This is a genomic window from Flavobacterium sp. LAR06, assembly GCF_041946075.1.
Lineage (GTDB): Bacteria > Bacteroidota > Bacteroidia > Flavobacteriales > Flavobacteriaceae > Flavobacterium.
In genome coordinates, this window is record NZ_JAUTYT010000003.1 from 346,029 (window position 1) to 403,699 (window position 57,671).

The 57,671-nt window shown below is 34.4% G+C and carries 49 protein-coding genes (2 of these 49 cut by a window edge); 19 read left to right on the plus strand and 30 right to left on the minus strand.

Annotated elements, in window-relative coordinates:
* On the minus strand, nucleotides 1-2,922 hold the 5' portion of the coding sequence (locus Q7C23_RS06490) for a SusC/RagA family TonB-linked outer membrane protein (protein WP_375031736.1). The gene continues 90 nt to the left of window position 1, outside the view; the window shows 2,922 of its 3,012 coding nt (coding positions 1-2,922); its start codon is at nucleotides 2,920-2,922; the stop codon falls past the left edge of the window.
* Between the two features lie 282 nt (nucleotides 2,923-3,204).
* Nucleotides 3,205-5,253: an alpha-N-acetylglucosaminidase gene (locus Q7C23_RS06495; protein WP_375031737.1), complete on the minus strand. Its 2,049-nt coding sequence runs from the start codon at nucleotides 5,251-5,253 to the stop codon at nucleotides 3,205-3,207.
* A gap of 989 nt (nucleotides 5,254-6,242) precedes the next feature.
* Between Q7C23_RS06495 and Q7C23_RS06500 the strand changes: the two genes are divergently transcribed.
* Nucleotides 6,243-7,094 (plus strand): helix-turn-helix domain-containing protein, encoded by an 852-nt coding sequence (locus tag Q7C23_RS06500; RefSeq protein ID WP_375031738.1) that lies wholly within the window; start codon nucleotides 6,243-6,245, stop codon nucleotides 7,092-7,094.
* A gap of 83 nt (nucleotides 7,095-7,177) precedes the next feature.
* Nucleotides 7,178-7,744 (plus strand): DUF417 family protein, encoded by a 567-nt coding sequence (locus tag Q7C23_RS06505; RefSeq protein ID WP_375031739.1) that lies wholly within the window; start codon nucleotides 7,178-7,180, stop codon nucleotides 7,742-7,744.
* A gap of 268 nt (nucleotides 7,745-8,012) precedes the next feature.
* Here Q7C23_RS06505 and Q7C23_RS06510 read toward each other — a convergent pair whose 3' ends face one another.
* Nucleotides 8,013-8,366: a winged helix-turn-helix transcriptional regulator gene (locus Q7C23_RS06510; RefSeq protein WP_375031740.1), complete on the minus strand. Its 354-nt coding sequence runs from the start codon at nucleotides 8,364-8,366 to the stop codon at nucleotides 8,013-8,015.
* Nucleotides 8,367-8,500: 134 nt separating this feature from the next.
* Here Q7C23_RS06510 and Q7C23_RS06515 point away from each other — a divergent pair, with 134 nt between their 5' ends.
* Both Q7C23_RS06515 and Q7C23_RS06520 read left to right on the plus strand, forming a co-directional pair.
* Nucleotides 8,501-9,283: an SDR family oxidoreductase gene (locus tag Q7C23_RS06515; protein ID WP_375031741.1), complete on the plus strand. Its 783-nt coding sequence runs from the start codon at nucleotides 8,501-8,503 to the stop codon at nucleotides 9,281-9,283.
* 20 nt (nucleotides 9,284-9,303) lie between these two features.
* On the plus strand, nucleotides 9,304-9,627 hold the full coding sequence (locus tag Q7C23_RS06520) for a nuclear transport factor 2 family protein (protein WP_375031742.1): 324 nt from the start codon (nucleotides 9,304-9,306) through the stop codon (nucleotides 9,625-9,627).
* 226 nt (nucleotides 9,628-9,853) lie between these two features.
* On the opposite strand, the gene Q7C23_RS06525 is transcribed toward Q7C23_RS06520, so the two are convergent.
* A complete protein-coding gene (locus tag Q7C23_RS06525; protein ID WP_375031743.1) occupies nucleotides 9,854-9,976 on the minus strand; it encodes a transposase in 123 nt (40 codons plus the stop codon).
* A gap of 130 nt (nucleotides 9,977-10,106) precedes the next feature.
* On the opposite strand from Q7C23_RS06525, the gene Q7C23_RS06530 reads away from it, so the two are divergent.
* The 3 genes from Q7C23_RS06530 (at nucleotide 10,107) to Q7C23_RS06540 (ending at nucleotide 12,122) form a co-directional block, all read left to right on the plus strand.
* Nucleotides 10,107-10,688, plus strand: a complete 582-nt coding sequence (locus Q7C23_RS06530) for a Crp/Fnr family transcriptional regulator (protein WP_375031744.1) — start codon at nucleotides 10,107-10,109, stop codon at nucleotides 10,686-10,688.
* 88 nt (nucleotides 10,689-10,776) lie between these two features.
* Entirely contained in the window at nucleotides 10,777-11,667 is an 891-nt protein-coding gene (locus Q7C23_RS06535; RefSeq protein ID WP_375031746.1) for an MBL fold metallo-hydrolase, read from the plus strand.
* Between the two features lie 65 nt (nucleotides 11,668-11,732).
* The gene (locus Q7C23_RS06540) at nucleotides 11,733-12,122 is read left to right on the plus strand and encodes a nuclear transport factor 2 family protein (protein WP_375031747.1); all 390 of its coding nucleotides are present in this window, start codon (nucleotides 11,733-11,735) and stop codon (nucleotides 12,120-12,122) included.
* A gap of 214 nt (nucleotides 12,123-12,336) precedes the next feature.
* Here the strand turns inward: Q7C23_RS06540 and Q7C23_RS06545 are convergent, their stop codons facing one another.
* The 4 genes from Q7C23_RS06545 to Q7C23_RS06560 form a co-directional block, all read right to left on the minus strand.
* A complete protein-coding gene (locus tag Q7C23_RS06545) occupies nucleotides 12,337-13,419 on the minus strand; it encodes an alpha/beta hydrolase (protein WP_375031748.1) in 1,083 nt (360 codons plus the stop codon).
* A 12-nt stretch (nucleotides 13,420-13,431) separates the two neighbouring features.
* Entirely contained in the window at nucleotides 13,432-13,914 is a 483-nt protein-coding gene (locus tag Q7C23_RS06550) for a cyclophilin-like fold protein (RefSeq protein ID WP_375031749.1), read from the minus strand.
* Between the two features lie 11 nt (nucleotides 13,915-13,925).
* Nucleotides 13,926-14,522: a DapH/DapD/GlmU-related protein gene (locus tag Q7C23_RS06555; protein ID WP_375031750.1), complete on the minus strand. Its 597-nt coding sequence runs from the start codon at nucleotides 14,520-14,522 to the stop codon at nucleotides 13,926-13,928.
* Nucleotides 14,523-14,607: 85 nt separating this feature from the next.
* The gene (locus tag Q7C23_RS06560) at nucleotides 14,608-15,486 is read right to left on the minus strand and encodes a helix-turn-helix domain-containing protein (protein ID WP_375031751.1); all 879 of its coding nucleotides are present in this window, start codon (nucleotides 15,484-15,486) and stop codon (nucleotides 14,608-14,610) included.
* Between the two features lie 176 nt (nucleotides 15,487-15,662).
* Between Q7C23_RS06560 and Q7C23_RS06565 the strand changes: the two genes are divergently transcribed.
* Genes Q7C23_RS06565 through Q7C23_RS06580 form a run of 4 tightly spaced genes read left to right on the plus strand, consistent with a single transcriptional unit; the run spans nucleotide 15,663 to nucleotide 21,887 of the window.
* Nucleotides 15,663-16,280, plus strand: a complete 618-nt coding sequence (locus Q7C23_RS06565; RefSeq protein WP_375031752.1) for a TetR/AcrR family transcriptional regulator — start codon at nucleotides 15,663-15,665, stop codon at nucleotides 16,278-16,280.
* A 57-nt stretch (nucleotides 16,281-16,337) separates the two neighbouring features.
* Nucleotides 16,338-17,672, plus strand: coding sequence for a TolC family protein (locus Q7C23_RS06570; protein WP_375031753.1), 1,335 nt, complete (start codon nucleotides 16,338-16,340; stop codon nucleotides 17,670-17,672).
* A gap of 16 nt (nucleotides 17,673-17,688) precedes the next feature.
* Entirely contained in the window at nucleotides 17,689-18,810 is a 1,122-nt protein-coding gene (locus Q7C23_RS06575) for an efflux RND transporter periplasmic adaptor subunit (RefSeq protein ID WP_375031754.1), read from the plus strand.
* Between the two features lie 8 nt (nucleotides 18,811-18,818).
* Entirely contained in the window at nucleotides 18,819-21,887 is a 3,069-nt protein-coding gene (locus Q7C23_RS06580) for an efflux RND transporter permease subunit (protein ID WP_375031755.1), read from the plus strand.
* Nucleotides 21,888-22,136: 249 nt separating this feature from the next.
* Here Q7C23_RS06580 and Q7C23_RS06585 read toward each other — a convergent pair whose 3' ends face one another.
* The 3 genes from Q7C23_RS06585 to Q7C23_RS06595 all read right to left on the minus strand — a co-directional run bounded on the left by Q7C23_RS06585 (nucleotide 22,137) and on the right by Q7C23_RS06595 (nucleotide 25,050).
* The gene (locus Q7C23_RS06585) at nucleotides 22,137-23,270 is read right to left on the minus strand and encodes a DcaP family trimeric outer membrane transporter (RefSeq protein ID WP_375031756.1); all 1,134 of its coding nucleotides are present in this window, start codon (nucleotides 23,268-23,270) and stop codon (nucleotides 22,137-22,139) included.
* 5 nt (nucleotides 23,271-23,275) lie between these two features.
* Complete coding sequence (locus Q7C23_RS06590; RefSeq protein WP_375031757.1) at nucleotides 23,276-24,166, minus strand: carbonic anhydrase; 891 nt, start codon at nucleotides 24,164-24,166, stop codon at nucleotides 23,276-23,278.
* Nucleotides 24,167-24,507: 341 nt separating this feature from the next.
* Nucleotides 24,508-25,050, minus strand: a complete 543-nt coding sequence (locus Q7C23_RS06595; protein ID WP_375031758.1) for a hypothetical protein — start codon at nucleotides 25,048-25,050, stop codon at nucleotides 24,508-24,510.
* Nucleotides 25,051-25,433: 383 nt separating this feature from the next.
* Between Q7C23_RS06595 and Q7C23_RS06600 the strand changes: the two genes are divergently transcribed.
* Nucleotides 25,434-27,824: an arylsulfatase gene (locus Q7C23_RS06600; protein WP_375031759.1), complete on the plus strand. Its 2,391-nt coding sequence runs from the start codon at nucleotides 25,434-25,436 to the stop codon at nucleotides 27,822-27,824.
* A 118-nt stretch (nucleotides 27,825-27,942) separates the two neighbouring features.
* Nucleotides 27,943-28,830 carry a bestrophin family protein gene (locus Q7C23_RS06605; RefSeq protein WP_375031760.1) on the plus strand — a complete coding sequence of 296 codons (888 nt, stop codon included), beginning with the start codon at nucleotides 27,943-27,945 and terminating at the stop codon, nucleotides 28,828-28,830.
* A 99-nt stretch (nucleotides 28,831-28,929) separates the two neighbouring features.
* Here the strand turns inward: Q7C23_RS06605 and Q7C23_RS06610 are convergent, their stop codons facing one another.
* The 3 genes from Q7C23_RS06610 to Q7C23_RS06620 form a co-directional block, all read right to left on the minus strand.
* Entirely contained in the window at nucleotides 28,930-29,706 is a 777-nt protein-coding gene (locus Q7C23_RS06610; protein ID WP_375031761.1) for a DUF2490 domain-containing protein, read from the minus strand.
* 54 nt (nucleotides 29,707-29,760) lie between these two features.
* On the minus strand, nucleotides 29,761-30,519 hold the full coding sequence (locus Q7C23_RS06615) for a hypothetical protein (RefSeq protein ID WP_375031762.1): 759 nt from the start codon (nucleotides 30,517-30,519) through the stop codon (nucleotides 29,761-29,763).
* A gap of 816 nt (nucleotides 30,520-31,335) precedes the next feature.
* Entirely contained in the window at nucleotides 31,336-32,388 is a 1,053-nt protein-coding gene (locus tag Q7C23_RS06620) for a DUF5694 domain-containing protein (protein WP_375031763.1), read from the minus strand.
* Nucleotides 32,389-33,033: 645 nt separating this feature from the next.
* Here Q7C23_RS06620 and Q7C23_RS06625 point away from each other — a divergent pair.
* Entirely contained in the window at nucleotides 33,034-36,555 is a 3,522-nt protein-coding gene (locus Q7C23_RS06625; RefSeq protein ID WP_375031764.1) for a T9SS type A sorting domain-containing protein, read from the plus strand.
* 118 nt (nucleotides 36,556-36,673) lie between these two features.
* Here the strand turns inward: Q7C23_RS06625 and Q7C23_RS06630 are convergent, their stop codons facing one another.
* The 3 genes from Q7C23_RS06630 to Q7C23_RS06640 form a co-directional block, all read right to left on the minus strand.
* Nucleotides 36,674-36,817 carry a hypothetical protein gene (locus tag Q7C23_RS06630; protein ID WP_375031766.1) on the minus strand — a complete coding sequence of 48 codons (144 nt, stop codon included), beginning with the start codon at nucleotides 36,815-36,817 and terminating at the stop codon, nucleotides 36,674-36,676.
* 596 nt (nucleotides 36,818-37,413) lie between these two features.
* On the minus strand, nucleotides 37,414-37,707 hold the full coding sequence (locus Q7C23_RS06635; RefSeq protein WP_375031768.1) for a type II toxin-antitoxin system RelE/ParE family toxin: 294 nt from the start codon (nucleotides 37,705-37,707) through the stop codon (nucleotides 37,414-37,416).
* The gene (locus tag Q7C23_RS06640) at nucleotides 37,700-37,951 is read right to left on the minus strand and encodes a type II toxin-antitoxin system ParD family antitoxin (protein ID WP_375031769.1); all 252 of its coding nucleotides are present in this window, start codon (nucleotides 37,949-37,951) and stop codon (nucleotides 37,700-37,702) included. The genes Q7C23_RS06635 and Q7C23_RS06640 overlap by 8 nt, the downstream gene beginning before the upstream one ends.
* 342 nt (nucleotides 37,952-38,293) lie before the next feature.
* Between Q7C23_RS06640 and Q7C23_RS06645 the strand changes: the two genes are divergently transcribed.
* A complete protein-coding gene (locus Q7C23_RS06645) occupies nucleotides 38,294-38,713 on the plus strand; it encodes a hypothetical protein (protein WP_375031770.1) in 420 nt (139 codons plus the stop codon).
* Nucleotides 38,714-38,831: 118 nt separating this feature from the next.
* Here Q7C23_RS06645 and Q7C23_RS06650 read toward each other — a convergent pair whose 3' ends face one another.
* The 3 genes from Q7C23_RS06650 to Q7C23_RS06660 all read right to left on the minus strand — a co-directional run bounded on the left by Q7C23_RS06650 (nucleotide 38,832) and on the right by Q7C23_RS06660 (nucleotide 40,687).
* A complete protein-coding gene (locus Q7C23_RS06650; RefSeq protein ID WP_375031771.1) occupies nucleotides 38,832-39,338 on the minus strand; it encodes a PRC-barrel domain-containing protein in 507 nt (168 codons plus the stop codon).
* Nucleotides 39,339-39,494: 156 nt separating this feature from the next.
* A complete protein-coding gene (locus Q7C23_RS06655; RefSeq protein WP_375031772.1) occupies nucleotides 39,495-39,650 on the minus strand; it encodes a hypothetical protein in 156 nt (51 codons plus the stop codon).
* Between the two features lie 206 nt (nucleotides 39,651-39,856).
* Nucleotides 39,857-40,687 (minus strand): M57 family metalloprotease, encoded by an 831-nt coding sequence (locus Q7C23_RS06660; protein ID WP_375031773.1) that lies wholly within the window; start codon nucleotides 40,685-40,687, stop codon nucleotides 39,857-39,859.
* 557 nt (nucleotides 40,688-41,244) lie between these two features.
* Between Q7C23_RS06660 and Q7C23_RS06665 the strand changes: the two genes are divergently transcribed.
* A complete protein-coding gene (locus tag Q7C23_RS06665) occupies nucleotides 41,245-43,959 on the plus strand; it encodes a S8 family serine peptidase (RefSeq protein WP_375031774.1) in 2,715 nt (904 codons plus the stop codon).
* Between the two features lie 437 nt (nucleotides 43,960-44,396).
* Here the strand turns inward: Q7C23_RS06665 and Q7C23_RS06670 are convergent, their stop codons facing one another.
* A complete protein-coding gene (locus tag Q7C23_RS06670; RefSeq protein ID WP_375031775.1) occupies nucleotides 44,397-45,188 on the minus strand; it encodes a polysaccharide lyase in 792 nt (263 codons plus the stop codon).
* A 385-nt stretch (nucleotides 45,189-45,573) separates the two neighbouring features.
* Between Q7C23_RS06670 and Q7C23_RS06675 the strand changes: the two genes are divergently transcribed.
* On the plus strand, nucleotides 45,574-46,050 hold the full coding sequence (locus Q7C23_RS06675; RefSeq protein ID WP_375031776.1) for a hypothetical protein: 477 nt from the start codon (nucleotides 45,574-45,576) through the stop codon (nucleotides 46,048-46,050).
* A 23-nt stretch (nucleotides 46,051-46,073) separates the two neighbouring features.
* Here the strand turns inward: Q7C23_RS06675 and Q7C23_RS06680 are convergent, their stop codons facing one another.
* The 9 genes from Q7C23_RS06680 to Q7C23_RS06720 all read right to left on the minus strand — a co-directional run bounded on the left by Q7C23_RS06680 (nucleotide 46,074) and on the right by Q7C23_RS06720 (nucleotide 55,556).
* Nucleotides 46,074-47,423 carry an AMP-binding protein gene (locus Q7C23_RS06680; protein WP_375031777.1) on the minus strand — a complete coding sequence of 450 codons (1,350 nt, stop codon included), beginning with the start codon at nucleotides 47,421-47,423 and terminating at the stop codon, nucleotides 46,074-46,076.
* Nucleotides 47,410-47,985, minus strand: a complete 576-nt coding sequence (locus Q7C23_RS06685) for a hypothetical protein (RefSeq protein ID WP_375031778.1) — start codon at nucleotides 47,983-47,985, stop codon at nucleotides 47,410-47,412. The genes Q7C23_RS06680 and Q7C23_RS06685 overlap by 14 nt, the downstream gene beginning before the upstream one ends.
* Nucleotides 47,978-49,741, minus strand: coding sequence for a hypothetical protein (locus Q7C23_RS06690; RefSeq protein WP_375031779.1), 1,764 nt, complete (start codon nucleotides 49,739-49,741; stop codon nucleotides 47,978-47,980). The genes Q7C23_RS06685 and Q7C23_RS06690 overlap by 8 nt, the downstream gene beginning before the upstream one ends.
* Entirely contained in the window at nucleotides 49,734-50,705 is a 972-nt protein-coding gene (locus Q7C23_RS06695; RefSeq protein WP_375031780.1) for a hypothetical protein, read from the minus strand. The genes Q7C23_RS06690 and Q7C23_RS06695 overlap by 8 nt, the downstream gene beginning before the upstream one ends.
* A complete protein-coding gene (locus tag Q7C23_RS06700) occupies nucleotides 50,693-52,285 on the minus strand; it encodes an AAA family ATPase (protein ID WP_375031781.1) in 1,593 nt (530 codons plus the stop codon). The genes Q7C23_RS06695 and Q7C23_RS06700 overlap by 13 nt, the downstream gene beginning before the upstream one ends.
* A gap of 24 nt (nucleotides 52,286-52,309) precedes the next feature.
* Nucleotides 52,310-53,305 carry an AAA family ATPase gene (locus Q7C23_RS06705; RefSeq protein ID WP_375031782.1) on the minus strand — a complete coding sequence of 332 codons (996 nt, stop codon included), beginning with the start codon at nucleotides 53,303-53,305 and terminating at the stop codon, nucleotides 52,310-52,312.
* On the minus strand, nucleotides 53,292-53,867 hold the full coding sequence (pnuC, locus tag Q7C23_RS06710) for a nicotinamide riboside transporter PnuC (RefSeq protein WP_375031783.1): 576 nt from the start codon (nucleotides 53,865-53,867) through the stop codon (nucleotides 53,292-53,294). Before pnuC ends, Q7C23_RS06705 begins: the two co-directional genes overlap by 14 nt.
* A 65-nt stretch (nucleotides 53,868-53,932) precedes the next feature.
* Nucleotides 53,933-55,102 carry an MFS transporter gene (locus Q7C23_RS06715; protein WP_375031784.1) on the minus strand — a complete coding sequence of 390 codons (1,170 nt, stop codon included), beginning with the start codon at nucleotides 55,100-55,102 and terminating at the stop codon, nucleotides 53,933-53,935.
* Nucleotides 55,103-55,181: 79 nt separating this feature from the next.
* Nucleotides 55,182-55,556, minus strand: coding sequence for a putative quinol monooxygenase (locus tag Q7C23_RS06720; protein ID WP_375031785.1), 375 nt, complete (start codon nucleotides 55,554-55,556; stop codon nucleotides 55,182-55,184).
* Nucleotides 55,557-56,080: 524 nt separating this feature from the next.
* Here Q7C23_RS06720 and gndA point away from each other — a divergent pair.
* Entirely contained in the window at nucleotides 56,081-57,490 is a 1,410-nt protein-coding gene (gene gndA, locus Q7C23_RS06725; protein ID WP_375031786.1) for an NADP-dependent phosphogluconate dehydrogenase, read from the plus strand.
* A 26-nt stretch (nucleotides 57,491-57,516) separates the two neighbouring features.
* On the plus strand, nucleotides 57,517-57,671 hold the start of the coding sequence (gene zwf / locus Q7C23_RS06730) for a glucose-6-phosphate dehydrogenase (RefSeq protein WP_375031788.1). Its footprint extends 1,378 nt past the window's final position; the window shows 155 of its 1,533 coding nt (coding positions 1-155); it begins with the start codon at nucleotides 57,517-57,519; its stop codon lies beyond the right edge, outside the window.

Here is a 57,671-nt window from a genome sequence, read left to right on the forward strand (position 1 = left end):
AACTTCGGGATCAATTCCTCTATACTTTGTAATAACAAATACGTTATTTATTGTTTGGTAAATACGTACGCTGCTTATATACCTGCCCACTTTACCAAAATTATATCCTAAAGTCATATTGTCTAATCTTACATAACTACCGTCTTCTATAAAACGATCTGAATATTTATAAGAGTTTAAGTCATTTGGTGACTCGTTTCCTGCATCAACTAAAATGTTATTGGTCATTGCAGTACTAGGTCTGAATAGATCGGCACGTGTTGCATTGAAAATTTTATTGCCAAAAACTCCTCTGAAGAAAATACTTAAATCAAATTTTTTGTATTGAAAATTATTTGCCCATCCTACTAATAATTTTGGCTGTGCACTTCCTGCATAATGATAATCTACTCCAATTAGAGGTGTAGTAGTCAAATTACCATTTTTATCATAATATTGTGAAACTCCTGCATCATTTTTCCCTGCGTACTTCAATGTAAAGAATTGTCCTAAAGGTTTTCCTTCTTTAAAAATCTGCAATGTACTTCCTGTTTGTCCGCCTCCGTCTGGTTGCACACGACGGATAGAATCTCCACCAACAAAGAAAGGACTGGTTAATTTAACGATCTCATTCTTGTTATGTGACAAATTCAGATTAGTTGACCAGCTGAAATCTGCAGTTTTAACCGGAGTTATACTTAAACTAACCTCAATACCTTTATTAGTCATTGCTCCTCCGTTTGCTACAATTGTTCCTACTGGCACAAGTACCGGATTAACATTATAATTGAAAATCATGTCTGTTGTTTTTTTGTTGTACAAATCAACAGAACCTGTTACTTTTCCTTTTAAAATTGAGAAATCAACTCCAATATTTGTAGTAGCTGTTTTCTCCCATTTCAAATCAGGGTTAGCCGCCTGATTAGGTCCATAAGCTCCTATTTGTTGTCCGTTATAGTAGAAAGTCCCTAAACTTCCGGAAATGAACTGAGCTGTATAAGCATTAAACCCGGAAGAGTTTCCTGTTACCCCCCAGCTTCCGCGGAATTTCAAATCACTAAAAATGTTTTGATTCTGCATAAAACTTTCTTTGTCTACTCTCCATGCACCTCCTACAGAAGGGAAATATCCCCAGCGATTATTTACTCCAAACATAGATCCACCATCTTTTCTAAGTGATCCCTGCAAAAGATATTTGTCTTTGTAATTGTAATTTAAACGTCCAAAATAGGATATTAAACGCGTTTTTTGATATGCTTTACTATCTCCAAAATTTACTACATAACCATTAACCGAAGTGTAATTACTTAAAGCAAGGTTGTTATATCCTACATTATCTACCGGAAAGTTGGTTGTTGTAGCCTGAAATCCGTCTCCCAATGTATTTTCCTGCCATGAGTAACCTGCTACAGCTTTTATTTTATGCTCTCCTATTGATTTATCCCAAGTAAGGTAGCTTTCAATAATATTGTTTCTGGTTTCGTAAGAATTTCTCAATGCAGAACCATTTACACCAAAATTAACCAATGTTTTTGTCAAAGGCGGATCTGGGTTGTTGTAAAAATTGGCACTGTTGTATTGTGAATAATAACTATCATAAAATTCTCCATGAGCCGACGTTAATCTTTGGTGTGCTAAATTCAAATTGTAAGTAAATCCAAATGGAAGTTTTACTTCTGCAGTAAGGTTACCTACAAGATTATCCGTTTTAGTTTCATCAGTACCATGTTCAATTAAAGCTACTGGGTTAAAATATCCCGGACTGGTAAAGTTTTCAAAAAAACTTCCATCAGCATTTCTTACCGGAGAAACAGGAAGATAGCTTGCTGCCTGCAAAAGAACAGTATTTCTCTGTGGTACATTTTTATATTTTGTACTAGCATTAGTAACGTTTAAACCAAATTTAACCTTATCATCAAAAGCAAATTGTTCAACAGATAAGCGGGCAATGATACGGGAAAAATCACTTTTTAGCATTATACCTTCTTTATTAAGCGAAGTAATACTTGCTGTATAGTTTCCATGATCTCCGCCGCCGCTCATCGATAAATTATGGCTGCTTGATGCTGCACGTTCTGATCTTAAAATTTCTTTTTGCCAGTTTGTATTAGCACCTTTATCGTTTTCCGGAGTAAAATTCAAATTGTTTTTAGTTGTAAAAGCTCTAAGCTGATCTGCATTCATCATGTCCAGATTATTTGAAACTTCTTCCCATCCAACATAACCATTGTATGCAATCTGCGTTCTGCCTTTACTTCCTTTTTTTGTCGTTACCATGATAACTCCATTTGCAGCACGATTACCATAGATTGCCGTTGCAGCAGCATCTTTTAAGACATCGATAGTTGCAATATCATCTGGTGCAATTACCGAGATATCAACTCCTGGAATACCATCTATTACATAAAATGGACCTTGAGAGCTATTTAATGTCGAAGCTCCACGCAAAACCACAGAAGCCGTTTTTGTAGGGTCACCACTTGATGAAATGTTCAAACCCGAAACTTTACCCTGCAAAAGCTGTCCAACATCACTAATTGCTCCTTTATTTAAATCTTCAGCTTTAACCGAAGTTACGGCAGTAGTAAGGTTTTTACGTGATCCTTTACCATAACCAACCACTACTACTTGCTCTAAATTAGTTGTGTTAGAATGTAATTTAATCGAATAATTTGTTTTTGTTTGCTCTAATTTTAGAGTCTGGTCATCAAATCCCATAAAAGAAATTATTAGTATCGCAGTTTTGTTTGATACCGAAATTTTAAATTTCCCATCAAAATCTGTTATTACAGTATTATTTGTGCCTTTCTCGAGCACATTAGCGGCTGGCAGAGGAATACCTTTGTCATCTAAAATTATACCGGACACTTCTGTTTTTTGCGCCCAGGTATTAATTGAGAAGCCAAGAAAAAAGGCTAATAATAAAAGTTTAAGTTTTTCCATTGTTTTTTTTTGGTTAATTGGTTAAATCGTATTGACGAAATTACTGGTAAAGAAATTTTAACAAATGGACAAGTTATTCAGAAACATGGATAATTTCTTTAAAGCCAACAAAAACAATACTTTACAAAGTTATTCCTCTAAAGTTATATAGTTAAAAACTTACTAATTAATCCATTTGGTAAAAGGTTTCATTTCGTATATTCAGTATCGTATAAGACGATCGTTAAAAGCTTAAGTTATATTTTGTTTATATATGTATTAGTTATGGTCTCTTTATATTATTTATTTATTTTCAGACCATTTGATTTCCCAATTTTTAATTAATTCCCTTTCTTTGGTTTCATCAAATGGAGTATTATTTACTGCTGATTTTTTTAACGCTTCCAAAAACATTTTCCACCTTGGCCAGTAAAATCCTTTATACATTCCGTGCCATGATCTTGAAGCATAATCATTTAAATGACCTTCTCCGCCCCAAAGCGTAATTAATGTTTTGGCATTTTTTACGTACAATTTAGATACCTCTGGAGAACTTCCGTATGCAGAGGCCGATTTTACCCAATTATCAAGACTGTTTAAAGGTTGTCCGATCATAAAATTGTCAATATCCAATGCTTGTTTTTCTATCCTTTTAAATAGCTGATCTCCTTTTAAAATATCTTTCTGTTGATATGCTTTAACACATTCAATCAAATCTTCATCAATGCAGAGTGAATAATAATGTCTTGAAGCATCAATTAAATCGTATTGAATAAAATTCTTTTTATCATATTTTTTAGCTTCTTTGGTTAAAATATCCAAAGCTTCTTTTAGTTTTTTCTTATCTCCGGGATTTCCTTTAAATTCTGTAATTGTTGCCGTCGGACGCTTAAACAACATATACGCTCCAGCCCTATCATTCCACCAGCGTGTTTCCCAATATTTAATATTGTAAACTGATTCTAACAATAATTGCCATGCCTGAAAAACAGAAGCAGAAGTCTTTTTTCCATATCTCGCATCCAGATATTTATTGAGCCAATCATTTATAGGCTGCTCTCCTTTACTCCACGCAAGATCATAAATGTATTCATAAACTATTGAGTTGTTATTTAATCCTTCCGGCATAGCACCATAACCAACGAGATTTCCTTTATTTGGATTTTTCATTAAACTCGTTAATTCATTTTTATAGAAATTCAAATCTCCATATACAGGATTTGATCCGCCATAATTATGCACATAACCGTAAGTCCATTGTTTTCCATAAAAAGCCTCTTGATTTTCCCACACTTTATATCTGTCGTTAGCATAATCCTGAATCATCAATCTGTCATTTGGTACTTTACTTAGAAATGCGCTTGTAGCTTCTTTTGTCCAGAACTCTTTATTGTCACCAAAAAGCCATCCCTGCATAACCCAAACCGCACCGGGAGCAGCTTCATTAATAGTTTCATAAATTGCGCTTCCGTAATTTGAAAGTTCTTCATATTTATTATGCTCAGAAACCGGCGGCGTAATTTCATTAAAGGAATCGGCTAAATAAAAATTAGACTTCCCGTACATTTTGGTGTAAATTTCAATAAATCGTTTTCCGATTTTTTTAAATAAAGGATCTTTAGAATCCAGTAAAAAAGTACTTGCAAAACCACCGCCAGACCACGATTTTAATTCCGTTATTTTGGCTTCCGGATGTTTTTCGGCAAAAGCTTTAGGCACATAACCACTAAAAGCAGGTACAACAGGATGCATGTCTAATGCTCTCATTCTATCTAAGATTTTCTTTTGCAGCTCTTCTTTTTTACTGAACCATTCTTGTGGTAATGGCCCTTCGAGACTATTAATATTTCCCATACGCTGCCACGGTAAAAAGGCTGGTCCTGCAAAATGCGACTCTAATTCAGTGTTAGTCAAACCATATTCTTTCCATAATTCCTGCCATGCCGATTCCTGGCCTTCCATTGCCGTAGGAAGATTGATTCCGTGCATTGCCATCCAGTCAATTTCGTGTTCCCAGCGCTTCCAGTCCCACCATGGAGTTGTGTAGCCAAAAGTACAGGCATTTAAATATTCTCTATATTCAAATGGTGTATTTTCTTTTTTTGAATACTTTGGCCAGATCTTAGGTAAACTAACTCTGTTTCCTTCCCAGCTTACTAAAACTGCACCTATATCTCTGAGAAAATTATAAGCTGCATAGCAAATTGCAGTATTATTTGATGCTTTGATTTTTACCTGATTGCTTGTCGTTTCAATTTCAAACCAATCTGATTTATTATTCTCTTTATTTTCAATAATACTTAATTCAAACTCGCTGACACGATTACCTATAAGTCTTTCTATTACAGCCAATGCGCTTTTTGTTTTTTCTTCATTTCTGCAATGCCCATTAACTGCACAAAAAAAAAGCAGTATAAAAAATGGTATCGTCTTTTTTAAAGAACTATTCTTTTTAATTTTAAAATTCTCTCTTTTCATATAAACCTCTATATTTATTAAATTTCCTTTATTCATTTTATTGTCACAAAAACAAGGGAGATTAATTAACTATTTAATCTCCCTATCAAACCAAACAAAAAATCTATTCCTAATATTAACTAATAATCTTATTCAATAAAATTCAAGATCAAATAACTGAGTCCTGAACTGAAAATAAAATTATACATAATACATTTTTCTAAGATGGATTTATCAATCAAAAACATAGACATATTCATATTTGGATCGGATACCTTTTTTACTACAAAAAAGTAAAGGTTGTTTTCAATCTTTATAAAAACACTAAAAAGTTTTGTGGCAGAATCGTGGTACATTTGGGTGTAGAAGAATCAGAAATGCAGTAAATGCAAAGGCTACCGAACTTAAGTTCGAATGTACAGCCCCAATATCGCAAAATTTAAAATTAGCTACAAATTTTACACCATCCCCAACAGGACATCCAAACCAAAATCATAACGCAAATGAAAGACAGGCATTACAGGTAGTATGACAATCTCTTCAAATCTTCGATAAAATTTCTAGAAATTTGTCCAGTCGAGGTCACTTAAAGAGACAACTATATCATAGTTGTCTCTTTTTTATACCCATAAATATATATTTATCAATCTTTACAAAGTGATATTTTATGGTTCGATTTTTTCATGAGGAATTCTCAGTCTGCTTGAAATAAACTGTCAAAAAGCGGCTGAACGATGATTCGAAGTCCTATTAAGGATGCAGGATTTTTTTCTCTTTTGGTTTATCGTAATTTTTTGAAAATTTGATACTTAAGTATAGTAATAATTTTGAATAACTAGAATTCATTTCTAAATTTACAATTATATAATCCAACTCCCCACAAAATGAATAAGGTATTTTCAGAAAATAAAACTTTACTTTTAGGAGTAGAAAAATCTGAAAACAATTCATTTTTAGATACACCAGTACAATTTAGTGAATATACTGTTTTATTAATCAGCAAAGGAGAAGGAATTTACCATGCAGATTTTGCTTCTTTTTCATTTAAGGCCCCTGTCATATTGTTTTCAACACCGCAGCAGTCCATATCCATCAAAGAAATTACACCGTTGACATATACCACATTACAATTTCACGGTGACTTTTATTGCATTGAATACCATAGAAAAGAGGTTGCCTGTAACGGTTTATTGTTTAACAATATTTACATTGAACCTTCCATAAAATTAACTACCGAACAACATCTATTATACTGTCAATTAGTCGATCAGATTATTGATGAAATTAAAGAGCAAGCCCCTTCAGAAATTGTATTACGATCCTATCTTCAGCTTATACTTGCCAAATCTAGTAGTCTGAAAACAACCAGTGAAAAACAAAATTCACAAAAAGATGAAAAGATGGACCAGTTCAAAATACTGCTCGAGGAAAATTTCTTATCCCTCCACAAACCAAGTGATTACGCTTCCTTATTGTCTATGACATCGAATAATTTCACTAAGCAATGTGGCAAACGCTTCAATAAGACTCCAACGCAAATGATTCAGGAAAGATTAATTTTAGAAGCAAAAAAGCAGCTTCATCTTACCCGATTGAGTATTAAGGAAATTGCTTATGCCTTAAAATTTCAGGATGAATATTATTTTAGCCGAGTATTTAAAAAAATGACCAAAATTTCTCCTCAAACCTTTAGGAAAACAACCGGTATTTCTATCGTGGCAGATTTGTCCAAGTAATAGCGTTTTTTATCCATTTCCTAATTCTTATTTCAGCTATAAATTTGCCTTGTTAATTATGACAAAATTTAAAAAACAAAGCAATGAAAAATTCTCTTTTAAGCACAATAGCAAATCTTGATAAGCTGGGAAAAAATGCCATACGTGCTGGTATAGTAATCGTTTTTTTATGGATTGGCGGACTTAAATTTTTTACTTATGAAGCCGACGGTATTGTACCTTTTGTAGCAAACAGTCCTTTTATGTCTTTTTTTTATGATAATCCATCTGAGTATAAACAATACAGCAATAAGGAAGGGGAATTAATTACTAAAAATCATGAATGGAACATTCAAAACAATACGTATGCTTTTGCAAATGGCTTAGGAATTTTATTAATTGGTATTGCTTTCCTGGTTGCCATTCATAACTGGGCTCCTTTGGCAAGTATGTTTGGAAGTATAATGGTGTTTATTCTTACCATTGGTACACTTTCATTTTTAGTGACCACTCCTGAAAGCTGGGTGCCGCATTTGACAGATCAACAATATGGATTTCCTTATTTATCCGGACGTGGACGATTAGTACTAAAAGATGTTGTTATACTTGGAGCTTCATTAATTACAATGAGCCAGTCAGCATCACTTTATCTCAAAAGAAAAAATATATAAATTTGAGAATCAGAAAAATACTTCTCAAAATTATCAATTCAAAAAAAGCTATCAATCATTTATAATATAATGACTGATAGCTTTTTTGATAAACTTATATATGATTTAAAAATGTTATTGTCCAGGAAATATAAAAGATTTAGAAAATGTTATATCATTTCATCATTACTTAAATCTTCACCTCTCATATCTGTGATGATTAATTGATGCTCAACTGAAGTTAAAAGTTGATTTATTTCTTTTAAAAGATTCTTCAATAGTGGCCTTATTACAAACGTTTCAAAATTAGTGTGCGTAAACGTTCCTCATGCACATCTCCCCAATTTCCTATAACTGCAATTACAGGAATTAGTGTTTTTCCAAAATCTGTCAGGCTGTACTCAACTTTCGGAGGCACAACAGGATAAATAACCTTTGATACTAGTTCATGTTCTTCTAATTCCTTCAGCTGAATATTTAAAACCCTGCGTGAAGCATCAGGTATTTTACGCTGCAGCTCACTTGGTCTTTTATGTCCCTGATCGATAAACCAAAGTAAGCGTATCTTCCATTTACCATAAAGTACTTCACCTATTAGATCAAGTCCACAATTTAAGTTCGGGATTGTTTTTCTCTCATACATACTACAAAAGTAAACCTATCTGCCAATTCCTGCAATAGGGAAAAATTTATCCCTATCTGAATCGTAACTCCGTACTTGTAAGAAACTTACATACTTCAGAAATTTGTACCTAACAATTTTAAAACGAATATAAGATGGATTATCAAAACGAATTATCAGGTAAAATTGCCTTAGTAACGGGAGGTACAAAAGGAGCCGGAAAGGCAATTGCAGAAAGACTGTTGCAAGCGGGCGCAACAGTAATTATTACTGCCAGAAACGCAGCAGAAAAAGAAAACAACAAACTGCATTTTATTTCTTCTGATTTAAGTACAGCCAAAGGAGCAGAAAAAGTAGTTAATGAAGTTTTATCTACTTATGGGAGACTAGACATTCTTGTGAACAATCTTGGTTCTTCAACAACACCCGCCGGCGGCTTCAGTGCGTTAACTGACGAAGATTGGATATCAACCCTACAAGCTAATTTACTTGCTCCCGTCAGACTTGACAGGGGATTTTTACCGCAAATGATCGACCAGAAAAGTGGTGTTATTATTCACATCGCTTCCATCCAGGGTATATTACCACTATACGACTCTACTTTGCCTTACGCAGCTTCGAAAGCAGGATTGATCAATTACAGCAAAAGTTTATCGAAAGAAGTTACGCCAAAAGGTGTCCGAGTGCTAACTGTTTCCCCAGGATGGATAAATACAACAGCATCGATAGCTTGGTTGGGCGAGATCGCAAGAAATTCAAATAGCACTGTAGAAGAAGCTCAGCAAGGTGTCATGGACGCATTGGGTGGAATACCTTATGGCAGGCCTGCCGAACCGAAAGAAGTAGCCGAATTGGTTGGCTTTTTAGTTTCACCAAGAGCCAGTTACTTAACAGGAACAAACTTTGTCATTGACGGTGGAACGGTACCAACAATTTAAAAACTAAATACATCAAGATCATGGAATTACCACAAGTAGTAGAGCGTTTCATTGAAACGCAACACATTTTCGACAGCAAAGCTTTCGCGGAATGTTTCACCGAATCTGCCATCGTTCATGACGAGGGAAAAACCCATAATGGCAAAGAAGAAATTCAACAGTGGATCACCCATGCGATGGAGGAGTATAAATCTGCGCTGGAACCACTTAATTATGAGCAATCTGAATCAAAAGGTGTCCTCACAGCAAATGTTTCCGGCACGTTTCCCGGCGGCCCCGTCGTGTTGAAATTTCATTTTGATTTTAATAATGGACAAATTCAGCATTTAAAAGTAACAGATTAAAAGATAAAAGAGAATGTCTAATTAAAATGGCGCCAATTGTCTTCAATTGGCACCATTTTTTTTCATATTATCAAATAAGTAAGTTTGACTACTTTTTGCGGATCAGTTGCAAAAGTTAGCGATTAGGCAAAAAGAGGATCAAAACGAAAACCTGTTGAGTATAAAATTTAAGCATAAATATTGCTTAGCCTGAAAAGGAAAAAATCTAAATTTTTACACCTCTGAATTAAGATCTAAAAACTTTTATTTTTGCATTGAAAGATTCTGCCAAAGCATTTGTACTTCTGTTATCAGAATAATTTAAGATCGTTTGATAGTGATTCATAATTGCTCGGAGACTTAAAAACATAGAAATATTTTATGCAAAAACTCCCATATTCAATATAATTATCCTTTGAAAAGCTCAATAGCTTATTTAAATATTTATGTACCTTCGCTAAAGTAAAGAAATACTTAGCAGCACTTTTACGCACTGTTATATGAAAGCACTTTTAAAACAAAATATCGCTAAACATATTTCTCTTGCAGAAAATGAAATAGAAGATTTTTGCAATTTATTTGAGCAAAAGTTAATCCCAAAAAAAAACTTTTTACTCAGAGAAGGCGAGATTTGCAAATTTGAAGGTTTTGTTACCAAAGGACTTTTTCGGGTTTATCATATTGATAAAAATGGTTTTGAACAAATACTCTATTTTGCTATTGAAAATTGGTGGGTTACTGATATTGATAGTTTTACTACTGAAACCCCTTCACAACTTTTCATAGAAGCGCTCGAAGACAGCGAAGTGCTTGTAATTTCTAAAAAAGATAAGGAGTTTGCCTATGCTAATTTGCCTAAAATTGAAAAGCTATTTCGGGTAATGACACAAAAAACGCACGTTGCCCTTCAACGAAGAATGATAGATAACCTTAGTAAAACAGCCGAGTCCCGCTATGTAGAATTTACAGAAAAATACCCACAGCTTATACAACGGCTTTCTAACATACAGATAGCTGCCTATCTGGGAATTACCAATGTTTTTTTGAGTAATATTCGAAAGAAAATCGCTGTCAAAAAATAAATTTTTCCTTTTATTTATTAAACTAGTTTAATGTTTGAGATCGCATTACGTTCCATCTTTGCAGTGTTAATTTAAACCAGCATAAGCAATGAAACAAACTATCTCGAGAGTATTTATAACAATTTTAATTTTATTTAATATGGAATCACAAGCACAAGGTTTTAAAACAATTGAAACTAAAGATTTAAAACTTCAGGTTTACAACGCATCAGAAAACAGTTTTGGTGTAGCATCGGTAATCGTTTCCGGAAAGACAGATGCAATTTTGATTGACGCTCAATTTACTTTGGCGGATGCCGAAAAAGTAGCGCAGGAGATTAAAACAAGTGGTAAAAAATTAACCACCATCTTTGTTTCTCACGCAGATCCTGATTACTATTTTGGATTGGAAATATTTAAAAAATATTTCCCGGATGTAGTTGCTTATGCATCACCTGCTTCTGTAGAAGCAATTAAAGCTACAGCACAAAAAAAATTAGACGTTTGGGGCGAACGATTAGGTAAAGCTATTACGTCAAATGTTGTTTTGCCGCAGGTTTTAAAAGGAAACAGCATTGAACTGGAAGGTCAGAAATTAGAAATCATTGGTTTGGAAGACTTTCCGAATAAAACTTTTGTATGGATTCCTTCTATCAAAGCAGTTGTAGGCGGAATTAATGTTTTTGGAACTAGTTTCCATCTTTGGATGGCGGATGCTCAAACTGCTGAAGCCCGCAAAAACTGGATTGCCGTATTAGATAAAATCTCGGCTTTAAAACCTGAAATTGTAATTCCGGCTCATGCCAATTCCAATTCTCCATTTGATATCGCTGCTGTAAATCACACCAAAAGTTACATTCAATTCTACGAAGAGGCTTTGAAAACCAATAAAACATCAGAAGCTTTAATTACGGCTTTGAAAACAAAATATCCAACACTTACTTTTGATACTGCCTTAATGATTGGTGCAAAAGTAAATACTGGAGAAATGAAATGGTAAAATCAATCATTTACAGCCTGACGGCACTCTTTGTATTGTCAGGCTGTTCTTTAAACAAAAAGACAATGACAAATCTTGAAATAGTTAAAAGCACTTACGAAGGCAAAACTTCGGAAGAAAATGGTCGAAATTTGGCTAAATATGTTGTCGAAGATATTTCGTGGACAGAAGCTAAAGGTTTTCCGTATGCAGGAACTTACATTGGTTTAGAAAATGTAACTCAAAATATCTTTAGCCGATTAGGAAGCGAATGGATTGATTACAAATTTACTCCTGAAGATTACGTTGCCAGCGATGATAAAGTAGTCGCTTACGGAACTTACACGGGAACCTATAAAATTACAGGTAAATCATTCGCCGCCAGAGTGGCTCACATTTGGAAACTGAAAGATCGTAAAATTATTAGTTTTGAACAGTTTGTAGATAGCCAGTCTGTAAATGATGCTTTGAAATAAAGTCTTTTTTTACCTTGAATTCTGTTAATGAATTATCAAACTAATGCACAAAAATTAATAGTCTATATCAGCCAATATGCTAACCTTACACAAAAATGAAGAGCGAGCCCTAATTGTTTAGCCAAAATAGAAAATAAGGAACAAAACAAACACTAATTTTAGTTTTAAAGATAGAAACCGTTGATGACTATCAACGGTTTTTTTGATCTGATTTTTATTTCAAATATTTTTTAAAAAAATCATCTAATTTATCAAAAGGAATCACATCCACTTTATCATACAAATCAACGTGAACTGCATTAGGGATAATTATTAATTGTTTTGGTTCATTTGCCACTTTAAAAATATCTTCACTAAAATATCTTGAGTGCGCCTTTTCTCCAGCGATTAAAAGCATTGGTCGTGGGGAAATTTCTTTTACATAAGCTAATATTGGCATATTCATAAAAGAGATCGGATTGGTTACCAACCAAGCTCCATTTGAGTTCACAGAATTAGCTTGAAAACCACGGGGCGTTCTGTAATAATCAAAATATTCTTTTACAAATTGTGGCTCATCGCCTTTCAATTTTTCCGGCAAATTCCTTGGACCATCTGCTGGCTTTCCTTTTTCGGCATCTTTCCAACGTTGCTGACCTAAATCCTCTAATGTTTTGGTTCTTTGTTCCAGAGTTACTGAATCATTATATCCTTTTGACATTACTCTGGTCATATCATACAAACTTGTCACAGCAACGGCTTTTACTCGTTTATCAATAGCAGCAGCATTTAAAGCAAAACCGCCAAAACCACAAATCCCGATGATGCCAATTTTATTACTAGCAACCTTCTTTTGTAATCCTAAAAAATCAACCGCAGCGCTGAAATCTTCTGTATTGATTTCCGGAGAAGCTAGATTTCGTGGTTCGCCTCCGCTTTCTCCTGTATAAGATGGATCAAAAGCCAAAGCTATAAAACCGCGTTCTGCCATTTGGTTGGCATATAATCCTGATGATTGTTGTTTCACCGCTCCAAAGGGTCCGCTGATGGCTAATGCAGACAAGATTTCGTTTCCTGTATTTTTCGGAAGGTATAAATCTCCGCTTAAAATAATGCCGTAACGATTTTTGAAGCTCACTTTTTGACGTATTACTTTCTCACTAAGTTGAAATGTATAATGTTCTTTTGATGTATTCATTTTTTCTAAATTTGATTCTACTTTTTGTGCAGATACTTGCCCTGTTATCAGGAATAATATTGCGATTGCGAATGTTTTTTTCATTTTCTTTTGAATTGCTTTCCATTTTATATTTTTCATAATGATTTGATTTTAATTGTTTTCAAATTTCACAACTACATTTCCAGCACCCATTGCAGTAGCAAGTCCCGTTGGATTATCGATATACCCAAGTTTTGTATACCGATAGGAAGTGTTGAAGCTTTTATAAAAAAGCACCAGCACATTGTTCCCATAAAGCATTAAATCACCTGCTTTGATATCTCCTCCAACTGAAGTATTTACTAGAAACGGACCAGGAAAATCATAGTACTTTTCATTACCATTCAGCTCGGTCATATTTAGGGTCAGCGGGAGCATTGCTTTCAATTCTGCTGCACTTGGGTTGTTATACAATGTTGCCGTAAAAACTGTTGTACCAATTGTAATTTTCATCTTAGTTGTTGAAATAGTATCGTTATTTCCATTCTCATTATTTTCTCTTGGTGCTCTTTCGTTATCATTGCTGCAACTTGCACTACAAAAAGAAAAAGCAAAAAGCATAGCGATAACCGTCACTAAAGATTTTAACTTCATAATTATCTCTTTTAAGGTTGAACATTTTTAATGAACTTTGCAGGAATTCCGCCAACAATGGTATTATCGGGAACATCTTTAGAAACTACTGCTCCTGCTGCGACAACTGCATTTTCTCCAATTGTTACGCCGGGCAAAATCGTGGCATTGGCACCAATCCATGCATTTTTTTTGATGAGAATTGGTTTACCTGTTAATCCTTTTCTTTCCTCAGGATTTAGCGGATGATTTTCGGTAATGAGACTGACTTTTGGTCCAATTAAAACATCGTCTTCAATGGTAATTCCGCCTAATGCCAAAAAGGTGCAGTCAAAATTGATAAATACGTTTTTACCAATTGTAATGTGTTTTCCACAATTGATATAAAGAGGTGTAAATACAGTAACATCCTGAAGTTCTTTATCTAAGATTCTGCTTAGTATCTGCGTGATTTCTTCAGGATTTACAGCATTATTCATCTGATTAAGTAATGCTTTCACAGCGAATGCTTCGGCTCTCAATCTGCCTATTTGCGAATCATTTGGAAATATAGTTTCACCGATTAAAAGTCTCTCAAAAATATCTTTTTGAAATGGTGCGGCATCGAAAATAGGGTTTGTATCTGACATACTATTTGAATTAAATAACCAGATACAAAGGTAAAGCTACCTTAAAGTAAGGCAGTAACGATTATCAAACCAAAGATTAAGAAATTCAAACTTCCGATTGACGAAATGCAGAAGGATTGGTGCCGGTATTCTTTTTGAAGAAATTATTAAAGTAGGTTGGATAGTCAAACCCAAGTGCATAGCCAATTTCAGAAACACTCCAATCAGTATGGAGCAATAGCGCTTTGGCTTCTGTGATAATCCGCTCAGTAATATGAGTCGTTGTCGATTTTCCTGTAACTTCTTTTACCGCTCGATTCAGGTAATTGACATGCACATTCAAATGTTGTGCATAATGTTGTGCTGTTCTTATTTGAAGTGGATTAGAAGTAGTTTCAATTGGAAATTGTCTTTCCAATAATTCCAAAAATACAGATGACAATCTGGTAGAGGCATTCTTATTTTGTTCGAAATTATCGGAAGGTTCCATCTTTAAAGATTCATGGATAATAAGACTGATGTAATTGCGAATCAGCTCATCTTTAAAAACATAATCACTTTCCTGTTCTGTAATCATTTTATGAAAAATAGTATTGAGAAAACCTCTTTGCTCTTCTGTGATTTTCAAAACAGGTGTTCCGCCAATTTTAAAAAAAGACGATTGCTGCAGGCTTTCGGAACGCTCGGCGTTTTTAAAAAACTCTTCTGAAAATAAAATAGTATAACCAGTATAAGTTGTAGAAATAGTTTCCCATGAGTATGGAATGTGCGGATTTCCAAAAAAGAGAATCGTACCTTCCTGCTCATAGGTTTTATCAGAATAATGAATCTTACTTTTACCAGTTGTCAGACAGATTTTATAAAACTCCTTTCTGCTGTACGTTCTGGTTTCGGCACCATCATCTTCTATCTGAAATGCCTTAAATCCCTGCAGTTTCAGTTCATTATTAAACATGGAAACTTCTCTTACTATCTTCTCTTTCATTATGCAAAGTTAAGAAATTCAAACTTGTCTTAGATCTTAATTCTTACTCTTTTTCAAAGCAAATAATTAAATCATTTAGAAGAAAAGGAGAAACAAAAATGATCAAAAAGCAAGCGAATTTAAAATTATTATTAAAAAAATGAACACTGTTCAAAAAATATACATACCTTTGCAGCATGAGTACAGCAGAAAGAAAAGCACGTGAAAAAGAAGCCTTAAAAATGCTGATCCTAAAAGGAGCCAAAAAACTCTTTTTAGAGAGAGGTATTGAACAGACTACGATTCGAAACATTGCTGATGAAATTGACTACAGCGTTGGAACTGTGTATGTTTACTTTAAAGATAAGAATGCCATTCTTCACGACCTCCACTCTATTGGTTTTCAGGAGTTAGGTGGCTATTTTATCGAATTGTTTGCTATTAAAGATCCAATGGAGCGTCTTCGAAAAATGGGATTTACCTATTTGAAATTTGCGATGGAAAATTCTGAAATGTACGATCTGATGTTTATCGTTAAAGCACCAATGGAATTTATTGAAAGCACTGAAAAAGTCGCATGGAACGAAGGAATGGATACTTTTAATGCGCTAAAGAAAACTGTCGAAGAATGCATGAATGAAGGACATTTTGAAGGACATTCATTAGAAGCTTTATCTTTTATGATTTGGAGTTTAGTACATGGAATGTGCTGTCTGGAAATACGCCAGAGAACAAAAGGTGTAAAATTTTCTAATCCAGATACAATCCTTTCTGAGGGATACAACGAATATTTAAAAATAATAAAGAAACTTTAAACTTTTTTTTGATCAAAAAAATGAACAATGTTCAATTTAAAAACAATGTACAATAAAATGAAAAAAGCAATTACATTTACCATTCTTTGTTTTGGATTTATAGCATATTCCCAAAACAAACTCGATAATTACATCCAGATTGGATTAAAAAACAACGAGGTAATCAAACAGCACAACTTCGACATTAACAAAAGTATGTACGCCCTTCAAGAAGCCCGTTCCCTGTTCTACCCTACTGTATCTTTAAATGCCAATTATACTAAGGCCGATGGAGGTAGAACAATTGATATTCCAATTGGAGATATGCTAAATCCTGTATACAGCACACTCAATCAAATAACCAATTCGAATGCTTTCCCTTCTCTGCAGAACCAGTCGGTTCTGATTAATCCCGATAATTTCTATGACGCTAAAATTCACACGACAATGCCATTGCTGAACTATGAAATCATCTATAACAAGAGAATAAAAAGCCAGCAGACTTCTTTACAAAAAATAGAGCTTGAAATCTATCAAAGGGAGCTGGTTAAAGAAATAAAAACGGCATACTATAAATACCTGCAGTCAATTGAAGGAATTAATATTTATAGAGATGCCTTAGCATTGGTAAAAGAAAATCAAAGGGTTAACCAGTCCTTATTTAAAAATGACAAGATAAACCGTACGGCAGTTCTTAGAAGTGATAATGAAGTAATTCGTATTGAGGCAAATCTGGAAACAGCCAATCAAGTTAGCAATACCGCTAAAACATATTTTAATTTTCTAATTAATCAAAAGCTTGACAGCGAAATTGAGATTGATTTGGATAAAGAAAGCCTGCCAAGTGCACTGGTACCGGAAAACACCTCAGGCAGAGAAGAACTTTCAAAGCTTACGATGGCAAAAGATATAAATGAAAATATAAGTAAGCTTACCCAATCGTATTGGTACCCAAAATTGAGCGGATTTGCCGATTTTGGATTTCAGGACTTTGATTTTGAAGTGAATAAACAATCACGATACTATTTTGCCGGTGCCGCCTTAGAATGGACTATTTTCTCAGGCAACAAAAATAAATACAGGCTCAAACAGGTTCAGGAAGACAATAAAAAAATAAACTCACAGACTGATAATGTAAAACAGCAGCTGCTGCTCCAGTTTCAGGTTACCCGAAATAATTTAATCTCCGCTTTGGAACAATTTAATGCCGCTAAAAATCAAAAAGCAGCGGCCCAAAAATACAATGAGGACATAACCAAATTATATAAAGAAGGACAAGCCATTTACATTGAACTTCTGGATGCACAGAATCAATGGGTAAATGCACAGCTTAATACTAATATATCTCTTTATAATTCCTGGATTGCCTATGCAGAATTAGAAAGAGCCAATGCCACTTTTACTTTAAAATAATCCAAAAACAATACTGATGAAATCGAAAATTATTGCATCCCTTCGCCTTTCAGGCTCGGGTCACGAACACAAAAAAAATTATTTTACGCTTGTGAGTAAAAAATCAATAGCAATATGTCTTTTTGCCTTTCCTGTTTTTTATGCATGTAAAGAAGATAAAAAAGAGCATAATCAATTTGAAACTGCTGATATTGTATCCATTAAAACAGCACCGGCAGGATCCTTGGCACTTACAAGTAATATAAGCGCTTCTGGTTTGGTCACAACAGAAAATGCTGCCCATTACAGCTTTAAAATTGGCGGTTTAGTAAAGCATATTTATGTCGAGGAAGGGCATTTTTTTAAGAAAGGACAGCTTTTAGCCGCATTAGATGAAACCGAAATCAGTGCGGGTTTAAACCAGACCGATTTAAACGTAAAAAAATACGAGAGGGATTATACGCGCGCCAATAATCTCTATAAAGACAGCGTATATACTTTAGAGCAGCTTCAAAATACAAAAACCGGCCTGGACATTGCCAGAAAACAAAAAGATGCCGTTGCTTTTAATGCCCGTTATGCCAAGATATATGCGGCGGCAGATGGCTTCGTATCTCAAAAAATAGCCAATGAAGGCGAAGTTGTCGGGCCAGGTTCTCCGATCTTAGCTATAAATGAAACATCCCACAACAATAATTACCTGTTAAAAGTTGGACTGACAGATAAAGAATGGGCATCTGTTAAAATGGGCCAGAAAGCATCCGTTACCCTGGATGGTTATCCTGATAAAAAATTTGACGCCGTGGTTTTTCGAAAATCGCAGTCTGCTGATGCGGCCCTGGGGTCCTTTCAGGTGGAATTAAAACTAGATATGAAAAATAGCAAACCTGCAGTGGGTATGTTTGGGAAAGCCGAAATACATGCTGATACAGCCCAGGATTTGATCACGATCCCTTATGATGCACTTATTGAAGCAGACGGTAATAAGGCTTTTGTTTTTTTAGTTGAAAATAACAAAGTGAGAAGACAGTCCGTGACCATTTACAAATTTGAAAACAAAATCGTCTACATCAAAGACGGCCTTGAGAAAACAGATCAGATAGTGATCTCGAACAGCGCCTATTTGAACGAAGAATCAAAGATTAAGATCATTAAATAATAAGCACCATGAAGATAACAAACTTTGCCGTTAAAAACTATCAGTTCACACTGATTATATTTCTTCTTGTGTCTGTTGTAGGGTATCTGACCCTGTTTTCAATGCCGCGATCAGAAGATCCTTCTACTCACCCTCCCCAATATCTGATTACGGTTATTTATCCCGGAACCAGTCCAAAGGATATGGAAGAACAGGTAGTAAAACCTATTGAGAATAAAATTTACGGGCTGGAGAACATCGATAAAATCCTCACTACTGTCGAAGATGGCGTAGCTGCATTTCAGGTAAAATTTAAATATGGGGTTGATGTAGATAATAAGTACCAGGAAATTTCTACTGAAATGAATGCGCTGCAGGCCAGCGAACTTCCCAAAGATATTTACCTGATAAAAACCGAGAAAATTGCTTCATCAGATGTAAAAATTCTTCAGGTGGCCTTAATTTCAGAAAATGCATCAGATAAAAAACTGCGTGATGCAGCAGATGAATTGAAGACAAGACTGGAAAAAATTACCAATCTTAAAGACGTAAAATATGCAGGAATACCGGAACAGGAAATTAGAATTGATCTGCACCTGGATAAGCTAGCACAATTAAAAATTCCATTAAACCTGGTGATGGGGAGTCTTCAGAGTGAGGCTGCCGATATTCCCGGAGGAAGCATCAATCTTGACAGTAAGGTGTTTAATGTAAAGACAAGCGGTAAATTTAAAAATGCCGATGATGTTGCCAATACTGTTATCTACAATGCAAATGGTAAAATAATCTATATGAAGGATGTCGCCGAAGTAGGTTACAAATCTGAAACAGTAGATCATATTACCCGCATAAACGGTCATCGCTGTGTTTTAGTTACCGTAGGTATGAAAGATAACGTAAACATAACTGATGTCCAAAAAGAATTTTTACCAATAGTAGAGGAATTCTCTAAAGATCTGCCTCAAAATATAAAGCTGGTTAAAAGCTTTGACCAGGCCAATATGGTATCGCAGCGTCTGGGGCATTTGGGCTTTGATTTCACCCTTGCAATCGTTTTGGTTATCATAACACTTTTACCATTAGGGTCAAGAGCTTCCTTAATTGTTATGATATCCATACCGCTCTCACTTGCCTTAGGACTCATTGTAATGAATGCATTCGGTTATTCCTTAAATCAATTAAGCATTGTAGGTTTGGTGGTGGCTTTAGGACTTCTGGTGGATGACAGTATTGTGGTCGTCGAAAACATCGAGCGCTGGCTTCGGGAAGGTCATTCTAAAATGGATGCTGTTTTAAAAGGCACCAAACAAATAGGCCTTGCTGTTGTAGGCTGTACAGCCACTCTTGTTATTGCTTTTTTACCGCTGGCGTTCCTTCCTGATGTGTCAGGTGAATTTATAAGAAGTCTTCCTATGGCAATTATTACAAGTGTACTGGCGTCAATGATTGTAGCAATGACATTAGTTCCGTTTCTGGGAAGCCGATTTTTAAAAACGCACGAACATGGTGAAGGGAATGTTTTTCTTCAGTATCTGCAAAAATTCCTAACACGATCTTACAGCAGGATTATGCCTAAGGCATTGCAATTCCCAAAAACAACAATTGCTATATCCGTAGCATTAAGCATAACCGCTTTTGGGCTTTTTAAGGCTACCGGATTTAAGTTATTCCCAACTTCAGAAAAACCAATGTTTCTCATTAATATAAAAATGCCGCTTCAGGCCAATCTGACAGAAAGCGACAGGGTAACAAAACTAATTGAAGCTGAACTGAAAAACCATAAAGAAATTGTCTTTTATACTGCAAATGTCGGCAAGGGAAACCCACAGATCTATTATAATGTACACCCGCAGGACAGAAAACCTGATTTTGCACAGATTTTTGTGCAGCTGGAAGATGAGGCAAAACCTACCGAAAAAACAGCTTTGATTGAAAGACTCCGTGAAAAATTCAAGACAATGCCTTATGCTAAAATCGAAGTTAAAGATTTTGAGCAGGGAACGCCTCTCGAGGCCAACATTGTAGTGAGGCTCTTTGGAGAAGATCCGGCTGTTCTTCGCAAACTTTCTTCTCAAGTTGAAACTATATTGCGCAATCAGAAAGGAACAGTTTATATCAACAATGAACTAAACACTTACAAAACAGATGTCAAAGTAAAAATTAATAAAGAAAAAGCACGAACATTAGGCGTAATGACAAGTGAGGCAGATAAAGTGGTACGTCTTGCTGTAGCCGGATTAACTGTTGGGGATTACATCGATGACAGAGGTGATGCCAGAAATGTTACACTTACACTGCCCAGAGATAAATTTTCTAATCTGGACGCTTTAAAAAATCTGTATGTAAATAATATTCAGGGAACGCCAATTGCATTGAACCAAATTGCAGACATCTCTTTTGAAACTTCGCCAACGGCAATAAATCATTTCAATAAATCCCGTTTTGCCAAGGTTACAGCGTTGTCAGACAAAGGTTATTATGCTAATGATTTATTAACAGAGATTATCCCAAAACTTGATAGACTTAAAATGCCAAAAGGGTATTATTATAAATTGTCCGGTGAAAAAGAGTCCGAAGGTGATGCACTTGGTGGGAATTTCCTTTCGGTAATTATTCTGAGTACATTCCTTTTCATTGCTGTACTGCTATTGCAATTCAAAACATTCAAAGGAATCATTATTGTACTTTCCATTATTCCATTAGGGATTTTAGGAGGGGTTGTATTACTGCTTATTAACGGAAGTCCGATGTCTCTGGTGGCTATTATCGGTTTTATTGGTCTGTCGGGTATTCAGGTTAAAAATTCACTGCTGCTGGTCGATTTTACCAATCAGCTCAGACAGGAAGGGCACTCCATAGATGAGGCAATTGCTATTGCCGGAGAAACACGCTTTCTACCGGTAGTGCTGACTTCGATAACGGCAATCTGCGGTCTTATTCCCTTAGCTTTGAATTCCAATCCTTTAATTGCACCACTGGCGATTGTTCTTATCGGCGGACTGATAAGTTCGACCATTCTGTCCAGAATTGTAACCCCTGTGATGTACAAATTGATGCCTCCAAGTATAGAAATTGATAATAAAGAAACACTAAACTAAACTGAAATCAATACATTTAAAAAGGAAAGACCATTTTATATCAATCCCCAACAGGACAGCCAAACCAAAATCCTGAAGACATATAATGCTCGCGCCTAAATGTAGTATGACAATCTCTTCAAATCGTCCCTAAATTTTATAGAAATTTGTCCTGTTCCCTTCACCACAGCCAAATGGCGTCAATTGAAGACAATTGACGCCATTTTTACATCCTTATTAATAAATTAAGTTGTACTGTTCAAACCGTCACTAATTGAATGCATACTTTACACTAAATTGAATTCTGTTTGCCTTACCGGTTGAATTGTCATTATCTTCCCGGGTGCCATGCAAATATTCTATTCCTGTCAATGCATTTTTTATGAATTTCCATTGCAGGTCTACAGCTACATAATTTAGTTTATGTAAGCTATTGACAGCCTGACCCGCAGTGTTATCCACTGCTCCCTGATTGTATACTGCGCATGAAAATAACGAAGGTGACCAATCGTGCTGGAGACCTAGTGTAAAACCATGGTCATCCAGAGCCTTAAGCTTACCCGTTTCATCTAAACCCGCGGATAGACCACCTCTCATCCTGCCTAAACCGGGGCCTATTAATCCCTGATAAATAAATTTATCATTTTTTGAAAAGTTTACTTGGCCTGAAAGATTAAAACCATATAATGCAAGATCGTCTTTCCCTCCAGCAGTATAACGATATCGAAGTTTTGCTATAAAACCAGATAACTGAATATGCACCCATTCTTTACTAAATCTATAACGTGCGGTTAAATCTGGTAATGGACTTTCAAATGTACCTGGTTGCGAGGGAATCTGTGCTAGTGCACTGGGTTCTTCAATGGCTAATGAAAAATACGAATTTTTAGAAATGGTAAACTTATAACGTAACATTGCATGTCTTGCAAATGCATATGCAGAAGGCTTTTCAAAGTCTAATGTATTTGGAATGATGTTTTCATCCATAAAATTTGACCAGGTTTGTCCAGCCAGCCACCCTCTAATTTCTATATACGCATGACGTAATCTAAATACACTGCTCGTACCATAGAAATCTCCTTCAATGAAAGCTTTCAGTTCTCCTATTTTAGTTGGAACCCTAAAGTCTAAATTTATTCGGGATTCTTTTGCTAACATATGAGTACTCTCTCCCTCTGAATTATCTGTCGGAATTTTAGAAACATCAAAAAAATCGGGTGATGCAATTGGATCAAAATCATGTATAAGGTCAAATTTCACATAACCGCCAACTTTAAATCGAGTTTCTGTTTTTGGTATTTTCCACCAACCAGGTTCTAATTCTGCAGTATCATTAGCAGTTTGTGCTTTGATTGAGGTCGATACTACAGAAAAGAAAAATAAGTAAATATAAAAGTTCTTCATATTGTTTACCCTTTAGTAGTTCCTGAAAAATTATCCAAAGCTACTTTACGGTCATATAATTTTTGAACTGGACGATTATTTTTGCCAATTCGAGAAGAAAATGCTTTTATTTCTTCAGCTGTTAAGGATATCATATCTTCCATTATTACCCACTGAACATCCTCTGTACATGGTGGTGTAGTCAAAGAACCGATATAATGATAAGCTGAAATATTTTTTGGAAAATGCGTTGTTAAATCTATTTTCGAATTTTTAACATCCTTTGATTCCCCTTTGGAACTTGGTAAATTCGTAATAATATTTTCGAAGTTTTTATTTTTTGCTTTTCCTTCCTTGACTAAAATACTCACAACTGCTAAACTGCCATCTTCACTTTGATGCACCATATGCATTTCCATTGGTAAATGTTTTCCATCAATAGTATGCTCACTAGGTGTGTGAAAATGAAATTGTTTTAGATTATAAGCTTTTTGTCCAAAAGTAAAAACACTTCCGCCTTCAACTGTAACCTGAATGGTATGCCCGTTATCAACAATATTATCCATATTATTGTTATGGGCAATTGTAAATGATTCGGAAGGAACATATGCAAAATTCAAATTGGCTCCTGTTTTTAATTTGGTTTTTTGTATGTCAATTGGAGATTGGCTGTGCCCGCTTCCACATGTTGCATAAACCGGACTTAGGCTACCCCATTTATCAGGACCATTTTCTTCGTAGCCCCATTCTACCGGACGTGCACTTTTGGGAGCAACCGCAACCTGCGAAGTCGAGTCCATCGCTGTTTCATCTGTCGTGTCATTCTGTTCTTTGGCCTTTTTTTCACATGAAATAAGCATGATGATAATACTTAATAAAAAAAACTTTGCAATAAATGTTGTTTTAGTTGTTCTCATATTTATTAAATTTATGGGTTACCATTCAAACTAATTTTAAGAAATTGAATTTTTAAACAACATGTATTCTTTCTTAGAACTAGGCAATTAAAAACATAAAGAGTAGGTTTGAAATAAATAAATCATTGATTTATTTATCATTTATAAGGCGTTCAATATAAACAAATAAAAAACACAATAAGTAAGTATTAATTTCCAATACATTTACCCTTGTAATTACACGAATTAATTCATAATACGCTTTTCTCGACATTTTTATTAAATTTCTATAAATGTGTAGTTTGAAAAATATTCAAAATGTCGCTTCAATACGTTCTTCAGAATTACGCTACGCAATATTGTCATTCTCTTAATGTTGTGAATTTATGTATTTCTTCTAACGGAGTTTTAAACAAGAGCGTTTTAATTTCATTATGTTTAAGATATTGCTGCAAAATAGAAAAAACATTGAACCAAAATAGTGACACAGCAATTATTAGCGTCGATGCCCATATTTTATAAATATCCCGGTGCTGAAAAATATGTTCAAGAGCAGACCAAAAACCACTGTATTCATCTCGCGCCTCAAATGCCTTTTCAAGCAGCAAAACAGTAAGGGCAGCCAAAGTGTACAGAAATGTACGTACTGCTATATCAACAATTGGAGGGTACTTTTTGATCCATTCAAATTCGATATATTGCATAATAAGCACCACTTTAGCCATAATCAAAGCACCAATAAGTGCAGTTGACAAACCCACAAAATGTATTTGGTAATCAATTAAAATTAATTTTTTTAATATCATTAATAATACAAACCACACTGCAAAGTACAGTGTTGTCAATACAATAGATAAAAGTTCATTTCCAGCTTTTTTGGTTATGGTCTTAATTTTCTCCTTCATATTTATTGAATTAATTATTTTTAAGTACCATATTCTACTGAAGTCAAAAAAGTGATCGATTAACTGGCTTTTACAACATTTAAAAGTAAGTATATATAAAACTATATAATGAACTGAATTGAACAAGTTTGGTTTCAAATTATAATTTGCAACCATTTATTTTACAGTTTGCATTTTATTGCTTTGTTAATCTCTACTTTTATTTGATTATTTCATACCCCATTCTTTCAGCTTTAAATACTCAATTGCAATTTACAATACAAATGATTGATTTTATGTGTTTTACAACATTATTAGTTAATTATTTCCTTTTTCTTATTGTTAATTTTTAATCTTAGTTCTTTTATAACGTTCAAAATTTATTAATTTAAAATTTAATGATTATGAGTAAAAAAATACTGCTCTCAATTCTGACCGCAATGCTATTAAGTTATTGCACTTATGCTCAGGAACCTTTTAAAGGGGTTGTGAAATTGGATGTCCGGGAATCAACACCAGACTGGAAGCCCTTCATCCGTAAGAAAGCACCGGAAGGCTCACCTAATATCCTTTTTATCCTGTATGATGATACAGGGCTAGCGGCTTGGTCTCCCTATGGAGGAAGAATTAGTATGCCAACCATGGATAAATTAGCTGCCGAGGGTTTAACTTATACCCAGTGGCATACAGTGGCACTTTGTTCTCCAACACGTTCCACTCTTCTTACAGGACGAAATCATAACCTTAATGGTATGGGGACTATTACTGAAGGAGCCAACGGGTTTCCGGGATACAGTTGTATGTTGCCAGCTCAGGCAGCAACAATGGCTCAAATCTTACAGGAGAATGGATGGAGTACTTTTTGGTTAGGAAAAGATCATAATGTACCGGAAACCGATCTTTCGGCAGGAGCAAGTAAAAGCCAATGGCCTTTACAACAAGGATTTGATCGGTTTTATGGCTTTATTGGTGGAGAAACCAATCAATTCTATCCGGATTTAACAGAAGACAACCACGCTATCGAACAGCCTTATAGTCCTGAAAAAGGCTATCACTTATCTAAGGATCTTGCCGATCAGGCAATTAAAATGCTGAGTGATCAAAAATCGGCTAATCCTTCTAAGCCCTGGTTTATGTGGTTTTGCCCAGGGGCTAATCATGCACCGCACCAGGCACCTAAAGATTATATTGCAAAATACAAAGGAAAATTTGATGATGGATATGATGCCTATCGCAAATGGGTTTTGCCCCGCATGATTGATAAAGGAATTTTTCCAAAAGGGACCAAACTGACAGAATGGAATCCAATGCCAACAGATCAGGCAAATCCGGCTGATGCTGTGCGTCCATGGAATACACTGAATGCCGATGAAAAAAAGTTATTCTCTCGCTTGTGTGAGGTCTATGCCGCATTTTCTGAATATACCGATGATCAGGTTGGACGCATTATTGACCATTTGAAAGCAACTGGCCAGTATGATAATACCATAATATTATATGCAGCCGATAATGGTGCATCAGGAGAAGGAAGTCCTAGTGGTTCTGTAAATGAAAATAAATTCTTCAATGGCTATCCGGATGATTTAGCGGAAAATATGAAGCTAATTGACGAATTGGGTGGACCAAATACTTATGAGCATTATCCAACAGGATGGGCAGCTGCTTTTTCAACTCCCTTTAAAATGTTCAAGCGTTATTCCAATTATGCCGGAGGTACTGCCGATCCATTGGTGATTTCGTGGCCTAAAGGAATAAAAGCCCGTGGTGAAGTGCGCAATCAATACCATCATTCTGTTGATATCGTGCCTACCCTACTTGATATTTGTGGGCTCGAAATGCCAAAAACATTCAAAGGCACTGATCAATATGCATTATCTGGTGTTTCTATGAAATATACTTTTGATGCTAAACCAGATACGCCAACTCAAAAACATGTGCAGTATTACACGATGCTGGGAACCAGAGCTATCTGGCAGGATGGCTGGAAAGCAGTAGCAGTGCATGCGCCACTTACAGGTGTTGGTAAATTTGACCAGGACAAATGGGAATTGTATCATACCGATACAGATCGTGCTGAGTCTGTTGATTTGGCCCAAAAAAATCCGGAAAAACTGGAGGCTTTGAAGAAATTGTATATGGAGGAGGCATTGAAAAATAATGCTTTACCGTTAGATGATCGTCCTGCAGTTGTTCAGGCGGGTATTGAACGACCTACCGAAGAATCTGTACGTGACAGCTATACCTATTATCCTCACACCAGTCAGGTTCCAGAAGCAGTGGCTGTTAATATTAGAGGAAAATCATATAAAATTGTAGCCAATGCAGAGATAAAGGATACCAATGCTGCAGGGGTAATTTTTGCTCATGGCTCCCGTTTTGGAGGCCACAGTTTATTTATCAAAGATCATAAATTGTATTATGTATATAATTTCCTGGGTATTACAGAACAGCAATTGGTTTCTGCTGAACCTTTAAAACCTGGTAAATATACTTTTGGAATGGAATTTACCAAAGAAAAAGCTGGTGAACATCATGAATCAATAGGAACAGCAAAATTATACATCAATGACAAACAGGTTTCAACAGGTTCAATGAAAGCACAGGTAGGTAAATTTACACTTGTAGGAGATGGTCTTTGTGTAGGCTATGATAGTGGAGATCCGGTAAGTAAACAGTATACATCATCAACAAGTGAATTTGCAGGAGGAACTATCGCTTTTGTTACAGTGAGTACCGGAAAAGAACAATATCTTGATTTAGAAAGAGAAGCAGCCAGGGCTTTTAGAAAAGAATAAAGATTAAATGATTTAAAACCGTATTGAGTATTTAATAAAACGGTCACTATTATGGTGGCCGTTTTAATAATATAAAAATGATAACATAACATTCAAAACCAATAATTCAATCTTAAATATGTTAGTTAAAAACAATTACAAAGCCATATTTTTCTTTCTAAAACATTTATGGATAGATCTTTTTCTTATTATTTTGTATGCGTCAATTATTACCACTATTGACCTTTATACCTATCTCCATTTGCTAACTATTCCCTTATCTATAACAACAGTTACAGGTACTATTGTGGCACTACTTTTAGCATTTCGGACGGCACAATCATATGACCGCTGGTGGGAAGCACGAAAGGTCTGGGGAGAAATTGTAAATGAATCAAGAACCCTAATCAGGCAGGTCAAACAATTTTTTCCTACGGAAGATCCTGATAACACAGTTGCAGAATTTGCAAACAGGCAGATTATTTGGTGTTATGCGTTATCAGAAAGCCTTCGTAAACAAGCCTTTTCAGTTAAGGTCCAAAATTATTTAGATGCTGAAAAAATCAGCGCCAATAACATTCCTTCAAAACTTTTAACCAAGCATTCAGAACAGCTTAAAAAAGCATCTCATAATCTAAAGCTCGACCCTATTAAACAGGCACAGATAGACAGTACAATTAGTCGGCTAAACGATTCAATGGGTAAATGTGAACGAATTAAAAACACCATTTTTCCAAGATCATACAGTTTTCTAATTCATTTTTTAATATATGTACTTGCCTCCATACTCCCTTTTGGCCTGGATGACATTTTTCCTTTTACAGAGGTTGCAATTGCTATTATCATTCCTGTAATTCTGTTAGCCGTAGAAGAAACCGCAATTATTATGCAGGATCCATTTGAAAACAGACCTACAGATGTACCTATGACCGCCTTATCCAATACCATTGAAAATAACATCATGGAAATTATCACAGATGAAAAAGTGGAGATAATCGCAAAGCCAAAGTCATTTTACATAAACTGAGGCAAAATAATTATTAGATAAATTAATAAATAAACCTGGTTTTGCTATTTAAACTTAGTAGTGTATAAAAGTATGAAACTCGTTTGAAGGTTATATAAACTAAAGTCCAATACCCTCACCTTCATCAACCGGGCTTTTTTTACGCTTAAATGGTTTTGTCACCGCAGAAAAAAAGTTATTAAAAATACCCTTAACCTGAAATGCATTAACTAGTTTATCTGTACCATTTCTTGGCATAATTTCATTGGCATAGGCCGCCTCAATTTGTATATTTCTGGCAATAGTAAGTCCTAAACCTATAGAGGCACGGTTGCGGTCGAAGAAATCCGGGCCGCTTATCTGGCTTTTTGTTTTAAAAAAGAGTTCGTCTGACGCAAAAAAGTAAAACTTGTTTTTTGAATTTACCAGTGGATATAACGCCTTGACCTGAAACCGGAAACGTTCTACGGCTTCCATATAACCATCTTCATTTTCAAGGTGCCGGTCTTCTATTCGCCCCCTTAAATTTATTTTGATAGCAGTAGTTTTGTATAAGTTGTATGTTGCCTGAATTGCAGATCGGAATTCACGGGCTTTTTTTTGATTGAGTTCCGGTACATTTTTATTAGAATAATGTGCATAAAAGACTGAAACTTTCCATCTTTGACCTGGATAATAATGAGCCCATCCTCTTAGATACACCTGGGTTATATTATGAAAAATATTATTATCAGTTGGTGTACTGCTTGAAACAAAACCTGCATCAAGCTCTACTACCCATTTTTGGCTTAGGTCCTGGCAAAGATCATATTCATTCCAGAATTGATACAGATCATCTGTCTGACTTTTTGTGACAGTAAGTATAAAGAATGACAATACACAATAGATGCATCTCATAAAATTATGATTATAACTGTTAAAGGTTATTAAATGGACTGCATTTCAGCATTCTTAAAAATTGAATCCAAAACGCACTACCGGGCCAAACGTATTTATATCATATAAAAAATAATCCGCTCCGCTTCCTTTTTCATAATCCAGCGATATAATTCGATAGCCTCCCTGAATTTGAAATAATTTAGAAAAACGATATCCGGCATATCCCTGCATTTGCCACGCTAACTGAGATCCCACACCAAAGCCGCCAATCTCGCTTCGAAGTGAATAGATAAATTTTCTTTCTGCAGTACTTTTAAAAGCGACAATTATCATTGGGTCCACCCATGTTTCACATCGCTCTTTTGTAATATTTGTTGTTCCGCCTCCAATAGTATTCCTATTAATATCCATTCCCACTGTAATAGAATTTAAAAGACTGCCGATACCTACCTCCAGCCATGGCTTTATCTTATATAAACCGGCCAACTCCCAGCCGACCTGTTTTGCTGTAACTTCCCCATTATTAATTATAATATTACTTTTTACACCTTTTGCCAAATCCATATAAAGAAGATCAGAATTGAAGTTCCATTTCTCATTGGAAGCTTCCAGATAGAGCATGGCACCCATTTTTAAATTATCAAATATCTGATCTGAGCTTACCTCCACATTTAACTCCGGTACATTTCCGATTGCTGTTGTGCCGCTCATATTAGGAAACATAATATAGGGTTCGACAACATAAGACCATTTATTGCTGGTTTGGGAGAATATATAAATAGGAGAAAAAACTACCAAAAAAATGAATATTCCAAAATTTGCGGTTTTCATAAGCATCTAGTAAGTTTAAATGTTCGATCTAAAATAAATATCCAATAAATCTTAAGGTTATAGTGAAAATCCGAAAGATAAAAGACCAAAAATAATTCTTCAGGCATATTAGTAAATCCTAAAAAAAAATATGATTAGTAAGATTGCGTAGTAAATATAACCCTTAATAATCAATAGATTAACCTTTATAACGTTTCATTTTATAATATGAAACCATTTTATCTGGACTTTAAAATAGTAATGCTGCTAAATAAATTAGATCATAGGCTTGATTCAACATTTCGAGTATCTCTTCTTTAAAACTCAATGCATTTTAATTTCGATTACGACTGACTTATAATTTTCAAGCAAATTCGGCCAAAAACCTAATTACCTCAATTGTCCACAATTTAAATATTGTGACAAATCATGGCACATGCCCTTTTAAGAATTGTAAAAAAAATACATCAATCCCCAACAGGACATCTAAACCAAAATACTGAAGCCATATAAAGACAGCCTCTACTTTCAGTAAGCCAATCTCTTCAAATCGTCCCTAAATTTTATAGAAATTTGTCCCGTCGAGGACACTTCCCGGGACAAAAGATAAAAATCATCTTTTGTCCCTTTTTTTTTGTCAGATATCTATTTTGTTTACAAATTAGATATCAGGTAGCTACCGATTCCATTCGGCTGAGCCTGCTCCCATCCCAAAAAAACCGCCGATTTTCTAATCGAAAATCGGCGGTTTTTTTGATAGAACTGAAAACAAGCCATGCAGAATATGCCATCAAAGCACCGAAAACGAAATTAGCTTATTTCTGAATCTGCTTTCTGCTATTCCATCTCATTGATATTTCTTACCATTACGTCTGGCATTTTCCTGAATATATCCTGCATATACTTCCTATGATTAGCTCCGGCAATGACAACCACTTTTTTCATACCGGAAGCCCTTGACCTATTTACGACATTATCACACATTCCCTTATTTCTCAAGAGCCACCAATGTATTTGCGAAAGCATTTCTTCTTTGGGGAAATTTTTCATATCGTAGATCTCAGGAAAATAAAAATCTCCAGAGGCAAAAATGGCAGACGCTTCATCGGTGTTTAGCCATTCTGTTACTGTTTTTGAGTTTTTTTCGATGCCTGCATTTTTTCCAAACCCACTGTCCCTTTTAGCAAGGATTGCGTTCAGTTCATCTCTATAAGATGCAATCGTATCTTCCCTGAATGTCTTAAATTTATTATGGAAGGCAATTGATGATGCCGTCCAATTCAAATCATAATCCTGGCAGTCCATGGGAAGCAATTCCGGGATTTTCATTTCCTGCATCATTGGGAATGCGATAAATGCATATTCCGAAGTTTTTAGCCTTTTCATGCTTCGTCCCGTTACATCTGATTGGGGACTGAGTAATTTATTGACGTAATTTTCAAGCTCAATATCCGGCGTCTGCTGTAAATGGTTAAAAACTTGCCAAAATTGATAGTGGCCGTTTGGAACATCCTGATCAAGGTAATAGGCATGTGCCAGATCGACTTTAACCCGATAGTCTTTTGGGTCTAGCTTGGATAATTTCCTCAAACTGTCAATGGTTTTTGGAAGTACTTCTGTTGCTATATTTCGGTTTTTTTGAACTGTTTCCAGGCGCTTGATGTTATCCTGCTTACACCAGTAATCCATGACAAGCCGTTCATCTTCCCTGCTCAAAAACTCCCCAAAAAAAGCTGTCGGCTTGAATTTTTTGATTTTGCCATGGATGCCTGAAAAATCTTGCTGGGGATAACTGCCATAGTTATGCGAGACTCCTATCAGCAATATTTCAACCTTCTGGGCATATGTATTAATCGATATGAAGAGAGCAAGAAAAAAAGAATACTTCATGTTTTTATCGGTTATTTTGTTGCGGTTCGTAGGTTAGGTATAACATTCCCGTGCGGCCCATCGGGTCAGGTGCTAGTTCCTTAAACCATGAACCAAAGATAGCTAAAATACCAAAACGTTGATTAAGCGACGGACAAAATGAACCATACACAGGCTCCACCAGCCATAAAACGGCAGCTATCTACCCGTCTCTATAGACTGCTTCCTGGGAGCGGAAATCCTGAATAGTAATCTCATCCTGAAAACCTTTAAGGACTAACTCAAATGCATTAAACTCTTGTAGGACTTAGTTTTTTCCTCAAAATAAAGATGTAGCACTTCCTTTGTGTTAGCAAGTAGAAACTACATCAAAGTAGTCTACTAAAAAATGAAGGAGTATATATTTTAAAAGATCTGTAGAGGGCATCTCAAATTGTTAGATTGCAAGTCTCTTATTTTATTTTGACATTTCTTCCCGGGTTTTGAGATTGATCCGTAATGAATCATATACAAAAGTTGACAATTAGGCATAAGAAAGACTTTGCAGAGCTTGGGGAAAATTTCTTTCAGTCGAACACTTTTTTTTTGATTTCTTTAACAGTTTACATAAGATATTAGCTAATATTCTATACATTTGGAATCTTAAATATTAACAAAAAAACACCTATGAAAATAAAACTACTCTTTTTACTGTTTTTGGTAAGCGCATCTTCCTTTGCCCAATACACTCTGATCCCCGATGGGTATTTTGAAGGTGAACTAATACGTCAGGGAATTGATTCCGGCACACCGGATGGTAAAGTTTTGACTTCAAAAATAAACACCCTGACTACTTTGAATGTTAGAGGAGTAGGTTTCATTGCTGATTTAACCGGGATTCAGGATTTTACCGCTTTGAAATCTTTGCTTTGTGATACCAATCAGTTAACAGCTTTAGATGTTTCCAGGAATACTGCTTTAACATACTTAAGTTTTGGAGATAATTTCTTAACGGCTGTAGATGTTTCCAAAAATACTGCTTTAACAGAGTTACGTTGTTATCATAATCTACTAACAGCTTTGGATGTTTCCAGTAATACTGCTTTAACAACTTTACATTGTTATGATAATCAATTAAAGACTTTAGATTTTTCCAGGAATACGGCTTTAACATACTTAAATTGTTCTTCTAATGAATTAACGGGACTGAATTTGCAGAATGGAAATAACTCTAAGTTATCGACGACTAGTCTCTTTAATAGCAATCCCAACTTAAGCTGTATTCTGGTAGATAATGTGGCGTATGCTAATCAAAATTGGGCTGCAGCCAAAGATTCTGAGGCGATTTATAATTTAGATTGTACAGCTGTTGTTGTTCAATACACCCTTATTCCGGATGTGAATTTTGAGAAAAAGTTAATCTCTTTAGGATTTGATTCCGGTGTAGTAGACGGAAAAGTGCCAACATCTAAAATTTCTGGGGTAACTTCTTTGGGCATTTCCGACAGTTCTATTACTAATTTAACCGGAATTCAGGATTTTGTGGCTTTAGAGGTATTAGATTGTAGTGGTAATCAATTAACGGCTTTAGATCTTTCTACGAATGTTGCTCTAATCCATTTATATTGTTATTCTAATCAATTAACGGCTTTAAATGTTTCTAAGAATGTTGCTCTAGCCTATTTATATTGTTATTCTAATCAATTAACGGCTTTAGATGTTTCTAAGAATGTTGCTTTAGCAAATTTGCGTTGTTATTCTAATCAATTAACAAGCTTAAATGTTTCTCAAAATATTTCTTTGACAGAATTAAAATGTTATTCTAATCAATTAACAAGTTTCGATGTTTCTAAAAATATTCTTTTAACAAAATTACATTGTTATTCTAATCAAATAACAGCTTTAGATGTTTCTAAGAATATTGCTTTAATCGAACTATATTGTTATTCTAATCAATTAACAGCTTTAGATGTTTCTAAGAATACTGCTTTAAAATCTATAGATTGTAGTTCAAATCAATTAACGAGTTTAAATGCTATGAACGGAAGGGATTTTAGCACCTACAATTTTAAAAACAACCCTAATTTAGATTGTATTCAGGTAGATCATATTTATTATTATGATAATTATTACAAAGACGCTGTGGCAACTTTTAGCAGAGATTGTTCACGCGTTCTTATTCCTGATGTGAATTTTGAAAAAAAGTTAATCTCTTTAGGAATTGATTCCGGAACAGTTGATGGACAAGTGCCAGGTTATAAAATAAACATATTAACTGATTTGGATGTATCCAATAGTTCTATTGCTGATTTAACCGGTATTCAATCCTTTGTGGGTTTAAATTCATTAAATTGTAGCGGTAATCAATTAACGGCTTTAGATATTTCTAAGAACACTCTTTTAGGTTCTTTAAACTGTAGTTCAAATCAATTAACGAATTTAAATTTGAAGAATGGAAACTATCTTAGTTTTAGCACCAAAAACTTTAAAAATAACCCTAATTTAAGTTGTATTCAAGTAGATAATGTTGTTTATGCGAATACAAATTGGCTCGCTGCTAAAGATGCTGCAGCAACTTACAAGGCAGACTGCGCTGATGTTGTTCAATACACCCTTATTCCTGATTTGGATTTTGAAAAAAAGTTAATTCTACTTGGTCATGATTCTGGAACTCCTGATGGAAAAGTGCCAACAATAAATATTTCGTCGTTGACTTCTTTGAATCTTTTCAATAGTTATATTACTGATTTAACCGGAATTGAGGATTTTGTGGCTTTAAAATCATTAACTTGTGCTGCTAATGAAATAACGGCTTTAGACTTTTCTAAAAATATTGCTTTAAGCGAATTAGATTGTAGCCGTAATCAATTAACTACTTTAAATGTTTCTAAAAATATTGCTTTAACAAGTTTTGGATGTGATACTAATCAATTAACGGCTTTAGATATTTCTAACAATGTTTCATTAAGATATATACGTTGTTATTCTAATAAATTAATCAGTTTAGATGTTTCAAAGAATACTGCTTTACAGTCATTATATTGTTATTCTAATTCAATAACAACTTTAGATGTTTCCAAGAATAAAGCTTTAATAGAATTTGAATGTTATTCTAATCAGTTAACAAGTCTAAATGTGCAGAATGGAAACAATAATAATTTTGTAACTAACCAAACAGATTATAGAAAAAACCCAAATTTAAGATGTATTCAGGTAGATAATGTTATGTATTCTAATGATAATATGTCTTGGGCGAAAGACGCGACAGCAAGTTATAGTACAAGTTGTCCTCCTTCCATTGTTGCAGTTAGTAGTGCGTTTGAAGACCAATTAATTGCTTTAGGGATAGATACTATTAAAGACGGTTCGGTTTTATTGTCCAGCATAACAAATGTGACAACTTTAGATGTGTCCAATTCCGGCATTACTGATTTATCAGGAATCGAAAATTTTACCTCTTTAGAAACATTAATTTGCAAAGGAAATACGTTAACCACAATAAATGTTTCCCAAAATCCGGCATTGAAATATTTGGATTGTTCCAATAATCCTTTATCGGTTTTGGATGTTTCTAAAAATACGCAACTTACAGAACTGTATTGTGATGGAATTACAACAATCAATAACAAAACCAATGGCAAAAGCAGCGTTACCAGCCAACTGATCATCTTAGACGTTTCTAAAAATTTATCGTTGACTAAATTGAGTTGCTCTGACAATCAGATAGTAAGTTTAGACCTTTCTAAGAATACGCTTCTTACAGATGTAAATTGCTCCAATAATAAATTGACTTATTTGAATTTAAGCAATGAAAACAATTTTAAACTGGCCAATGTCAATTTCAAAACGAATGTTCAACTATCCTGTATTCTGGTAGATGATGCTGCTTTTGCTAATGCTAATTGGTCAACTGCCAAAGATGCGGCAGCAATTTATTCGAAAACAGCTTGTACTTTAGGAATCGAAGATGTGGTTTTTGACAAAATCGCCGTTTACCCTAATCCGACCAAAGGAGAATTTCACATTGACAACATTGTGTTAGAAAAAGCAACCGTTTACGATGTATTAGGAAAGTTGGTAACAGCTACCAAATTTATCAATGGTTCAAACACTAATAGCATCAATTTATCAGGATTTCCAAAAGGGATTTATTATGTGTATTTAGAAAGTGAAGAATCTACTATTGTTAGAAAAATAATAGTCGAGTAAATTCAAAAGCATATATAAGTTAAAAACCACATTTTCACACAAATGAAAATGTGGTTTTTTATTTTTCTACTGTGATAATCTTGTATTCTAAAATTTAAATAAGGGATATTTTATTCCGCTACAGCATCAATCTTATCTGGTTTCCTGATCTTCTCAATTGTTCAGGCGTTTTTTCATCAAATGCTTTTTGAAATACCATAAACGGATTCTCGTATTCTTCCTTCGAGTAGCTGTTATAACCAATGCTTTTATCATAGTTCATAAAAATATTGAATTAATCTTAACACGATCAATATTCCTATTAAAACAAATATTGTATTATAACTCGCTCCTATAGATATTGCAGTCAACAAAATTGATAGCCAAGGATAAATGTCAATTGAATATTTCCAGAAAGGATTTATTTTTAAAGTTTGAAATTCAGAAATAATTAATTGATTTCTGTATTCATTCATGAAGTATTTCAAATTCAGAAAACTTAGTATGATTCCGATAATTAAAAAGCTATAGAAGCCAATGAGATTAAAAGGTTCTTTTAGGAAAAAAAACATAGTGAAAACATTCAATAAAATTGCTAGAGACAATAGACGTGCTGAACTAGATTTGGCTGAAAGTTTGTTTGTTTTATAAATTACAAAGTAAGTTCTATAATATATATAATGGTAAATTTTAATCATTTAGAACTATCTCTTTGTATTTCTGCGCTTTTTTGCATTGGCTATAACGTTCTGGTAATACAGCGCGTGTGGGACGAAATTAAGCCGATTCTTCGGATTTGGCAAATCATCCCAAATAAAAACGAACATTGTATTAAGCCTATTGCCCAAATCCGTTGTAGTAGCTGTAATTTGAGGTTTCTTATAGTTTACTTTTTATATCCAGCATTCTATGAAGAATTTTTGCGATTTCTATTTCGTTCTTTGATACAACTGAATAGAAGATAATATGTTCACCTGATTTAAAGCCTAATATTCCTTTTGTAACTATATCATAGTTTCTACCAAGTTCTGGATTATTTGCTAAATCATAACATGATGCCAAAAGTAAATCATAATACTTGTCAGCTTTCATTTCAGACCAAGTTTCGATCGTATAATCCCAAATTTCAGATAAGTCATCAACAGCTTTATTTGTTAAATAATAGTTAGCCATTTGATTTTCTTCTTGCTTTTAAAATGTCAAGATGTTTTTTAGCGTCAAAATCAACTGCACGTCCACTTTCAATTCCATCATTAATCGCTTTTCTTAAAGCTACAATTTTATTTTCCTCATCTTCTAAAAGTCGAAGACCGGCTCTGACAACTTCACTTGCGTTATTGAATCTTCCATCATTTACACTTTGTTCGATAAAACTTTCGAAATGATTGCCAAGCGATATAGAAGTATTGCGTCCCATAATTTTTTTTAGCTAAGTTACCAAAAAATGGTAACTTTTAGAATTATTACTTTTTTTTTGGAATCTCACATAAGGTCCTTGATACTAAAGTGGGTTTAAAAAAATCCAGTTTTTATTACCATAGGAACGGCACGCAAAGAATTTCCGCGCTATCGCTGTGCAAATACGGGAGATCGGAACTATTTTTGAGTATTAGTCTTTTGTGAATAAGAGCGCTAAGCGAGAACATTTTTTTCATCATCACAATAAACATAACAATCTGTAATATAGTTATTTATAAAAAAAATATTCGTAAATTGCTTAATAATTTAAACCAGTTTTTACTAATTAAAAATCAACATTATGAAAAAGTACATTTTAATTCTAGGTTTTCTGTTTTCAATAGCTTCATTTTCACAAAACATTACATCAAAAAGTGAGAATGCAAGCGCGGCACAATATGATTTGCTAAAAAAAGTTAATGAATATTATCCTGATATAAGCTTAAGTGATAAGGTGGTCAATTTTTATGTCGGTGATAAAATAATTGATACCAAACAGGAATTTGCTATAAAAAACACAGAATTTACAAGTTACGAACTGAGTATTAGTCCTGATAACAAAAGGGTAGTATTTAATTTTGTATCAGAAAAAAGTGGAAAAATTTATGGTGCTGTTGTTCTCGTTAAGGGTAGCTATGTAAGAACAACTTTTAATGAAAATTTAGGACTGGTTGATGTAATGGTGAATGGTAAATCCGCTTGTATACAAAACATAAAATAAAATCTTTACAAATACAATAAAATAAAAAGCTCCAAATCGATGATTTGGAGCTTTTTTTTATGGCTTTTTATTACTATTTACAAGCGCTTATTTATAAATAAACGTTGTTTCTTTATCTCTAGTGATTATCAAATTCCCTGCGCTTATAAAAAGTATCATCGTTACTATCATAGTCAGGATCATTGTCAGGATAATAAGACTTCATTACTTTTCTTTCATAGTCTCTGTCAAAATTATTCTCCCTGTTATATCTGCTTGTATTTCTAAAGGTATCATACCCTATACTGTTAGCCATGACAATTTTTGTATCCTTATTTATGTTTACGGATCCAATTGGTATAATAATATGGCTGTCTCCTTCTTTGTAGATAAACTCCTTTCCATTATCGTTCGCGATAACATCACGCACCTCATTCCGGTTGTCCTCTATTAATCCTTTATCTAATTTAACATCCAGGTAGACCACGCGTTGCATATCTTTATTCACCCACAGATTATCAATTTTTCCTATGGTATGGTTGTCAGCGTCTACTATCTTCCATCCTCTTACATCAGAATAATTTGAAGCAACTTTATAATTAGATAATTCGTCTAGTCTGTATAAGTTTTTGTCTTTATTTTCCATAATCTTTTTATAAATACTATTTATACTCTATTTATGCCGGTTACAGCAGGACTAAAGCTGATATCAGCCCACACTCCTACTGCTACAGTTAATTGTTAATTGCCCATCCCGAACGAAATAACAATAATGTTTTTACTGTTTTCCGTTTATTTTTTCTTATTGTGCACTTGTAGTGTTTTCGACTTCTATTGTGCTTTCACTATGAGCTTCATGATCTGTAAAATAAACGTAGTATATAATTGCTCCAATTATAAGTACTAGTGCAATCCACGGCCATATCAGTTTCTTTTTCTCAATTTTAATCTCTGCCATATCTTATTTTTTTTTGATTATAAAAATGTTCTTTTACTACTATTAAAGATACAAATGGCAACAGACAATAAAGTATTTAATTTTGGGATGATGTTACACAATTCCCAGTAGATTAATCAATTTGCACTTCACATAAAAAAGAGGCCGCTTCACAAATTATGTGAAACAGCCTCTTGTATTTTGCAAAGACCACCTTAATTCAATTTCTAATATAAATAATTAAGAGCAGTAATGTCGTTAGCATTGAACGCTCCAGTCTCACTTGAACCGAAACATGCTCTCATATAAGAAGTCGCATCATATCCTGAAGGTGTTCCAGGGATAAGTATTGCTCCAACACCAGCTGTTCCTTCGTTTGAATTCTGTCCACAACTTTGACGACTGAACCAGTCTGTATGACGTAAACCAATGCAATGTCCGATTTCGTGTGCAGATACGTGTGCATTTACGCCAGTTGAGTAAGTATCTAATCCAGAATATAATGTAACTGAATTATAAGGCGCTCCACCTGAAGGAAAACCTGCTACACCTCCGGCAGATCCAGTTTGTCTGCGGACAACAATGTTTGCACCTGACGTACTAGAACTAAAAGTTAGCGTAAAGTTAATAGACAATCCAAGGTTATTGTATCTGTTTATTGCAGCTTGTAGCCCAGCACGCATATTTGCACTCAGAGCTGATGTACCGGTTCCTGATAATCCTACAACTTTAATAGTTCTTGGAGTAGAAACTAAATTAGTCGTGCGGTATTGCTCTGTAGTAATACCTCCGTGAAGATCCATTTTGTTCAATTGATCCTGAGTAATGATAATATCTCCTTCTATCAGAAACGCATCTTCAGTTGTACCATCCAGCTTAGTGTTTTTAATCACTTGAACATCTGTAGAATTTAATGAAAGGGCTCGAAGTTTATTAAGCACTTCTGGCGTTACCTTAAGAGATTCCTGGTTTGATTGATCTGCCTGATCGTCTTTATTACAGGACAAAATCGTTAGCGCTATAAATGAAAGAGCTAAAATTGATTTAATTTTTTTCATAATAATAAATAGGTTATTTGGATTTTTAAATAAGTTGGTAAAAAGGGGTCTTTACAAAATATTAACAGTATTTATAGCCAAATCTATTTAATTTTAAGATTAAAATACCTATAAATACTATTTAACACTTTTTACCCGATATTCGCATAAACCTTTTTAATAATAATTCTCTGATTATTCCGTAAAGCCCAGTAAAATTAGTAATTAAATACAAATCAACCTATTACACTTAAAAAGCTCTCAACATTTTAATTTATTTAGTATTTGCTTAAAAATGACCTGGCTATTATTGATGCTATTTAAAAATCTAAAGCAGATTACAAGAAGGAAAATACTCTTATGGATTTCGAAGATGGGGAATCAAATAAAAACGCATACTTTTATTACAAATAATTTAATAACTTTGACCTGCCTACTACCATTCTAGCTAAGAATATAAATCATTGAATAAAAATTTCATCTTTGATTTATGTCAATTAAAAAGTAATAAATAAATGCAATGGTCATTTTTTCACTATTGATAAGAATCTTTGCAATTGCCCTAACATCTATAGTAAATGAACAAACAAATTACTCTTCTCTTTTTTATTATCACTGCACTCAGTTTTTCACAGAGCGCCGAAAAATGGAAACAATACATAAAAAAAGAAAAACCGGAAAAATTTGAGAAATACTATTTTACATCTTTAGAAAATGCTCATCAAAACAAATACAAGATTGTAAAAAAATTGGATAGTACTTTTTGTATTGTCGAGAATCAAAATTTAAAATCTCATCAGCCTTTAAAAAAAATTCTCACGATTAATAATTTATGGAAACTACCATCAAATTTTTCAAATCATACTGAATACAAACACTACATAATAGCAACTGATAGTATAAACGCGTTAATTAGTAATTTGAGAGCAATCAATATTTCTGATATCAAAATACTAAATAATCATCTTGTGCTGTTAAAAAGTGACTCTAAAAAAATTATTAATGAGATTATTACTTTAAGCTATGTATCTTCTATTTCACAAGAATCGTTGCTACCAAAAGTCGAATCAAAAATAATAGATCAAAATTTCAGTATAAATAATATAAATAAAGCAAATAGTAATTACCCTCTCATTTTAGGCGAAAATCAAATTGTAGCGATCAAAGATGATCTATTTGATCTAAATGATATTGATCTCCTAAACAAGCACGTGCCTTCTTTTACACAATCTTCTATTGTATCAAATCACGCGACGGCTATGGCTACTATAGTTTCCGGATTAGGAAATAGTTCTACCCTGGGAAAAGGTGTCGCACAAAAAGCAAAAATACAATCGTCTGACTTTTTAAATCTCTATCCTGACGAAGTGGAAACACTACAAGGTGCCACCACACAAAATCATTCGTACGGTACTGTAATTGAAAATTTTTATGGCTCGCTCGCGAATGCTTATGATTCTCAATTGTACTCAAATCCTGATTTGACTCACTGTTTTTCATCTGGTAATGTTGGATTTGAAGGTTATAAAACTATTACAGGTAATTTCAAGCAATCTAAAAATAGCATCGTATTGGGGTGTATTGACCAAAACGAAATAATTATGCCGTTTTCTTCAAAAGGTCCAGCCTATGACGGACGAATAAAACCGGAGTTAGTAGCCTTTAGTACACAAGGAACTTCAAATTCTACAGCTTTGGCTACAGGAATTATTACACTTATGAAGCAACATTATACAGCCATAAACAATGGCTCTCTGACTAATGCCCTTACAAAAGCAATTCTAATTAATAGCGCAAAAGACTTAGGCAACATTGGCCCGGATTTCACCTACGGTTATGGTAATATAAATGCCGATAAATGTTTAAAAACGATTAGCGAAAATAAAATTATATCTGCTAACCTGATATCCGGTCAGACAAATTCGCATACTATTACAATTCCGACAAATGCAAAAAACTTAAAAATCACATTAGTTTGGAACGATTTACCCGCTGCAATCAACAGTAATATAAGTTTGGTAAACGATTTAGATTTAGAAGTCATTTCGGCAGACAATACTACTTTTTTGCCCTGGATTCTTAATCCGGATGCTCCCCAGCAGCAAGCTGTAAGAGGAAAAGATAAAAGCAACACTGCGGAGCAAGTCACTATTGAAAACCCTGTATCAGGAACTTGTACTATCAATATTATTGGTTCATATATATCCAATACTAGTCAGGAATACAGCATTGCTTACGAATATGAATTGAAGAATCGATTTGAATGGAATTACCCCATTAATAATGACAACTTCCCTTTTGATGGCAAGACAATTTCCCCTTTTAAATGGAATTCTTCCTTTTCTGGTATTTCAGGACAATTATCTATTAGTTATAATAACGGTCAAACATGGGAAATTATAGCAAATGGTATTAACCTGGATAGTGAACAATTTATTTACACACCAAAAGAGCAAAAATTTTCGAAAGCAAAAATAAAAATGACCATTGATAATACCGATTATATTTCTGATAGCTTCACGATTTCTTATGATTTAAATATCAGTACAAGTTTAGTTTGCGATGGCACAACAGAAATTAATTGGGACAAACCTATTGGTGTTACTTCTTTTAATATTTATCAACTAAGAGAAGACCATTTAGAATTTAAAGAACAAACAAGTAATGCTACTTATGCCTATACTGACGGAAAAATCTACACTGTTGTTCCTGTATTTGAGAATAGCGAAGGAATAAAAAGTGAGGCAACCTTACATTATGATCAAAACTCAAATTGTTATTTCGAATTGACTTTTGCTGAAGTTTTTGAAGAGAATAAAGTAAAAATTGATGCACACCTTTTCAGCTTATATAATATCAAAAGAATTGAGTTAGTAAAAATCATCAATAATACCGAAAGTGTTATTAATACAATGAATGATGTAAGTTCAAAAACATTCTCTTTTTATGATACTGCCCCCATAAAGGGCAGTAATAAATATAAAATAAACATAATTTTAGAAAATGATAACGTAATCCCTTCTGAGATTCTTGATACTAATTATTTGGGCGATGATTTGTTTTTTATCTATCCTACCCTCTTAAACAAAAACAACGAATTGAATATTGAAGCTAAAAAAGAGGAAAATGCTATTTTCTATTTGTATAATAGTAGTGGACAAAACATCATCACTTCGACTTTACTTTCTAAAAAGAGTAACATCAATCTTAAGAATACTGCATCAGGAATTTATATTTATAAAATAACAACAACCCTTGGTAAAATGCAAACAGGAAAAATTATTGTTTTTTAAACTAAAGACAGGTATTGTATCGTAACATATCTACAATATCAGTTCGGCCGATATAAAACATAGATTTATGAAGTTTTTCTTTTGCTTCTAAAGTTTCCTTCATGTTCATTACTATAATTATAGATAAAAAAGCAAGAAATAAAGAGCTGTAAGTCTAAATAGTGAAATAAAAAGCCCTTATATTCTGCTCCATACAAACTGCTCAAATAACTGGCGATAACTACCAGTTAAGACTTTGAAAATTCTACATTACGAAATATTTATAAAAAAAACGTTAAACTAAACAGTTTAACGTTTTTGCATTATTAATAAAAAATGAATTTCAAAACTTACTCAACTAATTTGCTAACACAACCAATGCTGTTAGTAGTATATTAATAAACACTATGGCGTTTTGATTTTTATCTATTCTCTCAATTGTTTTTAAAGTCTGGCTTTTATTGGGCATCCCAGGCTGCACTAGCATAATAAATAGAACTTGTTACCGGAGCTTTCCAGTATTCCTGACTACCACCACGGAAGGTGTGGAGACTTACTGCATTAACATTTCGTTTCGAATCGTTAGTCACCCAGCGAATTGTTTGATTTAATAACTCCGTTCCATTTACATAATATTTGACATATCCGTTAGTATTTGATCCGGTATTTAACTTAACAGAAATCTGACAATTATATGTTACTCCTTCCTGTATATAGTACTTTTTTCCAAAATCATTACCAAATTGTCCTGGCTGATCTCTATAATAGACATAAGGTTGCAGATAAGCTCCGCTTCCTTTAGCACTGTTTGATCCGTTCGGACAATACCACATGAATCTGGCACTACCGCCATTGCCATCCCATCCTGGATCACCACCGGTATTCTGATCACCAATCAGTATACCATATCCGCATTTACCACCTCTGCTCCAATAAAATCCGGAATTAAATTTCATCTGGAACCAAACGGTGTACACACCTTCTGACCAAACTCCAAATGATGTACACAAACCACCACCACACGATAGCGTATTTGTCTTCAATGTAATCGTTCTGGCTCCGGCACCACCTCCTGCTTCAACTGCCATTGGAGCGGCGTCCTTAGCGCTTTGAGATGCATCTTTTGCAACACTTTTGGATACTTCTTTGTTAACGGCTTGCGGCACGTCTACGTCTTGTTCCTTTTCACAGGAATTAAACACTACTGCTATAACAAATAGCAAACTTGTTAATTTTAATAATTTTTTCATTTTTAAAAGGTTAATGGTTAATAATTAAATAGTTAGATTATTACAAATCGCATCTACAATCATTAGGGGATAGTAATAATGCTGTAAAGTTGGTAAATAACGATTCTCACAACGGAAAGTAAAGTACGTTTTTACGTACACAAAAGTCCGGACACTGTATATTTCCCTATCTATTTTAGATTTTAAATAGTATACCAGTAAAAAAGTGCAAAAAATTAAAGCGAATTAATCAAAGAATTTAACAAAGAATATTTTGCAAGGATTGCTACAAATTCTTTTGCGAAGGAGTTCAATTCTTCTAAATTCTACAAGATCTAAATGTTATTATATAAAAAAATATCTTCTAAAAAGAATTAATTTTGACTTGACTAAATATAAACACGTTATGAAAAATTTCTTAATGCTTTTACTCTCTGCTTTTTTCTTTTCCTGTCAACAAAAAGAAAACAAGGAAACTTCTATCGCGGTTTCAGATTCAATTCCAATAGAGAAAACTAAAGAAAAAAACAAACAAGTAAAAGAAGAAAATAAACAAATAGGCGACACAATTTTTATGGTTTATAAGAATGAAAAAAATCTCTATATAGCTGAAGGTTCTTTAGATTCTGTTCATTCTAAAGTTTACATAAAATTTAAAAATGAAAATTTAGGAGAATTGAAAGCACAGATTCTTCCAGCTGGAGGAAAAGGAAACATCCGTTTCAACCAAATCATTTTTCCTGATAAAGCTGCAGACGGGCCATTTGGAATGGATTTGAAAATTGACCTGAAACAAAAAGGAGATCATGTTTTAATTATTGGACATTCCTTAATGGCTGATGAACCTTATTTTGGAAAATTCAGGGTGCAGCTTGAGAATTAAAAGGAATACTTTAGGGATTTAATTTAGAGCAACTCCGAAGAATACAGCGTTTTTTCGACTGTATTATTTTGAGATATTTTTTGAATATCTGCAAGAATATCAATATCATGTTTAAAAATGGTATTCAATACTTCGGTGATTTCCTGTGCAGTAACCTGATTGGAATATCCCAGAAACGCAATCAATTTATCTTTTCTCTGATGTATTTTAAAACCTGCCAATGGCAACTCAGATAAACAATTAGAAATATCGATATTATTTATTTTTACATTTGACTTTGTATAAAAAACGACTGGATTTCGAGCTTCCAAATCAACTAAAAATGGAACTCCATTTTCTATTTTCAAACTACAAAAATCACCAGTTCTATACCGTATTAAGGGCAGAAAAGGATTATTACCTCCCGTAACAACTAATTCTCCTCTTTCACCGTACGGAAGTTTTACATCTTTATGTTCATCAAAAATTTCTAAATACAAATCTGGACGAATAACTTTATGCCCAATTCCTGATGCATAAGCTATATTTCTACATTCGGTTAACGAATAAAGATCTATCACAGGGCATTTGAAATAATTATGTAATTTGTTTTTTGTACCTATTGTCAACTTCATCGCAGAAGATATTAGCGCTTTTGGATTCAACTGAGGTGCTAAATCTAACAATGCCATAAAGGCTATAGGATCACCAGTAAGAATTTGTGGGTTATACTTCTCAAGGTATTTTACAGCATGATCTGGCTCATTCCACTCTGACGGATTCAGGTTTATCTTTAAAATCCCCGCTCCTTCTAAATAGGTTGACAAAGAAGCATAGGTCAGTGTTTTTTCCTGTGCACAGATCAGAGCAATTGCGGTCGTATTTTTATCTTCAGTTATTGTAACGTCAAAATCTTTTAGAACAGACTCTATTTGTGGTAACCAGCTAGCTTGAGCAACTGCATCAAAAAGCACATCTAGCTTTGGCCCTGTAGAACCAGAAGTATGATAAACCAATAGCTCCTTTAAATTTGCCTCATTAGAAACAAATAAATGAGGAAAGTTTCTAATATCTTCTCGTGAAATAGTTGGAAAAGAATCGAAATCATTCCCTTTATTTTGATAAAACGGCACTGTTTCAATACACCATTTTAAATAGGTGTCTATCCAAATTGGCATTTCTCCTTCCTTCCAAAATACCTTTTCATTGTAATATTTTATTTTGTGAGAATGAACTTTTGAAAGCTGTACAGTATTTAATCGATCACCACTTTTAAAATTAAATTTTGGTGCAAAAACATCTTGTCTAAGTGCATTTAAAAAACTTAGATCATCAAGCAACGGAAAACGTTCCTCGTCTGTCAATGCTATTTGTGGTCCACTACTCACGGCCATAAGTATTTGCCGCTTCTCTGGCTTTTTGCTCTTCCATTTCCCGTTTGATTTTCATTATTCTTTCATGTGCTTCATACGATTGTTTTAAAACTTTATGTCGCTCCACGCTGCTAAAAGAGGATAATTTATCTGCCGCCTCATCCTGATTTTCACCGTACGGCATAATCTCACAGCAATATAATAGCAAGCGTACCATTTCCTCTGCACGTTCCTCGTCATTTGTCCATTCATTGAACTTTACATAAGCCGAAGCCTGTTGTAATTCTACAAACCAAAAGTTGTATAATTTATCTTCTATAACGGGATTATTCATAAAATCCGGATTAGAAAGCAACCAGGTCGAAATATGAATGGCCCGCCAATGATTATCACTAATTGTCCCTAAATTGGATGGGATTTTAAAATCATTTCGCAAAAAATCATTACTTACTAGCCTGTACGTGTCGTATACCAAAGCAATAGAATTTAATCCCTCCTCTAAAAAAAAATCAGAAGGTTTAAAAAAGGTATCCGGACATTTTCGCAAATACGCAACTAATTCAAAAACATCATATTTAGACATAGGCGTAATTTTGTTGTGAAAATTCAGCTGCAAACTTTAAAAGTTCTGTTTCGTTTGTAACATAGTATACCCTCCAGCCCATTTTTTGTAATCTCCTTACTAAATCATTATTGTAATCGGGAGGCGAATGTAAAACCATAGTTCCGTGCCCGCCAGCATTTTTTAATGCAATTTCCGCTAATTCCCAATTTGTTTGATCGGTGTGTGTGTCAGCATTTAACATACTAAAAATATCATTATCAGTCACGATTACGATATGTGATTTTTTATTTGGTTTCTCTCCAAATGGTTTTCGTAATCGTTCAATTCCATAGGCATAACCTGTACCTAAATAAGAAGTTAAGGTGGTCAACAAATCGGTTTCGTCTGTAATAAAACCATCTGTTTCTAAATAATCTCCCGGTTCGCCAGAGAGGCATCCCATAACAGATGCTCCGGCACGTAAAGCAGATAATCCTATAATGGTCGCTGCCAGAATGGGCCATGAAAAATTATGCCTCGGATTTCCCATCGAACCGGAACAGTCGATACCTAAATATATATTTAGCGGACTTTCTGAAATGCTGTTATCCGAATCTGAACCGTAGGATCTCTTTTGAGTCGTTAATCCCGGAATAATTGTGGGCGATGTAATGGCAGATTGCAGCCAGTCTACTTCTTCGATAGCGTCTCCAATATCCCAGGTTTCCAGTCCTTCCGGTAAATCCATGGATTTATTCTCTGATATTTCTACAGGAAAATCAATTAAATGCGGCAAAGCAATTTCTTTATAATAAGCATTGACCAAACGCTGTTCATCTGCTTTTGGGTTGACCTGTTTCATCAAATCAATGTAATTTCCTGGTCCCATATAGCCTTCTCTTGGTCCCTGGCCGCCTCTCTGACTTTTTTCTATGCCTAGACTGCCCTTCTTTTTTTTATCACCCTCATTTTCTTTTGAACTAATGGCTTCTTTTCGCATGTCGATTACTTCATCATAACCTTCCAAATCGAGTTCGGTCATACCAGAAATATCCATAGCTCCTTTGCCTGCATCTTCTGCATCTAAGATTATTAAAATCTTTTTGCGTGCCTCTTCAAATTTTTTGTCATCCATTAAATACGGATACAACATCACGGCAAATCTACCTCCACCATGAATCCAGCTTTTTGCATAACTTCTTATCAAAGAAGCTAATAATGAAGCATCGGCATCTATTTTTTTACTGTGAAAGGATAAATTGGTTGCTAATTCACCACGGTTTAAACGCCATAAATATTCGTAAGTCCGCATCATGAGCGTCCATAATTCAGTAAAATTATCTTCAGAATTTATAGCTTTATAAACTTCCGACATTCTTAATTTATTGACGCGCTGTAATTTATCATTAATTAAAAAATCGGTATATAAATTAGATACCATAGGTGCCCTGTCTTCAATACCTGGAAGCGCAAAACGAATCCGATTCAGTAAAATAGCATTATCGTATAAATTGGCAGGCGCAAAAATATGATGGCCAATTTCGTGCGCCAACACTTCAATAGCATAGTCGGTAATGCCACATTCTGTAATTTCTTCTAAATTAATCACAATACGATGATCATTTAATCGAATCATGGCAAAACTACCCGTAAGTCCCTCTTTCCAGGCGTCCTGATGAGAAAGGCACCAAATAGGTTCCTGCAGACGCAACAAAGGATTCCACTCCAGTTTTGCCTGCTGCCAATGTGATTTCCATGACACTAATGTTTCTTCTATTTTAGATAGATTATGCATTTCCAAGACTGAATAAATATAAAAAATAGGAATTTTTCAGGGTAAAAACCAAAGTATTTTCTGTTGTTACTACAGATGAAATGTTATCTGCATCAATTTTTTCACTGTCTTTTCCAAGCCATTTTTCCAGGGTCTCTAATCGTTTAGAATAGGATAAAATATAAGTTGCATCAACTGTATTTGCCGGAATTAAAACTTTTCCAAATTGATCGGCAAAAAGCGCATAGCTACTTACTGAATCTGTTGCAAATATATTTCCGTCGATTTGTGCCAGTCGTGGCGGATTCTCAAAGAATCCGGTTTCTGCTCTAAAACCTCCCTGAACACCTTCAAATTTCGTGATGTTATTTGTCCATGGATTTTCAAAAAATTGGATTGTATTTTTATCTGATCCCAAACTAATACCAACAATTTCCTGGAGATTTTCAGAAAGTTCGTCGAAATCTGCCTTTAAACGTGTTCTTAAATGCGCCAAACCACATTTCCATGCATAAATACGTCCTACAATTTTAAAATCTTCAATCGTTTTAATCTCCGAACTGCTGTTGCTCATAAGTTGGCACCAAGCTGTTATTTTTTCCGGGGCATACAAATGAAAACTCGAAAGAACATCACTCAATAATGAAATGGTTTTTATTGGAAATTTCACTAATAAGTTCGGCATTTGCCCCATTAACAGCCAGGCTTGCTTATATTCATCCTTATAGCGAATTGCTGACCCATTTCCGATTAATCTCAAAGATTCCTGATATAATGCTTTTACTACTTCATGAACTTTTTCCGGAGCAGCATTTAAAGCAACCGTTTCTTTGACAATAGGCTCCACAACTTCTACCATCCAATTGGCAATGATATGAGCCGGCAAACTGCCATACTTTATTTCGCTCTCATTGTATCTTTGATTGTACAAGGAGCTTTTCTCGCTTAATTCTGCAATAAGAGGTGGAAAGCTTATTTTTTCCATTGCAGCCATCTTTTATAATTTGTATAACGTTGATGCAAATACTTTAATTTTAAAATATCATCTGCTCTGTAACCGTAAAGCTTTTTCTCTTCAGACCACTTCTGTAGTTGCTTCTCGATATTTAAAAGTCGGTTATCAATTTCTTTTGAAGATATATTTTCAAGCCCTTTTTTAAACTCTTCTTCAAATCGATCAACTGGATCGTTTCTATCCAGATCCTGACTTACATATTCATCACAAGATAAATCAAACAGGTTTCGCAACCATACAATTCTATCCACTCTATAAACTTCATTACCCACCTGATCAAAAAATGGCGATTCTAAATGTGGTGTTAAACTATCGTGCAAAATGAAGGGCAACACTTGTCTGATATCTTCTAATTCCACTTTTTTATTTCCTCTAAAATAAGCCAATGCTTTAGAAAACATTAGCAAAGTCATGATTTTTCTAACCGATAAACCATTCTTTGCCTGCGAACCTAAATCTTTTATAGGGTCTTTTCCGGTTTCTTTTCTAAAAAGAGTACGCATATCCATACCTGACAATTTTGCGGTGTCTTTAGTCATGTATTCCAATCGGTTGGATGCAGGTTCAAAAAATTCAAACTGGCGACAGAAAAACTCGATGCGTTTACGCAATTCAGGGTCGATTTGTACGCCTCTGATTTGTTTATTTATAGTATTTAATTCTTCTTCCGTAAAAATTATTTCTTCCGGAATTATCGCTTCCGGTTTAAAATTGAGTTCAATACGCTGTAATAAATCTTCAACAAACCTTGTATTAAAATGCATCGCTCTGATTACAATATCAATCCTGTCCTTTAAGGCTTCAATAACCTGATACGTTCCTCCACCAGCATCATCGTTGGCTGTAAGATACCATGCTCCATCCGGACATTCATAAATCTGATCGAAAATTTCAGCATAATTGTCTGCCAAAACAGTTAATAAAGCAGATTGCGTTCTGGTCGGAATTCGATTGTATTCATCAATAATTTTCACTCTCATTCCTAGCCATTTTCGCCAGGCAATTCTAATATCTGATGTTTTTTCGGCCTTTACCATGTCTGATGGTAATGGATGTCCTAATAAATCTGAAATAGTCATTTGAGGCTGACCATGCTGAATAGCGCGCATCACATCCTTATTATCATATCCGGCCAACAAACCCATCAATACAGAAGTAGCTGTTTTTCCGCGACCAGGTCCTCCGACAATAAGACATTTACCTCTTGCTGCTAAGTTTAACAAAGGCATTAATACGAAGCTGGAATAACTCTGATCTGTAGGCAAATAAACAGGTACTTTACTGTCTCCAAATAAAAACTTTTTAGGATCGCCATCATTGAATTCGATGTCGTAATACGGACTAATAATGGCTGTATTCGTTATCCAAAAATAGGCCTGACGCAATTTTTCATCCAGCGTAATTGACTCGCCAGATTCATTTTGAGGATCATCACTTGAATAAAGATCTTCTATTTGAAATTTCTTGTTGCTTTTAACATCTTGCGGATTCGTAGGTGATTCCGGGACTTTCTTAAAAAATCCCACTGTTTTATTGAATAAGTCAGACATGCTCTATTTTGGTTCTGGGTTAGATTAAAATTTATTATTTTCTCTCGCGGACAATACTTTGGATACTTTTTCAATTCTTTCGGCAACACTCCCCTTAAGCATATGATAATTAAGGTTTCTGTTGTTTAAATCCTTTATAATTTTTTCTTGAAATTCTTTCCTTTTTACATCACCCGATCTATCCCGGGTATCATCATACGGAATATCTGTATCACAAACAAAAATTACATCGTGCCTGTTTTCTGCCAATTTTGCTAATTTTTTTAATTCTTCTAAGGCATTTCCATGGTAATCCAATGAAAATAAATAGGTCGTAATCGCATTGGTATCAGAAAATAAGAATCGATTGGATTGTAACACCAACGCATCTTCCCTTTCAATGTGACCTTCAGCAATTTTTAAAAGATCTTCTAAAGTTAACCTTTTATTGACCTGATGCTTCTCCCAATATTCTCTTCCATATTCTGGCATCCACTGCGTATCAAAATGGATGGCTAGTTTTTCTGCCAAAGTAGTTTTACCCGTTGACGGCGCACCAAGTAATAACACTTTCGTAATCAAATCTGCATAGACTTTAGGTTGAACAAAATTTTTATTTTTAAAAGGATCTTTTCTAATTTTTGTAGCCGATATCGGAACGATATTTCGACTCACATCTACTTGTCTGTTTATGGCATTCAGCGCAATACTCATATGTTCGCCGTAAGGTTCACTCGAGTAAAAATGGGAAATGTTACGATTATCTAAAACACTTAAAACGTAATCTTCCTGAATTTTCATAATCTCAGCTGTATACCCAGTATCATTTGGTGAATTTACACCTTCAATAACTACAATATTTGGATATATCTCGCGTATCCAACTGGCTCTGGTTGCCAAAGAAATATTTATTACAGGATCGTCATAAATTAGCACGATCACTTCATCCATCTCCTTAATAGCCGTTTCTATTAATAACTGGTGTCCTTTATGAAATGGGGCAAATTTCCCTAGTGTCAATCCAACTTTATGGTCTTTCATATGCAAATTCTTCATTGTAGGCTTTTTTCCATTCTAAGTAGCCCATTACAGCCATCACTAAAAAAAGCACATACAAAACTGTTGTAAAATATAAATCTTTATAAGCATATATGGTAATCGCCACTACATCGACGATTATCCAAAACAGCCAGGATTGCAGTATTTTTTTTATCATCAAATATTGAGCAACAAGACTTGCTACTGTTATAAAGGCATCTTCATAAGGAAAGGATGCATCGGTTTTGGTTTGCATAACATATCCTAAAAGAGCCGTTACTAAAACAGTCAGGCCAATCCAAAACATTGTATGGGTTAGTAATGTTACCCGCAGTGTACTTTTATTTGAACCTCCATATTTCCAATTGTACCAGCCGTAAAATTGTAGAAAAATATAAATAACATGCAAAATCATATCTGAATATAATTTTGAGGTGTAAAAAACAAAGCAATAAAGTGTCACCTGAAGTAACCCAAAATACCAACACCAGATGTTTTGTCTGATCGTAAAATAGACGGAAAGAAATCCGAAAATTGCGCCAAAAATTTCTACAGTTTGATCCATAATATGGAGATAAAGATATAATAATGAATTAAATTTTTAATGAGCGAAGAATAACATTTGACTCATTAATGTTGTTTTAATCTCCTCCAATACAAAAGATACAGAATACCTATGCATAGTATTACGATATCAATTTTCATTATAAGTGGTATACGCTCAATTATGTCATTGTAATAACTGCCTCCAATTAGTGCTCCAAGACCAATTCCTAATTCCATAGAAATGTACATTGTCGCAATGGCTTTCCCACGATGTTGCGGGCTGCTGAGATCGATTGTCCATGCATTTATGGCAGGTGATAAAGTACCAGTACCCATTCCGTAAATCGCTGCTCCCACTAATAATATCGTAACACTTGTGCTTTCACTTATTATAAATAACGAAAAAGCGGTCACAACCAGTCCGACAAGTATAACACTAGTTCGACCGTATCGGTCAGAAACTTTGCCCGCAACAAACCGCACCAAAACGGATGCTGCTGTAAAAGAAGTGAAAAATATTCCTTTATTTACGGCTCCCAAATGTTCGCTCCAGTCGGGAATTAAAGTAAGTATTAATCCAAATGCCGTATAAGAGAAAAAAGTTATTATTCCCGCAGGAAGTGCTCCGATATCTATAATATCAGTACGGCTGATAAAAAACATAGACTTATGGAGTTTTTCTTTTACTGCTAAAGTTTCTTTCATGTTCATCACTATAATGATAGATAAAAAAGCGAGAAACGAAGAGCTGTAAAACATCGCATCCATTCCATAAGCATTTACAATTAAACTCCCTATTGATGGTCCTAAAGCTCCACCAATGCTAAAACATAATCCGTGCATACCCAATGCTTCTCCCCATCGCTCTTGTGGAATAATATCTGCTACATAGGCAGAAGTTGCAGTAGGTTTAAATCCTGTCGAGAATCCATGAACTAATCGTAAAAGAAGAAAACCGGAAACGGAACTTAAAATTGGATATAAAAATCCGCAAATTAAACATACAACAGATCCTACAGCCATAACAGGCACGCGTCCCCATCGATCCGTAAGTTTCCCGCTGAACGGACGTGATATGGCCGCTGTAAGGGTAAATAATGAAATAATAAGTCCTTTGTATTCTGCTCCACCCAAACTGCTTAAATAACTGGGAAGCTCTGGTATTATCATATTAAAACTGGACGAGAACAAAAGAGAACTCATGCAGAGCAAAATAAACTGTAGTGTGTAAATCGATTTTTTGTTTTGTGACATTCCGGAATTTAAAAAAAAAACCAAATATACTCGTTTTGATGAAATTGCTGATTATATGTTTTTATACCAAATTAACTAGCTATTCATTCATTTTCCTAAACAACATTTTCATAGATTCCGGATCAATTGTATCCATATCAATCAGCTTTAATGACTTAACCATTTTAACTGTGCTTGTTTTATATTTTAGAAAATGAGGTGTTTTTAAATGGGATTGGTAGGCATCATTATCCTCGTACATTTCTAATATTCTTATTTGGGTAGAATCCTTCTTTTGGTACATAGGAAAAATGGCCAACACTCCCGGTTCTAACTTTACTGAAGCCGAAGACTCTTCTTTTAATATTCCTTTATATTGCGATAAATATTCAGGATAAATTTCAATTTCTGAAATACGAATCATCATGTCTTTCTTTTGAGCTGATATCGAATTAGAAGTAAAAATTATAGTCATAATCATTAAACATAAAAATTTACTTTTTGAAAATCTGTTTTGAAGGTTGAGGATAAGCTTTTCCATATGCAAGTTCAATTTAATTATTACGTTTGTTATTTGAAATCTCTAATATAAGGGATTTTTAGCTTCTTTTTCTTGTTTACTTCCCTTTTGTATTTAAATAATGGCAGATAATTCCCTTATTATTTCGTTCCTAATTTTTGTTTAATCAATCCCACGATTTCATTGAAATATATTTCGGGTTTTAGTTTAAAGACTGATAATTCATAAACAAACAACAGTATTATGTCTTTCTAAATGTGTTTTTCACACATAAAAAAGTAACATAATAGTCCTTAAAGTGGGCTAATAATCACGCAATGTTTCATCATTTTTCTCTAACTTAGCGCGGTAGATCTTAAAATTTAAGATCGAGCCAAACTTTGTTTTTTCTGCAAAGAACTGAACGAAAAAGAATTACTATTTTTTCTACTCCTTTTTTCAGAAAAACATTTTATAATAATTTTAGTTAATTGAAAACTATGAGCAAATTTGATTTTGGAATTGTAGGATTAGGTGTAATGGGTCGTAATTTACTTTTGAATATAGCGAGCCATAACTTTGCAGCAGCAGGTTTAGATTTAGATACCGAAAAAGTTAATTCTCTTCAACAAGAAGCCGGTCCTAATGATACCATTGAAGCAACCACAGATGTTAAACATTTTGTAGAACTTATTCAACAACCAAGAGCTATTATGTTATTGGTTCCTGCAGGAAAGCCGGTTGACAGCGCAATAGCAAGTTTACTTCCGCATTTAGACAAGGGAGATATTATAATTGATGGTGGTAATACTTTTTTCACCGATACAGACAGAAGATTTTTGGAATTATCTGAAAAAGGAATTCACTTCTTTGGAATGGGAATTTCAGGAGGTGAAAAAGGTGCGAGATTCGGTCCGGCTATGATGCCAGGTGGAGATCAGAAAGCTTACGAGAGACTTCGCCCTATTTTTGAAGCTATTGCAGCAAAAGTGGATGGAGAACCTTGCGTAGAATATTTAGGAAACGGATCTGCCGGTAACTATGTAAAAATGGTTCACAACGGAATCGAATACGGAATCATGCAGCTTATTTCTGAAATTTATGACCTTATGAAAAGAGGCTATAATCTGGATGAAGATACCATTCAGAAAACTTTTGAAGAATGGAACCAAACCCACGATCTTAAATCCTATTTGATCGAAATCACCGGAAACATTCTGAAACAAAAAGACGAAGACGGAAGCAGGCTGATCAATAAAATTTCGGATTGGGCAAAATCTAAAGGAACAGGGAAATGGACTTCGCAAAACGCAATGGATTTACAAGTACCGATTCCAACTATTGATGCTGCCGTTTTTATGCGTGATATGTCTAAAACGAAGCCGGAAAGAATTGAAGCTGCCAAAAAACTAGTTTGGAACGCTCCGGCAACTGACGTAAATACAAGCGAGGCAATTGCGGCGTTAAAATCAGCTTTATACTTATCTATTGTCGTGACTTACGCACAAGGATTAGCACAGTTACATACTGCATCTAAAGAATACAATTACGGATTAAACTTAGAAACTGTTGCCAAAATATGGCGTGGTGGCTGTATTATTCGTGCCAACATTTTAGAAGATTTCAGAAAAGCATATGTTGCAAAAACAGATTTACCAAACTTGCTTTTAGATGCCGGTATTGCTTCAAAATTAACCGAAAACCAGGCGGGAATGAGATCAGTGATTCAATTTGCTGTTCAAAAAGGATTACCTGTAGCGGGATTAATGAATTCATTAGCTTATTTTGACGCCTACAGATCTGAAAATCTACCAACAAACCTAATTCAGGCGCAGCGCGATTATTTTGGCGCTCACACTTACGAAAGAATCGATACAACAGGTGTTTTTCACACCCAATGGTCTGAATAAGGAACTATAAGCAACACAACACACAAATGAGTAAGTTCAAAAATATAAATCCAACCATTATTGTCATTTTTGGGGGAACCGGAGATCTGGCAAAAAGAAAACTATTTCCCGCATTTCAAAATCTGTACCTTGACGGCCGCATGTCAAAGAAATTTGAGATTATCGCATTGGGAAGAGCAGA

Bases quoted from the DNA above. Each gene is read 5' to 3' on its own strand.
- Q7C23_RS06505 (WP_375031739.1), top strand. From the start codon at position 7,178: ATGAAAAATTCTCTTTTAAGCACAATAGCAAATCTTGATAAGCTGGGA.
- Q7C23_RS06620 (WP_375031763.1), bottom strand. From the start codon at position 32,388: ATGAAGTATTCTTTTTTTCTTGCTCTCTTCATATCGATTAATACATAT.
- Q7C23_RS06625 (WP_375031764.1), top strand. From the start codon at position 33,034: ATGAAAATAAAACTACTCTTTTTACTGTTTTTGGTAAGCGCATCTTCC.
- Q7C23_RS06545 (WP_375031748.1), bottom strand. From the start codon at position 13,419: ATGAAAAATATAAAATGGAAAGCAATTCAAAAGAAAATGAAAAAAACA.
- Q7C23_RS06615 (WP_375031762.1), bottom strand. From the start codon at position 30,519: ATGAAAACCGCAAATTTTGGAATATTCATTTTTTTGGTAGTTTTTTCT.
- Q7C23_RS06585 (WP_375031756.1), bottom strand. From the start codon at position 23,270: ATGAAGAACTTTTATATTTACTTATTTTTCTTTTCTGTAGTATCGACC.
- Q7C23_RS06510 (WP_375031740.1), bottom strand. From the start codon at position 8,366: ATGTATGAGAGAAAAACAATCCCGAACTTAAATTGTGGACTTGATCTA.
- Q7C23_RS06550 (WP_375031749.1), bottom strand. From the start codon at position 13,914: ATGAAGTTAAAATCTTTAGTGACGGTTATCGCTATGCTTTTTGCTTTT.
- Q7C23_RS06640 (WP_375031769.1), bottom strand. From the start codon at position 37,951: ATGGGACGCAATACTTCTATATCGCTTGGCAATCATTTCGAAAGTTTT.
- Q7C23_RS06565 (WP_375031752.1), top strand. From the start codon at position 15,663: ATGAGTACAGCAGAAAGAAAAGCACGTGAAAAAGAAGCCTTAAAAATG.
- Q7C23_RS06670 (WP_375031775.1), bottom strand. From the start codon at position 45,188: ATGAAAAAATTATTAAAATTAACAAGTTTGCTATTTGTTATAGCAGTA.
- Q7C23_RS06700 (WP_375031781.1), bottom strand. From the start codon at position 52,285: ATGTCTGACTTATTCAATAAAACAGTGGGATTTTTTAAGAAAGTCCCG.
- Q7C23_RS06685 (WP_375031778.1), bottom strand. From the start codon at position 47,985: ATGTCTAAATATGATGTTTTTGAATTAGTTGCGTATTTGCGAAAATGT.
- Q7C23_RS06650 (WP_375031771.1), bottom strand. From the start codon at position 39,338: ATGGAAAATAAAGACAAAAACTTATACAGACTAGACGAATTATCTAAT.
- Q7C23_RS06540 (WP_375031747.1), top strand. From the start codon at position 11,733: ATGACAAATCTTGAAATAGTTAAAAGCACTTACGAAGGCAAAACTTCG.
- gndA (WP_375031786.1), top strand. From the start codon at position 56,081: ATGAGCAAATTTGATTTTGGAATTGTAGGATTAGGTGTAATGGGTCGT.
- Q7C23_RS06605 (WP_375031760.1), top strand. From the start codon at position 27,943: ATGTTAGTTAAAAACAATTACAAAGCCATATTTTTCTTTCTAAAACAT.
- Q7C23_RS06705 (WP_375031782.1), bottom strand. From the start codon at position 53,305: ATGAAAGACCATAAAGTTGGATTGACACTAGGGAAATTTGCCCCATTT.
- Q7C23_RS06655 (WP_375031772.1), bottom strand. From the start codon at position 39,650: ATGGCAGAGATTAAAATTGAGAAAAAGAAACTGATATGGCCGTGGATT.
- Q7C23_RS06635 (WP_375031768.1), bottom strand. From the start codon at position 37,707: ATGGCTAACTATTATTTAACAAATAAAGCTGTTGATGACTTATCTGAA.
- Q7C23_RS06515 (WP_375031741.1), top strand. From the start codon at position 8,501: ATGGATTATCAAAACGAATTATCAGGTAAAATTGCCTTAGTAACGGGA.
- Q7C23_RS06715 (WP_375031784.1), bottom strand. From the start codon at position 55,102: ATGTCACAAAACAAAAAATCGATTTACACACTACAGTTTATTTTGCTC.
- Q7C23_RS06675 (WP_375031776.1), top strand. From the start codon at position 45,574: ATGAAAAATTTCTTAATGCTTTTACTCTCTGCTTTTTTCTTTTCCTGT.
- Q7C23_RS06660 (WP_375031773.1), bottom strand. From the start codon at position 40,687: ATGAAAAAAATTAAATCAATTTTAGCTCTTTCATTTATAGCGCTAACG.
- Q7C23_RS06570 (WP_375031753.1), top strand. From the start codon at position 16,338: ATGAAAAAAGCAATTACATTTACCATTCTTTGTTTTGGATTTATAGCA.
- Q7C23_RS06610 (WP_375031761.1), bottom strand. From the start codon at position 29,706: ATGAGATGCATCTATTGTGTATTGTCATTCTTTATACTTACTGTCACA.
- Q7C23_RS06500 (WP_375031738.1), top strand. From the start codon at position 6,243: ATGAATAAGGTATTTTCAGAAAATAAAACTTTACTTTTAGGAGTAGAA.
- Q7C23_RS06580 (WP_375031755.1), top strand. From the start codon at position 18,819: ATGAAGATAACAAACTTTGCCGTTAAAAACTATCAGTTCACACTGATT.
- pnuC (WP_375031783.1), bottom strand. From the start codon at position 53,867: ATGGATCAAACTGTAGAAATTTTTGGCGCAATTTTCGGATTTCTTTCC.
- Q7C23_RS06520 (WP_375031742.1), top strand. From the start codon at position 9,304: ATGGAATTACCACAAGTAGTAGAGCGTTTCATTGAAACGCAACACATT.
- Q7C23_RS06665 (WP_375031774.1), top strand. From the start codon at position 41,245: ATGAACAAACAAATTACTCTTCTCTTTTTTATTATCACTGCACTCAGT.
- Q7C23_RS06720 (WP_375031785.1), bottom strand. From the start codon at position 55,556: ATGACTATAATTTTTACTTCTAATTCGATATCAGCTCAAAAGAAAGAC.
- Q7C23_RS06530 (WP_375031744.1), top strand. From the start codon at position 10,107: ATGAAAGCACTTTTAAAACAAAATATCGCTAAACATATTTCTCTTGCA.
- Q7C23_RS06600 (WP_375031759.1), top strand. From the start codon at position 25,434: ATGAGTAAAAAAATACTGCTCTCAATTCTGACCGCAATGCTATTAAGT.
- Q7C23_RS06595 (WP_375031758.1), bottom strand. From the start codon at position 25,050: ATGAAGGAGAAAATTAAGACCATAACCAAAAAAGCTGGAAATGAACTT.
- Q7C23_RS06630 (WP_375031766.1), bottom strand. From the start codon at position 36,817: ATGAACTATGATAAAAGCATTGGTTATAACAGCTACTCGAAGGAAGAA.
- Q7C23_RS06695 (WP_375031780.1), bottom strand. From the start codon at position 50,705: ATGGAAAAAATAAGCTTTCCACCTCTTATTGCAGAATTAAGCGAGAAA.
- Q7C23_RS06645 (WP_375031770.1), top strand. From the start codon at position 38,294: ATGAAAAAGTACATTTTAATTCTAGGTTTTCTGTTTTCAATAGCTTCA.
- Q7C23_RS06525 (WP_375031743.1), bottom strand. From the start codon at position 9,976: ATGTTTTTAAGTCTCCGAGCAATTATGAATCACTATCAAACGATCTTA.
- Q7C23_RS06555 (WP_375031750.1), bottom strand. From the start codon at position 14,522: ATGTCAGATACAAACCCTATTTTCGATGCCGCACCATTTCAAAAAGAT.
- Q7C23_RS06560 (WP_375031751.1), bottom strand. From the start codon at position 15,486: ATGAAAGAGAAGATAGTAAGAGAAGTTTCCATGTTTAATAATGAACTG.
- Q7C23_RS06680 (WP_375031777.1), bottom strand. From the start codon at position 47,423: ATGGCCGTGAGTAGTGGACCACAAATAGCATTGACAGACGAGGAACGT.
- Q7C23_RS06690 (WP_375031779.1), bottom strand. From the start codon at position 49,741: ATGCATAATCTATCTAAAATAGAAGAAACATTAGTGTCATGGAAATCA.
- Q7C23_RS06575 (WP_375031754.1), top strand. From the start codon at position 17,689: ATGAAATCGAAAATTATTGCATCCCTTCGCCTTTCAGGCTCGGGTCAC.
- Q7C23_RS06590 (WP_375031757.1), bottom strand. From the start codon at position 24,166: ATGAGAACAACTAAAACAACATTTATTGCAAAGTTTTTTTTATTAAGT.
- Q7C23_RS06535 (WP_375031746.1), top strand. From the start codon at position 10,777: ATGAAACAAACTATCTCGAGAGTATTTATAACAATTTTAATTTTATTT.